This window comes from Microcoleus sp. AT8-B5 (assembly GCF_036705565.1).
Taxonomy (GTDB): Bacteria; Cyanobacteriota; Cyanobacteriia; order Cyanobacteriales; family Microcoleaceae; genus Microcoleus.
In genome coordinates, this window is sequence record NZ_JAUBUY010000012.1 from 95,262 (window position 1) to 151,921 (window position 56,660).

The window sequence follows — 56,660 nt, forward strand, 5'->3', positions numbered from 1 at the left end:
ACCCCGGACTGTCGGATACACCGATCGCACCCACCAACTTTCATCCCATCTCAACAACATCTACAATGCAATTCCTCGAACTCGTCCTCAAAAACTTCGGCCCCTATGCAGGCACCCAAACCATCAATCTCCGCCCCGAAAAAGACGGAAATCCCTGCCCAGTCATTTTATTTGGCGGCATGAATGGCGGCGGCAAAACCACCCTCATGGACGGCATTCGCCTCGCCCTCTACGGTGGCCGCGCCCAATGTTCTACCAGAGGCAATTTAAGCTACAGCGACTTTCTCAATCAATGCGTCAACCGCCACACCCCCCCATTAGAAGATACCCGCGTCGAACTAACATTTGAACAAGTCCAAGATGACAAATTAGCTCAATTTAAAATAGTTAGATACTGGAAAAAATTAGATATCAAAGACACCTTAAGCATTCTCATATACAGCGAGATTGTCAGCGATTGGTGGTCGGACAAAGCAATTACTAACACTTGGGACGAATACATCGAAACCCTTTTGCCAGTTGGAATATCCAACCTATTTCTGTTTGACGGCGAACAAGTAAAAGAACTCGCCGAACTCGAAACACCGCCAGATTTTGTCGTCGGGGCGATTAAATCTCTTTTAGGTTTAGAATTAGCAGAACGCCTCGCCGTCGATTTAGAAATATTAGCCGGCCGCAAGCGGAAAGAAATTGCTGGCAAAAAAGACTTGGCTGCTTTAGAGAAAATCGAACAAACTTTTAAGGAAATTACCGATGAAATAGACTTAGCTAAGCAAGAACAAGCTAGCTTTAAAAACGAATTAGATAAAGCTCAAAAAAATCAGAAACAAGCATCAGACAAATTTATTTATCAAGGCGGGAAAATTGCCGCCGATCGCAGTCAGCTAGACAGCAAGCTAAATGACTACCGAAATAAGGCCGAAAAAACCCGTCAAACCATGATGGAATTGGCATCAAATACGCTACCACTAGCCCTAATTTCGCCCTTGCTAAGCGAAGCAAAAACTCAAGCCGAAACAGAAGCCAGCCAGCAGCAAGCAAAGATTGCCCAAAATCTTATCAAACAAAGAAGCGATCGCCTTCTAAACTATATCGCGGAAATCTCGTTAAATCCCCAACAGTTAGATAAAATTCAAGACTTCATCCGCCAAGAAAACCAAGAACTCGAACAGCAAGCCGGAACAGATGCCCCGCCCTGGATGAACGCCGACAACAACAGCATCCAGCAACTAGAAAATCTCCTTAGCTACCAAATCAAAGCCCAGCAAATTCTAGCCCGCGACCAAATAGAAGAAATCAAAAACATCGAATCAGAAATCGACTTCACAGACAGAGAACTCGCAGCCGCAGCTTCCCCCGAAGCCTACGAAAAACTAGAAGAAGAAGTCAGGAAAGCCCAAAAAGCAGTCGCTATCGCATCCGCCGCCTTGGAATCAGCCAACCGCCGCGTCGATGAATTAGAGAGAGAATTAGCCAAAAACCAAAAAGAACTAGAAAACTACAGCAGCGAATTCATCACCATCAGAAACAGCCAACACGTCATCGCTTCGATCGCCAAAGCCCAAGCCACCCTGAAACTCTTTAAAGAAAAACTTACCCTCAAAAAACTCAACAAACTCGAAATAGAAATTACCGACTGTTTCCGCTACCTGTTGCACAAAACTGACCTCGTGCACAGAGTTGCGATCGACACTCAAACATTTAGCCTCTCCATTTACGATCCAGAAGGCAAACCGGTACCCAAACACCGACTTTCTGCCGGGGAAAAACAATTGCTGGCGATCGCCTTTTTGTGGGGATTGGCTAGAGTATCCGGGAGACAATTGCCAGTGGCGATCGACACACCCTTGGGCCGCCTCGACTCCTCCCACAGAAACAACCTAGTGGAACGCTATTTTCCCTCAGCCAGCCACCAAGTCATCCTGCTTTCTACCGACACGGAAATTAGAAAAGTAGAATACGAAAAACTCCAAGAATTAGAGGCGATCGCCCACAGCTACCTCCTCAAATACGACTCCGCCAAACACCAAACCACCGTCGAAACTGGTTACTTCTGGGACTAAAAATTCGCGCAAAAAAATAGCCGCAACCCCCTTGACTTTGCTGGGGAGTTGCGGTAGTATATATATCATAATGGGATGGTTGCGAAAATTTTATTTTTGCCACCATCCCATTATTAAGGATAAATCCTACTAAAATAAGAATACCAAAAAAAACCGATTTAATCAAGTCGCGCCGTGTAAAAAAATGTTAATTATTTCGGGTTATCTAGAGGCTTTGCTTCCCCAACATTAACACTGTTTACAATATACCAAAAAATCTCAAACTCATGGAACCACCAGTCGATCGCATCCGCCTCTCCCAAACAGGCAAAGACCAACTATCAAAACTGAAACGATCGACAAAAATCGATCAGTGGAATATTCTATGCAGGTGGGGATTTTGCCGATCGCTCGCCGAGCCCAGCATCCCATCGCCAGTACCAATTCCCAGCGACAGCAACGTCGAATTAAGCTGGGATGTCTTCGGCGGCGATATGGCTGATATCCTGATAATGGCCCTCAAGCAGCGGTGTCACCAAGACAATTTAGGCACAGAAAAAGAAACTCTAGCGAAACAGTTTCGCCTGCACTTGCACCGAGGGATTGGTTATTTGGCGGGCGATCCAAATATTAAGAAAATTGAAGACTTGGTGGCGATCGCTCTTTCGCCTGAAAAATTAAGAAATTAACTGATTTTTGACTGTTGGCGGTTCACTCATGTGATTGGTTATATCAATTCCGGTTGGATCGGAATGATTTAACCGCAGAGTACGCAGAGAACACAGAGGAAGAGAAGAGAGAGGAATAATTTTGATGAATCGTGGATTTGATATTATTAGCAGACTCCAACAAGTAACAAATAACTTATTACTTCTGTAACAGGGGGAAAAAATGACCTACTGGGCCTTGGCCTTCCCCAATATCCAAAGCATATTTGAGAGCAGTAGTAACATAATTCTTAGCTAATGTCACCGCTGTAAACAAATCTTTCCCCAAAGCCAAATTAGCAGCGATCGCAGCACTCAAAGTACAACCAGTCCCGTGAGTATTCCCAGTATCAACATTCTCAGTCTTCAACACATCCAAGCGCGTACCATCAAACCAAACATCAATCCCCCGCAAATCTCCCGCCATCCCGCCGCCTTTCACCAAAACAGCTTTCGCACCCAAACGATAAATCTGCTGCGCCGCCGATCGCATATCGTCTAGAGAAACAATCTCCAAACCGCTCAAAATCTGAGCCTCAAACCGATTCGGAGTCACGACAGCAGCCATTGGAATCAAAACATCCCGCAAAAACGCGATCGCCCCCTCATCAATCAATCGATCGCCCGATCGTGAAACCATCACCGGATCGACAACCAAATTCCCTATTCGCAAAGCTTCCACCTGTGAAGCCACCGCCACCATAATTTCCCGATTCAGCAGCATCCCAGTTTTCACAGCCTGCACCCCAATATCCCCAACCACCGCCTCAATTTGAGCGGCCACAGCCTCCGCAGACAAAGCATCAACTCGCATCACCCCCAAAGTATTTTGAGCCGTCACGCAAGTCAAAGCACTTGTACCGTGCACACAGTGAAACGCAAAAGTCCGCAAATCCGCCTGAATCCCCGCCCCGCCGCCACTATCAGAACCCGCCACAGTCAAAGCCACAGGAATCTTCGATTTAATCATCTTTTTTCAACCGCCGATAAACACAGACACATCCCAATAATATCTGGGTTCCCCGTGGCACGGGCGTCCCGCCTGTGCTTCCGAAGGGCTTAAAATTCCCAAACAAAATTAGCTATGATTAAACCAATTGTAAAGAATTATTGCAAACAACCGTGAAAATCACCCGAATCGACCTCAACTCTTGGATATTCCACATCGCCGGTCAAACCATCCTCGTAGATCCCTGGCTGGTCGATCCCCTCGTATTTTACGGTCAACCCTGGCTGTTCACCGCCTACCACAACACCCCCGTCGCCTTCACTCCCAGCAGCTTACCGCCGATCGACCTCATCCTAATTTCCCAAGGATTAGACGACCACTGTCACAAACAAACACTCCAACAACTCGATCGCACAATTCCCGCGATCGCCTCACCCACCGCCGCCAAAGTCCTCAGCAGTTTAGGCTACACTAATATCACATCTTTAGCAAATTGGCAAGAGTTAAATTTTAAAGAAAAGTTACAAATTACTGCCGTACCCGGAGCCGAAATCGGGCCCGGACAAGAAGAAAACGGCTATTTGCTCAAAGATTTAAGCAGCGGCGAGACACTTTATTACGAACCGCACCTGCCGCCATTAGACAAAGTTAAACAGAAAATAGACACAGTAGACGTAGCGATCGCCCCAGTCATCGGTCAAATCTTCCCATTCCTCGGACAAGTCATCATCGGGCCTTCGGAAGCCCTCAAGCTCGCCCAAACTCTCAAACCTCGGTTTTTTCTGCCTACAGCGACGGGAGACATCCGAGCCACAGGCATTTTACCAATGTTAGTGCGATCGATCGGCAGCATCCCCGAATTTCGCGATTTACTAGCAAAATCCGGCCTCTCCACCCAACTCCTCGAACCCGAACCAGGCCAAACCCTGGAAATTTTAGATTTTAGATTTTAGATTTTAGATTTTTTAGATTTTAGATTTTAGATGCTCGATATTTTCGATTTTTTAGATGGGAGATTGGAGATTCAATATTGCCAAATCCCCAATCGCCAAATCCCCAATCGCCAAATCCCCAATCGCCAAATCCCCAATCTAAAATCTAAAATCTAAAATCTAAAATCATCTTGGCGGACGACGGTTACGCAAAAACTCAGGAATATCCAATCCCAAATCCTGCGGCGGTTTCGCTTTCGGATCGGGCGTCTGTTGAGCAGGAGTCACCGGAACAGTTGCAGCCCGCCAAGGAGCATTAACATTTTGCGTGCGCCCCGGAGGCGGAGGCGACGCAACTTCCCCCGAAAAACCAGTAGCGATCACAGTAATCTTAATTTCGCCCTGAAGCCGCTCGTCAATCACCGCTCCAAAAATAATATTGGCATTCGGATCGACAACCTCGTAAATCGTCTCAGCCGCCGCATTCACCTCGTGCAGCGTCATGTCAGTACCGCCAGTGATGTTAAACACCACACCTCTAGCGCCCTCAATAGACGAAGCTTCCAGCAGAGGCGAAGAAATAGCCTGCATCGCCGCCTCCCTAGCCCGCGACTTGCCAGAACCCACGCCAATGCCCATCAAAGCCGAACCCGCATCCGCCATTACTGCCCGCACGTCAGCAAAGTCAACATTCACCAAACCGGGAATAGTAATAATGTCAGAAATACCCTGAACCCCTTGGCGCAGGATATCGTCAGCAACTCGAAAAGCCTCTTGTACCGGCATTTGTTCCGAAATCACAGACAGCAGCTTGTCGTTAGGAATTACGATCAGCGTATCCACCCGAGTTTGCAAAGCCGCGATTCCTTCCTCAGCTTGGCTGGTGCGCCGCCGTCCCTCAAACGTAAAAGGCCGCGTTACTATGCCCACAGTTAAGGCGCCCATTTCCTTAGCGACCTCAGCCACGATCGGAGCCGCGCCCGTGCCCGTACCACCGCCCATACCGGCCGTGATAAATACCAAATCCGCATGATTCAGAGCATTAGCAACTTCATCGCGGGATTCCTCCGCAGCCTTTTGACCGATCGCCGGATTGCCCCCCGCGCCCAAACCGCGCGTCAACTTCTGTCCGACTTGCAAGCGTTTCGGAGCATTTGAGAGAACCAGAGCTTGGGAATCTGTATTCACGCACCAAAACTCGACACCAGAAACCTCGCTAGCAATCATCCGGTTAACGGCGTTGCCCCCACCACCGCCGACGCCAATTACTTTGATTTTGGCGGCACTGCTGGGCATTATGTCTTTGGGATTGACCATAGGATCGATATCAATACTATCTACATTTACATAACCAGACTTGCGTCTAAAGGGATTGGCGGAATCTGCTGCCACCGGAAAATTTTTTACTTCTTCCGAAGGGGGACTGTCTTGGTCAGACCCCTGTCTATTATTAAGCTTCATTAGAGTCGGGGATGGTAGATTAGAGCTTGTTAACTAAACGCCAATTCACAATCAACTATAGGCTAAGTTGCGCGAAAAACTAACACAGATCGATGCTTAATGTTAGCAATCTCGGATTTGGCCGACCTCGCTAGCCCAGACCTCGCTTGACGCCATCCAGGTACTTGACCGGATTAAGGCAGTTGTAAGCTGCGTCAGAAGGAAAAAAATGGATACTAGGCCCAGACGCGGAGCGCTATCCAAAAACTGTGCTGATTTGAAGCCCTATCGATCCTGATGGGCAAAAATTCTGCCTGTCGATCGATACCTTCTACCTTCTGTTGACAGAGGATCAATTCTGGGCGCGAGTGGGTGCGGGAGTGGAACTCTGCTTTGTCAAACTTACCCAAACTTTGCTAAAGCCACCTTTAGCTGCAATTCGGAGTTGACTTCCTGCGCTGTTGGGTGGTCGGCCATCCCAAGATAAGCAGGCTATCCCCCAATAGCCTTGGGTTCCCAATTTAAAATATTTAAACTGGCATTGAGATCGCGATCTATTGAGGAGCCACAAGCAGGACAATCATAAGTCCGAACGCTTAGTGGCATATCTTTTTTATGCCCGCAATTCGCACAAGTCTTAGAACTGGGGAACCATCGATCTACCAGCACTAAATTCGCTCCATACATTTTGCACTTATAATTTAGCTGCCCCCTGAATTCGTAAAACCCTAAGTCGGATATTGCCCCAGCCAACTTGTGATTTGCCATTATTCCGCTTACGTTCAAGTCTTCTATATTGATTGACTTGAAAGTTTTAGCTAAATAAGTCGTTAACTTTTGAAGGAAATCTTTGCGAATGCAAGCTATTCGTGCGTGAAGTCTGCCGAGCTTGTTGTAAGTTTTGCGCTGATTGTTTGAGGCTTTTATTTGTCTTGATGCCTTGCGCTGCAACCGTGCAAGCTTGGTTTTCGCTTGCTTTAATGGCTTTGGTGCATCAAACACTTGACTGTTTGACAGGGTAGCAAAATATTTAATACCCACGTCAATCCCTACAGAGCTTTCGGGTTGTTGAATTGGTAAAAGTTCCGCATCAACACAGAAAGAGACGAACCAGCGATTTCCTTCTTGTGAAATGGTAAAAGTTTGAGAGACAAAACCGCATTCCAGTGGCTCGTGAAGTCGAAAAGTTCCCTGCGTGGGAATCTTAATGGTGTTGCCAGCAGTTAGTAAAACTTTTCCATTAGACGAATCAACCGTGAATGATTGCCCATCCCGGCGGCTGGCAAATTTCGGATGATCGGCTTTTCCCAAGCGATACCGACTGAACGCATCTTTCAAGTCAATCAAAGCGTTTTGGTAAACACGAGAAGACAACTGGTTCATCCAAGCGCATTCAGGTTGTTTCTTGACGTGGTTGGTGAGAACTTTCTTGACTTCGTTGATGACCTTTGAGTCTGAAAAATTGCCCTCACCGTACATTTGGACTCGCAAGCTCAATCCCATGTTAAATACTACACGCCGGAATCCTGCGTGTTTTGCCATCAAGGTTGCTTCCCTATTATTCAATTTGAGCGCTCGCTTGACGGCAAACATGGAAATTCCTCTCAACAATCAACTTTAGATAAGTTTAGCAAACTATTTAGCAATTAAGTCCGACTCCAAACTGCCGGGGAGTTGTGGCAAATGGACGATCGGCTCCGCAGGATTTTTTAAGTCAATGTAGGCTATGAGGCTTGAATCTATCTGTTTTGGCAATTGTCGCATTCGGTCTAAGACCTTAAGTTGCTCCGCAGTCTTGGAACTGTACGGCCCTAAGTGTACGGTACCGATCTCTGTTTTCAAGATCAAGTTGTTCGGGTTTTGCCAATTAATCTCAAACACTTTCACCGTCAAGGCGCTGAGTCCTTGGTAAAACTTCGGCCAAGACGCGCGATACTGTTCCAAAGGCCCGATGACTTTTAAAGTTGGCAAAGAACGCTGAGGCGGAGGTCCCGCAATGCTGCCGGGCCCGATCGAACTATTGTGCGATCGTACAGCAGTATAACTATCCGACGGCATCCAACCTCCGCGAGCGTCCAGCCACCCCACTTTTTCCTTGTCACTGTTCGATCTCAACACCGCCGTCGGCTGCGCCACCGCCACGGGCAAGCGTTCTGCCACTTCTATAGTCAAACTCGGTGGAAACAAGTTACGAGTCACCTTCGCTTTGGCGATCGGCCCGGTGGACTCCAGCTTTTGGGCCAGGGCCTGCGGTTGAATCCCCCACAGCGACTGCGGGTAAGACAGCGGCACTAAAGACCGCACCGCCTTATCCGATAGCCACTGATTGCCCTCCACCTTCACTTGTTCCGATCGGGCAATCAACCAAGCCGGCTGAGCAATCCACCACAACAAACCTCCAGCCATTGCGCTTGCTGCCAGCATTTGCCACACCACAGCCGCCAATCGAGCGCGACGGATCTGCCGCAACTTTTGGCGCCTGCGCCCTAACTCTGTTTGAGAAACCGCTCCAAAACTAGCCATCTACCTCTTGACAATATAGTAATTAACGATTAGCACAAATTCAAAACTGTTTAATCTTTCTCTCTCGAACCCTGTTTTCCCCTACCATTTAACCAGATATCCGCAAATTTACCCATCCTCCGGGCAATATCAGTAATATCACTGATCCCGCTAAGTAATAAAAAATTATTAATTAAAAATTCCCAATTCCAGCGCCGGGAAAACCCCTTACCAGCTCAAGGTTCTTTGGGTATTTAGGGCATTACCCCACAGGGCAAAAGGTTACAAATCAAACTAAACTCAAGTAAAGAAAGTTTAGACTTTCGATTAACTTTTTAACTTTTATTCGGCTTCAATTGTGATCGCACTCGAATTAGACAGATTCTATAAAGCCTGCAACCCCAGCAAGACCCTTGTTGCGGGAGACCCAGGGGATTATCAATACTACATTGATTTTGGTTCCGTGCGTGGCGGCAAAATCATTGAATCTTTACAGCGAACCATTACCCGCATCTCCCCCAATGAGCCAACCTGTCAGCTATTTACAGGGCATATCGGGTGTGGCAAATCTACGGAATTGTTTCGACTAAAAGCTGAGTTAGAGCAAGAGGGTTTTTGCGTCGTCTACTTCGAGTCTTCCCAAGACTTAGACATGGGGGATGTAGATATCAGCGATATTTTGCTGAGCATTGCCCGCCAAGTTAGCGAAACTATGGAATCGGCTAAAATTAAACTCAGACCGAGCTATTTTACCAATCTGTTTGCAGAAGTGGCAGAATTTTTGCAGACTCCCATAGATTTGTCAGCGGAAGCCGAGTTATCTGTAGGCATTGCTAGAGTGACTGCTAAAACTAAAGACTCTCCCAAACTGCGATCGCAACTCAGGCAATATCTCGAACCCCGCACCAACAGCATCTTGCAGTCGATCAACGAAGAACTCCTCAACAAAGCTAACGCCGAACTCAAGCAGCAAGGTAAAAAAGGGCTCGCAGTCATCGTTGACAACCTCGATCGCCTCGACGCCTCCCTCAAACCCAGCGGACGCACACAGCCAGAATACCTGTTTTTAGACCGGGGCGAACAGTTGAAAAAACTTAATTGCCATGTTGTCTACACGATTCCCTTGACTTTGATTTTTTCCAACGACTTCGGCCGCCTCGCCAGTCGATTTGGAGTCAAGCCCAAGGTGATGCCCATGGTACCAGTGCAAGTGCGATCGGGCGAAGACCACCTCGAAGGAATGGCACTGCTGCGCCAGCTAGTATTAGCCAGAGCTTTCCCCGCAGTTGCTCCCCATCAACGCATTGATTTGATTTCCCAGGTGTTTGACTCTCCCGAAACTTTAGACAGGCTTTGTCGGATTAGTGGCGGTCATGTTCGCAATCTACTGATGCTTTTGTATAGCTGTTTGCAGCACGAAGACCCTCCCTTCTCTCGCGAATGCCTCGAAAGCGTCATTCAAGAATATCGCGATGACCTTTTGGGAGCCATCAATGACATGGAATGGGAATTACTGTTTCAAGTTGTCAACCGACAAAGTGTAACAGGCGAAGAAGAGTCTCAAATTTTGTTGCGAAGTATGTTTGTCTTTGAATACCGCGATCAAGAAGGTCGTTGGTTTGGGATTAATCCAGCCCTAGCAGAAACCCGAAAATATAAGGAGTGGCTGCAGCGCAGTGAGCCAAAATAGTTGGGATTTTTGAGATAGCTTCGTGACTCTAAAAACCCTTAAATACGAGGGATTTAGAAAGAATTTAACTAAAAATTCATCGCTCAAAACTCCGAAATCTTACCATCCAATACAGAAATCAGTCAGCGGTTTTTTCCACTGGCTAATTTCTGTTGAATGCTGGCTATAGGCGGTGTATTTTATTGTCCTGTAAAACTTTGCCACCACTAAGGACTTTGCCCACTCTCAACTCTCATATCTGCAATGTCAGACCCCCTATGTCTGTTTTTAGCTGTTGCTCTTAATTTCACATAATCCCATACCGGAGTACATTTTTTTTGCTGTTATGCTAAATGCCTGCTACAGATATATCGAAGTTGTTTACTAATAGCTAGCCGTCGGTATGATCGTGAACTAAGCACTTGGCTATTTATGATCTGTAGTCCTTTATATATCGCTTAATCAAAAAATCTAAGATAACCTTAAATTTTTATTCGCAAGTCTAGCATTCTCTGAGATTGAGAGGTATGATATCTTTACATTGGATCTAATAAATATGTAAGTATTGATAGGACAAGTACGGAAAACTACGTATTTATACAGAGATAAAGCGTCAGACAGAGACGGGGATGTCTAAGTAGAGACGCTTTCAGTCACGATTGGCGAGCGTTAGGTAATTGATTAATGCAAAAGAGGTGCACGCATGACCGATCTAATTAAGGTACAAGAAACTGCAAACTACAACGAGCGCTCGCTCAAAACTCTGGTCAGGTCAATCACAATGTCTCAACACCAATTCTCGCTAATTTTGGTGCGCTGCAACTACGAGCAGTTGCGGCAGCAAATAGCGCAGCGGCTGCGAGAAGTGTCCCCAGTTCCAATTCAAGATATCGTCCTGCCAGCTTCAGTCAAAACCCTCTACACTACCCTGCTCTCAAGCTCTTTCCAGGAGGGGTACTCGCCTGTGGATGCCGCCTCGGCTTTGATGGTATTCGGTTTAGAAACAGTAGTAGCGATCGACGAACTGATGGCTTCTACCAATCAAGTGCGAGACGAATTTCGCAAAAATTTTTCCTGCCCAGTGATCTTGTGGGTAACAGATGATATCGTCACCAAAATGATTCGTCTGGCCCCGGATTTCAAAAGTTGGGCCGCCGCCACAATTAAATTTGAAATGGGCGTTGACGAATTAATTAATTTCCTCGCTAGGCGGGCTGATACTATATTTAAAATAGGCGAACTCCATCAAGAACTCGCCAGCAGCAACCTCAGCACCATCACTAATTGTGAGACCTGCGAAACCCCGTCCGAAAAACGCGGCCTGGAGCGCGAAATCAGCCCCGGAGAACGCTTTCTAACTTTTAACTCACGGCCCCAAAACCGACGACAATCAGATATCCACTCCTATTCGCCATTGAGTCCCGGCAATACCTTCGATTTGGCGATCGGCTCTTTGCCACGCCGAGAACTAGAATTAGCTTTAAGAGATTTACAAAATCGCGGTGAAGAATTAGAACCCGCCCTCAAAGCCAGCCTGGAATTCGTTCTCGGTAGAGATTACTATGTCAGCGACCAAACCGAAACTGCCTTAATTCATTACCAAGAAAGTTTAGTATTTTGGCAGCAGCAAACCGGCAACTTGGAACATTCCGAAAACCCAGAAACCTTCTCCTCCTTGTCGAATCCTGTCCCCAAAATTTTATTTTTAGAGAGAGAAGGCATAGTGCTGTTTCACATAGCCCTGTGTCACCGCTTGCAAGCAGCCAGAAACCCGGTAGCCAACCGCCAGCACTGGGAACAAGCTTGGATTAGCCTGGAAAAATCTAGAAACGCTTTCTCCCTTGCCTCACGCCCGGAATTGGTAGCTGAGGTGACAGCACACCTCGGAGAAGTGCTGCAGCGCTTGAAAGCTTGGGGAGAGTTGCAAGCATTAGCTGAAAATTCTTTGCAGTTGCACTTCACTTACGGTACTCCCAGCCAACTAGCTCAAGATTACGGCTTTTTGGCTGAAGTTGCCCTGCAAGAGTCGAGGTGGAGTCAAGCCCGCCAGCTAGCCGAGTTGGCTTTGGCGATTTTGGATCAAACGCCTAATGATTTGAGATTGCTGATTGAAGATTTGAGATTGGGGTTTGAGGGAAATTATCCAGAATTTGTGGGCCCTAACGAGTTAAGTAACGAACCCAAATCTAAAATCCAACATCCTAAATCCGACAGGAGTTCGTATCTTTTACTTTTAGCCCGAAGTTTGCGACAGCTAGGGCAGTGGGAAGCGGCGGTTCATTCTTTGGAGTTGGCTCAATCTCAAAGCGAGCCGAAGTACGACCCCCGACTTTACATCGATATTTTGACGGAATTGCAAGCGGTTTATTTCGAGCAGGGAGAGTATCTTAAAGCGTTTCGGATTAAAAAAACCCAGCGTTCGATCGAATATCAATACGGATTTAGAGCTTTTATTGGAGCCAGCCAATTGCAGCAGCAGCGCCAAGCAGTCAATCCTTCAGGCCCCTCAGCTCAAAACCAAGCTGCCATTGCAGCCTCCATGACGGCTTATTCGCGCCAAACAGATATCAATAGCTTGCTAGAAAGAATTAGCAGGGACGACCATAAATTAACTATTATTCACGGGCCCAGCGGAGTCGGGAAAAGTTCTCTAGTCAATGCAGGCTTAGTACCAGCTTTGAAAAATATTACTCCGGGTGCGCGGGATACATTGCCCGTAGTAGTCAAAGTTTACACCGACTGGCTGGTGGAGTTAGAAAATGCTTTGAACAGCGCACTGTACGACAAACAAGCCGAAGAGGAAAGTAAATTAATCTCGAAAGGAGTACAGGAAATCCACAAAAGAAGTTGCTCGGTTATTCCTGCTCGCAGCTCGGAAGTCTCTTCTTTTATTATAGAACAGTTGCGCGAAAATGCCACAAATAATTTGTTAACTGTGCTGATTTTCGATCAATTTGAAGAGTTTTTCTTTGTTTCAACTTCTGTGGCACAAAGACAACTTTTTTATAATTTTTTGCGTTTGTTTTTGAACTTGCCTTATGTCAAGATAATTCTGTGCTTGCGCGAAGATTATTTGCACTACTTACTAGATTGCGATCGCTTCCCAAATCTTGATGCTATTAACAATAATATTCTCGACAAAAGCATCCGCTACCAACTGCGGAGTTTTTCTATCAAAGACGCGCGGGCTGTCATTGGACACTTAACAGAACGGGCGGAATTTTATTTAGAGCCGGCACTGATCGATGCCTTCGTAGAAGATTTAGCAGACGAACTGCAAGAAGTGCGACCAATTGAATTGCAGGTAGTAGGAGCGCAACTGCAAGAAGAAGATATTACCAGTCTAGCACAATACCAGCAATTGGGGGACAATCCCAAAGCGGAATTAGTGAAACGATCGCTCGAAAGAGTCATCTCTGACTGCGGGCCCGTTAACGAAGACGCAGCTTGGAAAATCTTGTTTTCCCTGACAGATGAAAGAGGCGTAAGACTGATAAAAACCAAACACGAACTCTCGTTAGTTACAGGCCCGCAGCCAGCCGATGCCCGCGAAACCGAATTATCGGCGATCGGCAGAAACCGAATTTCCCTACCGCGACAGTTCGCTGCATACCCTGAAAGCCGACCCAAGAAAACCGACAACCTGGACTTAATTTTAGACATTTTAGTTGGTCACGGTTTGCTATTTTTGCTACGGGAAGCGCCCGAAGACCGCTATCAATTGGTACACGACTATTTAGTGCGACCGATTCGCCAAAGATTCGGCTTAGAAGCGAGACTCCACAAAGCAGAAGCGGACAAAAAGATGAGTCAAGCACAGCTCTACCGAGCCAATACTTTTCTCAAACAACTGCTGGGAGTAGCAGTGATCGGCGTCATGCTGCTCACCAGTTCCACCATCGCAGCCGTAAATTTTTGGTGGCGGGCCGTGGGTCAAAAACAGCTAGCTGTCGCTCAAACTCAGCGAGCCGAAATCAGTACCCTGACAGCAGCTTCGGAAGCACTTTATTTCTCAAATAACAAATTTGACGCCATGATGGAAAGTTTGAGAGCTGGTAAAAAGTGGAAACAGATCGAACACTCCCAACAAATGTATACTCTCAAAGACACCGAAATCCTGATTTCTGCAGCCCTCCAGCAGGCAGTTTATGGAGTCAAAGAACGCAACCGCTTGGAAGGACACGGCGATGTAGTTTGGGGTCTTAGCTTCAGTCCAGACGGCGAGACAATAGCTTCTTCCAGTGTAGATAAAACCGTCAAACTTTGGCGGCGCGACGGCAGTTTGCTGGCAACTTTCAAAGACCACACTAACAGTGTCTCCTGTGTCGCGTTCAGTCCCGACAACAAAACCATAGCGTCGGCAAGTTTAGATAAAACTGTCAAAATTTGGCAAACTGACGGCCGTTTGTTAGCTACTTTCAAAGGGCATACTAATAGCGTTACCAGCGTTGCTTTTAGTTCTGACGGTCAAACGATCGCCACTGGCTCTACTGATAAAACTATCAAACTTTGGAAAACCGACGGCACGCTGCTGCGAACGATCGAACAATTTGCTCCCGTAAATTGGCTAAGCTTCAGCCGCGACGGCAAAATAATCGCTGTGGCGAGCGATGACGGTAGTGTGAAACTGTGGAGTTCTGACGGTAAGTTAATCGCTAATTTATGGCACAGCGAAAACAGACAACCCTCGAAAATTTACACCGTCAGTTTCTCCCCCGATGGTGAAACGATCGCCAGTGCGGGTGAAGATAAAACGGTGAAAATCTGGAGCATCGCTGCACTCAAACACCCACCAACAGAAAATTCCACACAAGCCAAAAAAGGTGAACTGCTAACAACTTTGCGGGGACACAGCAAGTGGGTATTTGGTGTCAGTTTCTCTCCCGACGGTCAAACACTTGCTTCTGGAAGTGCAGACGGGACTGTCAAACTCTGGAATCTTGCTGGTGTTGGCGACAAACGCCCAACCGATGCTAGCAACATTAAACCAGAGAGTCGCTTACTGAGAACTTTTGAGGGACACGCCGATCGAGTTACTCAGGTGAGTTTTAGCCCGGAAGGCAAAACCTTGGCTTCGGCAAGTTTTGACAAAACTATCAGGCTGTGGCGACTCGATGACGTGCCGCTCAAAACCCTCGACGGACACCAAAACCGGGTGCAAGGCGTTACTTTTAGCCCCGACGGCCAAAGGCTGGCTTCTGCTTCTACGGACAACACTATCAAACTCTGGAGCCGCACGGGAGTTTTGCTGGAAACCTTGGAAGGACACACTCAGAGAGTCGCCAGCGTCAGTTTCAGCCCCGACGGCCAGCTACTTGCTTCTGGGAGTTACGACAAAACGGTGAAAGTCTGGAGTTTGACAGAAGATGGCATGAATAATATTCTCCCTTGTCCTTCGGCTCCGCTATTCCCGTGTTCGCCTTCTGTGCTGTTGACTCTCGACGGCCACGCCGACAGCGTGATGAGCGTGAGCTTTAGCCCCGACAGCGAGGTTCTGGCAACGGCTAGCAAGGATAAGACTGTGAAACTCTGGACTAGAAACGGCAGGCTGATTAAGACTTTGACGGGACACACAGGCTGGGTGACTGGGGTGACTTTCAGTCCCGACGGCTCGATGCTGGCTTCTGCAAGCGATGATGGTACTCTCAAACTCTGGAATCGGGACGGTCGTTTGCTAAGAACGTTTGAAGGAGCTCACAACAGTTTTGTGTTGGGGGTTGCTTTTAGCCCTGATGGCAAAATGCTGGCTTCGGCTGGTTACGACAATTCGGTGAAATTGTGGAAGGTAGATGGGACTTTGGTGGCGACGCTGCTGAAGGGTTCTAGCGACAGCGTGACTAGCGTTGCTTTTAGCCCGGATGGTTTGTTGGTGGCTTCGGGTAGTTACGATCATAAGGTGAAACTGTGGAGTCGCAGCGGGACTTTGCTGAAAACTTTGACGGGTCACAAGGATAGTGTGATGAGTGTGAGTTTTAGCCCGGATGGGAAGGTTCTGGCTTCTGCGGGCCGGGATAATCGGGTGATTTTGTGGAATTTGGATCTTGACGATTTGCTGGTGAGGGGCTGTGACTGGGTGGGAGATTATTTGAGGACTAATCCTAATGTGAGCGATCACGATCGGCGTCTCTGCGACGGGGTGGTGGCAAAACCTCAGTTTTAGCTATTTGATTGTTGGCGGTTGACGGTTACAAATTAAGGATTAAAGTTATGGATGCAGAAGAATTGATCGGACGGTATGCTGCTGGAGAAAGAGACTTTGCAGGTCTTGACCTAAGTGGAATTCTTTTGGGTAGACGTTACGCTGATGAGTTAATCAAACGATATCAAACTGAAGAAAACACCAGAATTGGAGGAGTCAACCTGCGCGGTATAAACCTGAGCGGCACTAATCTGGAAGGGGCTAACCTAGAAGCCGTTGATTTTATGGGGGCCAATTTGAGTGGAGCCAACTTGACTGGAGCTATATTGCAGGTGGGGAGGCTCAATGAAGCTAACCTGAGCGGAGCTAACCTCAGAGAAGTTATCCTTAGCTCGGCTCGACTGCATCAAACTAACTTGAGTGGGGCTATTTTGGAAAGAGCTGTCTCGTATGATGCGGAATTCATAGGGACGATTCTGAAACAAGCAAAGCTCAAGGGGGCTGGTTTAGAGACTTCTAGCTTTATTGACGTTGATTTTACCAGTGCTGATTTAAGAGAGGTAGGTATAGGACCAGCTACCATCAAGCAATGCAACTTTACCAAAGCCAATTGGAATCGAGGGTGTATTCAACGGTGTACGTTTATCGATTGCGATTTTACCAAGGCTAGCTTTAGGAAAGCCGGTGCAATAGAATCGAATTTTATTCGGTGTAATTTTACAGATGCTGAATTGGTGAAAATGTAAGTTTTTGATGCCTGCACGAAAGTTTCTATTTTCTAAATAGCTAGAGAAATAGAAGGTCAGTGAATGTTGAATTTGAACCACTCACTGACCAGAGGAATAAATCCCTAAGTCATTCTTTTATAGCAAGCGCTCAAAAGGAACCTTCTTAATCCGTTCCAGGTGCTAATCCGGCGGGTGCTGGTACTGCCAACTGGGCGGGTATATTCAGGGAGTTATCGCCAAAGTTTAAGTTGAAGGCTCCTGCAAATTCAAATCCCGCCGGCAGCGGTAGGGAGAAGTTTTGTTGGTTGACTGGGGCAATGCTGACGGTTGTGTCTTGCTTTAAGGCACCGGGGGCTATCATTACTGTTGATGTGCCGTCTGTTGAGCTGATGACATTCAATAAGGAAGGCTATCCCAAGTATTTCCAATAGATTCTTGACTGGGAAAGCGGTATTATTAACACTATCAACCGATTACAAATTAAGGGTTAAAGTTATGGATGCTGAAGAATTACTTAGAAGATATGCCAATGGCGAGAGAGACTTTGCTGAGGTTGACTTGAGCAATGCCAATTTGAAGAAAAGCAAGCTTATTGATATCAATCTCACCAAGACCAATTTAACAGATGCTGACTTGAGTGGTGCTGAGTTGATGAATGCTAACTTGAGTGGTGCTAACTTGATTTCTGCTGAGTTGATGAATGCTAACTTGAGTGGTGCTAACTTAAGCGATGCTAACATGGATTGTATTGACTTGAGCGACGCTAATTTGACCGAGGCTAACTTGACCGAGGCTAACTTGGATGGCGCTGAGTTGATTAAGGCTAATTTTAGTGGTGCTAACTTGAAAGGAGCTTGGTTACAAGGGGCTGACTTGACGGGAGCTAATCTAAGTAATGCCTGCTTAGAAAACGCAACTTTGCACTATGCTGACGTGACTGATGCCAACCGAGCGTGGAGCTAATTTGAAAAATGGTTTTTTATCTAGGCTCAACTGCCAAAATACTAACCTCACTGGAGCCGACCTCAGCGATGTAGACCTCGGTGAAGCTGGTTTTCATAAAGCAACTCTAATTGGCGCGAATCTAAGTAATACCAAACTACATCAAACTGGGTTTTGGAATTCCGATCTTACTGGAGCTAACTTTAGTGGTGCAATTATGGATGAAACATCATTTGATGGTTCAAATCTGTGCAATGCTAATCTGATGGGAGCTAGACCCGATCCTGAATATGACGACTCAAATACAATCAATCTGTGCGGAAAATGGGAAGACGCTACTTTGTGCAATACTATAATGCCAGATGGAACGATCCGAAATGATAATTGTACGGATCGATGAATGGAAAACATTACTATAAAACGATTACAAATTAAGGGTAAAAGTTATGAATGCGGAAGAATTAATCGGACGATATGCTGCTGGTGAGAGAGACTTTATTGGCGCTGACTTAAGGAACATCTGTCTGATGGATACTTTTCTAACGGACATCAACTTACGTAGTGCCAATTTAGAAGATTCTTTATTAATGAGAAATTTTCTGATTAATGCCAACTTAACTGGTGCTAACCTGAAAAAAGTTAATCTTTCAGATTCATATTTAATGAATGCTAACTTAATTAATGCCAATCTCAGTGATGCTAATCTCCATCAAGCTGATCTAACAGGTGCTGATTTAACAGGCGCTGATTTAACAGGCGCTGATTTAACCACAGCTCAATTGATTGGTGCTAACTTAATTGATGCTAAGTTAAATAATATTCAAACTAATAAATCGACAATTTTTCATCATACTATTATGCCTTCTGGAAATCGAAAAATGGATTCGGAGCGAGGCTTAAGTGGTGAAGAATTCAAAAGACGCTATGCAGATGGACAGAGAGAATTTACCGGAATAGTCTTACATCGAGTTAACTTAGAAGGTGCTAACCTACCTAATCTGGATCTGTCCTATGCTCATTTCAGTCAAGTTAACTTGCGTAATGCTATTCTGGAACCTTTTAGTTGGGACTCGGCACGAATTATTTATTGCGACCTTAGAGGTTCTAATTTAAAGGGTGGCAATTTTACTAATACCAGGTTTATTCACTCTGATTTAAGAGAGGCGCAACTTTTCGGCGAGGCAACCTGTACCAGTTTTATAGAAGTTAGCTTCCAAGGCGGTGTATTCCTATATCATGGACAGTCACCTCCTTTCTGCTATAACGTTACTTTACCAGATGGGGAATATATGGCTGGATGTAGCGATTGCTATCAAAAAACTACTCATATCAAAAAAGATGGCGAGTTTTAATGTTATGAGGATGGGATTTAAGCAAGGTCGCTAAATATAGTAAGGGTGAAGACCTGTCGCCCTTACCACATCTTAAAATGTTATAAATTGCGTAAATTTTATCCTCATTATTTTTCCCCAAAGCCAACTCAGTAAAACTGCTTCAATCAAAAACTAAAACAGAAAATCTAGACTTTTTCTAAAAGATTTTTTTGTACACTTTTGTCAGTAACATTTGAGAGAAAACTAAAATCAAAAGGTGTATTCGAGCCGGGAATAGGCCTGTTGTTAAGAAGAGTTTGAAGTTGTAGCAAGGTAATTCGCCAAGTTGCCACGTTTCTCCATTGTTCAGGGCTTTCGATGGGTTGACGATTTCCCCCTAAGAGTTGATTTAGAGGATGTTCTTGAGGCCAAGATTCTGGTTCTGAGCGGTTAGGAGTTATAAATGTAAACATAAGTGTTTCAGAGGTAATTTCAGCATTTGGTTTAGGCAAAGCCATAATTGTTTTCCAGGTCCATTCAGGAATCTGAATATTGTTCTCAAAGTTTTGGGGGTTTGTATTCCCTCTGTTAATAAAAATACCATTGTTTGTTAGTTGATTTAAGAGTGCTGGAACATTAGTTTTTTTCTGAGTAGTCCAATTATTTCCTAAAGCACCGGCAATAATATAAAGTTCTTGCCCTTGCTGAACACGATCCTGTACTTTTTGTTCAATATTAAACCAAGCAGAGGCAGTCAATGGATTTGTAGAAAACAATCTATTATTGTCCATAGATTGTGCAATTAAATTAGTCCCCATATAGGTTTCTATGGCATCTTTAGAGTTTCTGTTTCTGTCTCGATCAGGAATTAAATGACCTTTATCCATTCCTACCCAAGGCTGCCGAAATATAGTACCATCAATTTGAGGCAGGTTAGAATTTGCTGAAGTGGGCGACAAAAAAGGATCTGCTATGAACTGGATGTCTGTTCTTGTACTAGATGGTACAGTCCACGATTTATTAACTTGCCAACTCACCCAGTTAGAAAGTTTTGTTTGAGTATTGTAGGATACTACATATCCTGGTTTTTCAATCAGTAAATTTGTTGGTTGTTCTTGAGTTAAATCCCATCTAGCGTTAGTAGGGTTGCCAAGCTTGAGGTGTGGACTCTTGAAAAATACATTATCTATGATAACATTTGCATTGTCATCACCTTCTAGGCTAAACGTCAGCTTAGCTGGTTTTCCTACAGATTTTGCGAAATCTTCGTAAGCCAGTAATTGCAAGGGTAACTGAAAAGTTTCAAATCCTGTTCTTCCAAATCCAATACTATTGATATTCTGGCTATATATTTTTCTGATTTCATCGACATCTTCTTTGTTGGCCTCAGCTACAGTAACGGAATCCTGAGCTAGATTTATTCTCTTTATTGGTATGTTTACTCCTTCTACTTCAAGTTTTACATTGAGTATTCCACTTCTGCTGGGAGCGTGAATATCAAACCGCAAATTTCCCCAATCATTTAGCATAAAGCGATTATGGGAGATGCTTTCACCACCTTTTAACTTCAGAGCATAATTGGGTTGATAATCTTGAGCTTGAGAGTTAATACCTAATAAGCTCAAGTAATTGGAAAAATTGGGAGATTGTTGAGCTATCTCATTCCACTCTACAAGGTTGTTGATAGGTGACACCAAAGTTGATGTGGCACTATTATGAAAAGACCACCCAGGAATTTCCTTAGAGATAGTATTCCGACCAAATTCTTCAGCCCCACTCTTATTAGGAATAAACTGGTCAAAATTCCCATTAAACAGAGTAGGAACCGCATAATCCCCCCGCATACCAGCAGAAAGAGTATTATCAAAACTCACCGGAACGCGCCCAACAGAACTCAACGTCCGTCGGTCTTTACCTCCACCCAAAACAGAATAAAACCAACCCTCACCAACCCCTTCACCATTGCCATTATCATACCAAGGTTTAGCAGCCGGGAAATTCGGATCGAACAATTCGGGTAAACCCATTTTACCCAACATATCGTTAACTGCTTGAGGCTTCTCAGAAGCCTCCACATGAGGATACTGAAGTAAAACTTCCTCCAGGTCTAAATCAACCGTCCCAGCATACCATCCAAATGCTCGCTTGTGCGTCCCTCCTACAAAATCATCCTTAGTAAACCCAATACGACTGTTTTCACGACCTGGTTCCTTCTCACGAGTACCGAGTAAAATCTCTCGGTCTGCCTTCCCTAAAGTAACACCATTAGCTTTAGGAAAATTCAGTCCAGCAGGTTTGGGATTCTTATCCAACTCCTCTTGTGGAAGTAGACTCAAAGAACGACCATTAGGAGTAGCAGTACCACCATTCGGGTCAGCCACAGTCTGATAATAGTTATCAGCAAACGTAACATTATTCCAAACCTGAATTTTGGGTTCGTAGAAATCGCTGAAATTTGTGCTGATAAAGCCAGGTAATTGTAAATTCAAACTAGGTTGGTAGAAATCGTGCGGGTCAATTGTTGTCATTTGGAGGTCTCGGTCAGCCATAGATTTGCCGCCCGCTTGGGGGAAGAAAGTCCCTAAACGCTGTACAATTTCGCTATTGACAACCGTCCCTCGACTGAAGCCCATGAAATGTAGTGGCGAATTGAACAAATCCCCCTGCTGGCGAATCAGCTTCCCTTCGCTGTTGTACAACCGGTTTAATTGATTGCCTTGATACTCTCCAACCTTACCCCCTAATGCCAGATCCAACTGCACCAGAGAAGCAAATAAAGCATCAGCCGCACCCTCAGAAAAGCCAACGTCAGGAATGACTGATTCTCTGTCCAACGACCATTCTGTCAGCAACACTAACGGTTTGTTCTGGTTGAGGTATTTAATCTCCTTTCCATCTATAACTACCCCGGCTTTTAAGTTATTTGCCAAAGTTGATAAATAATTAGGTTCGCTGGTGTTAAGCCCCTCGGTCAAATTAGTTATCACCCGTCCCTGTATATCTATAGGAATCCAGTTACCTGTAGGCTTGTCGTAGCGCATAATTAACCCGCTGTTTTCCGGTGTATTACCGCTAACAGTGGCAATTTTGTTGGCCATTTGGAAAAAGGAATCAGGAATCCCAGACTGGTTAGGCAAAAGTGTAAAACCATGAGTCAACACGCTGACACTGCTGAAAGGACTGTTGCTATCAGGAGGTAGGGTTTTAAACTGCCCCAAATCTTTGGTCACAGCGCCGCTATTACTCACAGCTTCTACAGCAAAGTTGTAGTTCTGCCCCGCAGTAAGACTCTGAGGTAGCGTGAAGTTAGTGCTAGTATTTGCGGGGTCATTTAAAGGTTGGTTAAGAGGCGTAATCCCGTCATGGCCGTACCACTTGTTAGTATCTTTCTTCCAAGTCGCCGTCAGAATTCGGTTGGGATTGAAATCGTCATAACCGTTCCAAGGCTTAGAAAGAAGTTGACGCTTTTGTGTTTCCGAGAATCCGGGAAGGAGTGCCGAATCTGATAAATTGACAACCTTATCCCGAGGCAATAAGCCCTTCCCTTGCTCGAAGGTACTGACAAAAAGATTAACTTCTTTCACATCCTCCCAACCAGGAGAAAACTGCCATTGAAAAGTCGGAGTCAGGTCACTTGTAGTTGTACCAGGCCCCTTCAAATCCAGCCAATCAGTCGGTGCAGAACTCAAATCCCGTAAATTGCCTCCAGTACCGACTGGTGCGCGTGTTGTCCCCGGCAGCACCCCATAAGTAAACTGATTAGCAGGTCGATTCTCCTTAGTAATCCCATAGTCAGCAGCAATACTAACCGCCGGATTGATATCATCAATAGGAACCCTTGTGAAATCAGCCGCAGTCACAGACCTCGCCGTAGTAGCATTGAAGAAAGGAGACTTAACACCCCTGTCAAGACTATCAATTTTGAATTGACCGGGATTGTCCAGAGTTTTAATAATTTCCTCAACATCGAAAGCATACACGCTCCCGCTACCAGTCAGAGAAGGATAAGAGCCATAAAGGTATTTGTTGTCATTAGAAAGCACTAAATCGTTAGTAAGAGCCTCTGGAATCGGTCTGGTAGCACCGATTAATTGAGGATTTGGCCCCAAGGGGTCTTTAATAATCCCAATATTTCCCCCAGAACGCACATCTGCAGAAGGGCCAAGACTTCCAGAATTGCGACCAGCCACAAACCCATACCGCCCATCCCGCGTTACAGTGACAGATACCCCCTCATTCACATCAAAATAATCAGTAGGAAAACCCAAACTTAAAGGGGCATAACTCACAGAAGCAGTAAAGTTAAGAGGATCGTCCGAAGTAATTTCCAACACCCCAAAACCAGGCGCGTCATTATTCTGGTCAGGATTACTCCGATTCAATCCGTTTGTGAACACCATTTTCGTCGGCTCATTCGTAGCTGATATTCCCTCGGTCTCCGAAATAGTAGGAATAACTCCGATTTGTTGATGCCACTTACGAGGATTAGAATCTTCATCCTTCGGTCGATCCTTCGAGTCAATATTGATTGCATAAATCCGACGATTAGGCACTTGCTCATTATTATCAGAACCCGTGCCGAACAGCCGCCGCCCGTCACTACTAATTGCCAACTGACTCAATCCTAATGGTGAAGTGACGTTAATAGTCTCAACTACTTTGTGATAAGTTGCCGAGTTAGGGTTGATGTCAAGGACGTAAATTTTCGCTTGATTTAAGTCGCCAATGTAAGCATAATCGTCTCTAGGACTGATGACTATTGACTTGGGTCTAGCGCCCGCCGGCAGGACAATGGGATTGACGCCTGGGGTATTTGGCTGAGTATCTACCTGTCGCAGTACCATTGCATCGACCAATGCCACTTGACCTGAATTCCTCAAGGTTGCGTAAACGCGATTTCCGTCGCTAGTCACGGCTGTTGATTCTGCCCAATCTGTGACACTGCTAGTCCCCACAGGAATTTGAGCCAACAGCAAGTCTTTGCTGTTTGTAGTATCAACCACTGATTCGGGGTTTTTACCGTTGAGAACCGCTACTCGGTCAGAACCGCCCAAGGCTGCAAAGACGTACTCTGCCCCCTGTGGCAGCCGAATTGGATTGCTGTGGTACTGGATTTCTTTGTATACTGGTGTAACGCCTTTTTGCTCGACGATCTGGTTCTGCTTCCTCTCGAGCACGACGCCTGAAGCGCCCAGCACTACTGTATCAGGCACTTTAACTGCTACTTCATACTGATTGCCCCCAAGAGAGCGGCTGCGTGTCGGTACTACAGTGCCCTCATACATAGAGTTGCCTGCATAGAATTTAACTGTCAAATCTTCAAAGTTACTGCCTTTGGAGTCGCTGGCGTTGTTGACCAGAATGTTGCCCCCGGTCAGAAATAAGAGGGGCTCATTGTTCTCAAATGCTTGACCGGAATCATCCTTGAATTTCAGCTCAGCCTTTTGGAGGACAGGAGGGGCTGTGGGGTCAGAGGTGGTTGGGGCTGGCATATTCAAAGCTGCCTTGAAAGTGGCAGTGCCGTCGTCGTTTCGCTGCACGCCTACCTCTGTTACGACGGGAAGTCCCACCTTGGGGATTGCTACCACCTGCACTGAAGATATGTCGCGAGTTACGGTAAAGGCCGGGGTGGTAACGAATTTGTCCGGGTCGATTAACTGACCGATGTTTCCCTGGGGGTCAATGATGCCAAAAAATGCTAGGGGGTCAACTTTTCCTGAATCATTCTGTTTGTCTGTTAAAGATTGAGTCGCGGTTTGTACTGGGTTTTGTAAATCGGTTGATTAGACTTCTGCGCTGATATTAGTGTCAGGTGAAACTGGGTTAGATGTGGCTGGAATTAATGGGGCTGTTGGGGGCTGTGTAGTCGGCGGTTGTTGAGAATCTGAAATATTTTATGGCAGATTTGACAGAAAGTCAAAATTAAAATTATAATCGCGCTCTCGGTTGCGTTTGTTAAGAATACCTGTGAGTTCTAGGAGAGTAACTCTCTAAGTATCAGGATTTCTCCAAGCCGTTGCATGAGTTATGCGGTCGGGATATAGAGCATTAAAAAAAGTGCTATTGTTGATTGTGTAAATAGATACAGGAGTTGAGTTATGGAAAAAGAAAGAATAACTGTAGAAGAATTACTCAGACGCTATGCTACTGGCGATCGAGATTTTAGAAACATCATTTTGGAGTATGCAGACTTGAGCGGGGTTGAACTGCAAAATATTGACCTGACTGGTGCTCAATTTAACTACGTTAATTTGAGCCGACTCAATTTGCATAGGTGCGAGTTAGGGTCGGCTCAATTTTGGTACTGTAACTTCAGGGAAGCTAAAATCACCTCAAGTCATTTGGAATACAGTAGGTTTTTTGACTGTGACTTGAGAGGATTTAACAGCAGTAGATGCGACATAAGCTCGGTTAATTTTACTAGAGTCAATTTACAAGGTGCGAAGCTTGGGGGCTTTGGCGAAGACCCTTGTAACTACTGGGACGTTATTCGCCATGACGGAGTTTTTATTTCTGGTTTCACTTCCAATCTGTATCGCTCTTCCTGCAGCAATACTAACAGGGAAGTATGAGATTATAATAATATCCTAAAAAGTTATGAGAGTATGATTACTTCTGGGCTAAACGGAACTTCTTCCTGTAAGGCTAAGTTCCGTTTAGCCCAGAAGTAAAATATCAAGAAGGAGGAGAATATCTCCCTTGATTCTTCAGAGCTTACTGAATATCTTCTGGCAGATTTGACAGGAAATCAAACTTAAAGTCATAGTTGCGAACTTTGTTACGTTCGTTAAGAATATTTGTGAGTTGTGGAAGAGTAAGTCGCCAAGTATCTGGGTTCCTCCAAGTCGCTGCATTAGTTATGTTACTGCGAGCGCTGTCCAAAAAGGGAGAAAACACATCATTATTAAGCGGATTTGGAACCCCATCTGAGGATACATTATTCCAATCTGGTTCTGCTATGTTGGGCGTCATATATGCGAAAGCTTCTATGTTTGACGAAGTAACAATCGAGTTGTACTATTGAGACAAATAAACTATCTGCGGCTGCCGAGCGCCAAGCTAGAGTTGTGTGGTATTTGGGGATGAGTTTGCTATTATTGAAAATGCGAATAGATGCAGGAGTCGAGTTATGGAAAAAGAAAGAATAACTGTAGAAGAATTGCTCAGGCGCTATGCTGCTGGCGATCGAGATTTTAGAAACATCATTTTGGAGTATGCTGACTTGAGCGGAGTTGAACTGGAAAAGAGCGACTTGAGTGGTGCTCAATTTAACTACGTTAATTTGAGCCGACTCAATTTGCATAGGTGCGAGTTGGGATCGGCTCAATTTTGGTACTGTAACTTCCGGGAAGCTAAAATTACCTCAAGTCATTTGGAATATGCTAGGTTTTTTGATTGCGATTTCAGTGGAATTAACACCAGTGGCTGCAATCTAACTTGTGTTCATTTCACCCGAGTTAATCTTCAAGGTGCTAAGCTCTATGGCTTTGGAGAAGATCCTTGCGAGTTTCGGGACATTATTCGGCAAGACGGAGTTTTCATACCGGGTTTTACCTTCAATCCCTATCTCTATTCTCACAACACTAACAGAGAAGTATGAAATTATAACAAGGTTATCAAAAGTTGTTAGAGGATGATTTTCTGCCACTAAAAGAAGCAAAATGTCAAGAAGGAGGAGATTATCTACCTCGCTCCTTCAAGGCATTTTGAACATTTTATGGCAGATTTGAAAACAAATCAAAATCAAACGCATAGTTGCGAACTTTGTTACGTTCGTTAAGAATCTTTGTGAGTTCTGGAAGAGTAACTCGCCAAGTATCTGGGTTCCTCCAAGTCGCTGCATTAGTTATGTTACTGCGAGCGCTGTCCAAAAAGGGAGAAAACACATTATTGTTAAGCGGATTTGGAACCCCATCTGAGGATACATTATTCCAATCTGGTTCGGCTACGTTAGGCGTCATATATGCGAAAGCTTCTATGTTCGACGAAGTAACTTCGGCTCCTGGTTGTTCCACAGCCATGATTGTTTTCCACGTCCATCTAGGGATGTGAATTTGTCGGTTTGACAAATTGCTAGGGCTTGTATTTCCCTGATTGATATACTCTCCATTTAGAATGTCATCAAGCAATTCAGGAACATTCGTTTTCTTTTGAGGATTTGGATCGTTACCAATAGCTCCAGCGAAAATGTAAAGCTCTTGCCCCTGAGTAACCCTGGGAGCTACCACTTTATTTTCTATATTGAACCAAGCTGAAGCATCTGCTGCATTGTTGCTTCCTTGAACAAAAAATCGATTATTATCCATTGACTGGCAATCAAATTAGTTGTGAGGTAAGTTGCTAACTGGTCTTTAGGATGTCTCAATCTATCTCTGTCAGGAGACAAATGACCTCGATTCATTCCTAACCCCGTAAAGATATTTCCATCATAGGTAGACAAGCCACTAGCTAATAGATCGGGGTCAGTTATAAATTCCGGTCTTTCTCTTAATCCTTTTAGTAACTCTCCTGGTTGTGTTTCTGGTCTTGTAACCCATGTTTTGTCTACTTTCCAACCAACCCAGTTGGCAATTTTGGTGTCAGCATTGTAAGACACTGCGTACTGGGGTTTTTCAAGCAGCAAGTTGTTTTGATATGTACTGTTGCTAGGATTCCATCTAGCTTCAGTGGGATTGCCAAATTTGAGATGGTCGCTCTTGAAGAAAACATTATCTATGTAAACGGAATCGCCACCGTCTAAAGAAAAGGTTATTTTCGCTGGCTTCCCTCGAAACTCTGCGATTTCTGAATCAGTGAGGTTTAACTTAAGTTGGAAGGTTTCAAATCCTTTTCTCCCAAACCCAATCTTATTTTCGATATCAGAGTAGATATCCTTAGTATTCTGAATTTGATTGTTGGTACTGTCAATCAAAAAGTTTGCATCTTCTGCAAGATTGACGGTTACATCTTTACTTTGACCGTCGATCGTTTCAAGCTTTACATTCAGTTGTCCGCTTTGAACAGGAGCAAAAACATCAAACCGCAAATTACCCCAATCGGGTACAACAAACGAGTCATGGGTGGCTTGGGTTGGGTTCCCAGCTCCCAGGAGTAGAGCATAGTTGGGAATGCCATTTGAGGGCGGAGTAGCTCCAGGAATACCTGCTACATCAATTAGGGCGCTTTGCTTGAGTTTGTTATCAGTTCTATTGCTGTACCAGCCCGGAATATTTTGAATGCTATTCGGGTAAAAAATTGCATCAAAATTGCCATTAAAGAGCGTAGGAACTGCAAAATCACCCCGCATTGCAGGTATTGGGGTATTATCCTCGTAAACCGAAACCCGATTATTCTTCAAATACTCCTCAAAGTCACCCAACTCACTTTTACTATTCTTCCCACCATCAAAATAAGGTCTTACCTCAGAACCTCCCCCTAAAACAGAGTTGAACCAACCCGTACCAATTCCTTCCCAAGGAGCTTTAGTATCGCCCTGAGTAAAACTAGCATTAGTGTGGTCAGGAGTGTACCAAGTCTTAGTAGCATCAGCAATATTATTTTCAGCCAAATCACCCAAGCGACGGTAAATTGTTTCGCCATTCTCCGAAGGAAACTGACTTTCATTGAGATTAGCAGTCCCCGCATACCAAGCCAAAGCAGCCCGATGGGAAGCACCAGCCCCGTCATCCGGCTTAAAACCAGCCAGATTATTAAGTGAAACATTAAAACCAGAATTATAAAGTTTGTGAGGTTGAATTTCATCCACCAGGATACGATTGGGATGTAGTCTTGTCTGGCTCACGCTCTGCTATTATTAATATGTAAATATTTTATCTTAAAAAAAGTGATGAATAGCGAAGAATATCTCGAAGGGGAAGAAGAAACCGAAAAATTTATGCCGCTTCTATCCCTCTACGAACATCACCCAGAGATGGAAGGTCCGGAGGTTGTCAATTTGTACAAAGATGGATGGAGAGACTTTTCTGGAATGAATTTAGAAGGAATTGTTGTCCAAGGTGAATACCTGATCGATATCGATTTAAGTGGCTCTGATTTGCACTCAAGTATTTTCCAGGGGTGCGACCTGAGCGGTGCTAATTTAAGTGACACTAATCTAGAAAATGCTAATTTGAGGAGCACTTGCTTAGTGGAGGCAAATTTTAGCAAGGCTAATCTGACTAATGCTCAATTGAAGTATGCTGACCTGAGCGGTGCTAATTTGGAGAATACTAACTTAAACAATGTTAGCCTGGCTGAGACGAACCTAACTGGCACCAATTTTGTCTCGGCTCAATGGCAGAATATTGATACAGAATCTGCGTTGTTTTGTCATACTATTATGCCGGATGGCAGCTATAAAAGCGATCCAGTTAGAGTTCTTGAAACTCAAGAATTGCTACGGCGCTACGCTGCTGGAGAAAGAAGGTTTGAGGGCATAGTCTTGTATCGGGCCGATCTTAGAGGTGTGGATTTGCCTAACATTATTATGCCGAGTGCCCACTTTGCTAATGCTAACTTAAGCGGTGTCAATTTTCAAGAGTCCTGCTTGAAGAGAGTTAATTTTAGGGGGGCAAATTTGAGCGGTGCTAATCTGTGTATTGCTAACTTGAGAGGAGCAAATTTAAGCTATACCAATTTGAAAGATGCCAACTTATATGCAGAAATGTATGGTGTAGATTTTACAGAAGCTAACCTGAGTGGGGCTGAGCTTCTGTTCACGGAATCTGCATTCTTTCGTAACACTACCTTGCCCAACGGAGAAGTTATCATTGGTCCTAGTGAATATGCTTCTAATTGGAAAAGGTAGGGTTCTATTTGCCATCAATTTGATTTCTATAAATCATGGACGTGGCAAGTTTATATTTTGCTTGAGAGAATCTCGAATATCTCCAGGAATATTTGAAAACAGCTTAATATTTTTACCTTTAAGCAAGTTTTCCAGTTCTTCAAGACTAACTAACCAAGTGTTGGGGTCTCGCCATTCAGTCACATTTTTAATGGGAGATAAAACTCGATTTAATTGCAACCGCTCTCCAATTTCATAAAACGGGTGGACTATTCCTTGCTCCCCAGCATTAGCCCAGTCTAGCGCTGATGGTTCGGCTCTGTTAGGTGTAAGAAATGTGTAAATTTTGGTATTGCGATTAACATCAGGCACCCCTTGGCTAGGATGCTCTAAAACTAGATTTGTTTTCCATGTCCAGGTAGGAATGTTAATTCCTTGTTGCCGAAAAGCCTCAGAATTGGTAAGCCCTTGATACCTAGAATCGTTGGGGAGAGCGTTACTCTTTTTCTGTGGTTCCCAATTTGTGCCATAGGTACCCGCAACAACGTAAACTTGTTTACTACTTTCAGCTAAACCTGTTACTAACTGTTCTATATTGTACCACGCAGAGGCTTCGGCGGGATTATTAGGAGCGCTAAAAAACAGATTATTGTCAGCGTTTTGCGGGATTAAGTTGGTTCCTAAAAAAGTGGCTATGTTGTCTTTGGGATATCTTGTCCGATCTCCTGAAGGGATTATATGTCCTTTGTTAAATCCCAGACTTAACCCGTTATTATTTTCATAATTGCTACCACTAATTTGAGGCCAGCCATTAGGTAATGTAGGATCGGCGATGAAATCGTCAGCTTGGCGTTGTCCGCCAATCCATGATTTATTTACCTGCCAGCTTACCCAGTTGGGAGTTTTTGTCGTGCGATTGTAAGATGCTGTGTACTGCGGTTTTTCCAGTAACAAGTTTTCGCGATAGGGATTATTGTTTGGTTCTTCAGGACTGTACCTAGCTTCTGATGGATTGCCAAATTCAAGGTGACTACTCTTAAAGAAAACATCATCTAAATAAACTCTGGTATCTCCCTCAACTTCAAACCTCAATTTAGCGCTCTGACCTCGAAACTGATCTAGCTTACTGCTATCTACATGGAAAGTTTCAAACCCTCCTCTGCCAAAACCAATTTTGTCAATATCGCTTGCATATGTCTCTAGTTTATTTTCTGGATCTGCTGAGAGATTTATCTCTTTGAGAAGGTGACTGCCAGTACCAATAATTGGTTGCCCTTGCGAGTCTGTCTTTGGTGTAGTTTCCAGCCAGACCTTAAGTTTTCCACCACGGTTCTGAAACGGCGCGTGGAGGTTAAATCGCAAATCTCCCCATTCTGGCATCACAAAGTAGTTATGTACGATTTTCTTTGTCCCACCTACTCCCATTCTCAGGGCAAAATTAGGTCGAGCCACATCGTAGCTTATGGCATCTAAGTAACCGCTACCTATTAAGTCTTTTAAGCCGGGTGTGTTGGCTCTATTCTTTGCAACTTCCTCTCCGATGGTATACCAATCTACTAAGTGGGATTGTAAAACATCTTCAGAGGAACCATTAAATAAAGACCAACCTGGGATAGTTTGAGCGCTTTTTCTGCCAGCTACAGCATCAAAATTCCCATTAAACAAAGTAGGAACTGCATAATCACCCCGCATCCTATCTGTGTAGGTATTATCCTCGTAAACCGAAACCCGATTCTTCTTCAAATAATCCTCAAAGTCACCCAACTCATTTTTAGTCTTCTTCCCACCATCAAAATAAGGCCGTAATTGAGAACCTCCCCCCAAAACAGAGTCGAACCAACCCGTACCAATTCCTTCCCAAGGAGCTTTAGTATCGCCCTGAGTAAAACTAGCATTAGTGTGCTCAGGAGTGTACCAAGTCTTAGTAACATCAGCAATATTATTTTGCTCCAAATCACCCAAGCGACGGTAAATTGTTTCGCCATTCTCCGAAGGAAACTGACTTTCATTGAGATTAGCAGTCCCCGCATACCAAGCCAAAGCAGCCCGATGGGAAGCACCTTCCCCATCATCCGGCGTAAAACCAGCCAGATTATTGAGTGAAACATTCCAATCAGATTTCCAGTTCGTTCCCGAAAGTTCCCGCCCGTTAATTGTATTCCCAATACCATTAGTTTGGTAGTAATTGTCAGCATAAGTGACATTATTCCAAACCTTAATTTCCGGATCTTGAATATTAAGGAAAGGTCCAGAAAAAGAATTATCATCGTAATCGTAAGGGTCAATAGTCGTCATCTGAAGGTCGCGATTTGCGCTATTCGTACCTCCGGCATCAGGTAAAAACGTACCCAAACGCTGTACAATTTCACTATTAACAACAGCCCCCTGACCGAAACCAACAAAATGTAGCGGCGAGTTGAAAACAGCTCCTTGATTGCGGATTAACTTGCCCGTACTATCATAAAGTTTACCCTCCTTTCCGATAGAACCGCCCTCCTCCAAATCGAGTTGTACCATTGAGGCAAATAAAACATCTGCGGCTGCCTCAGCAAAACCCGAATTGTAAAGTTTGTGAGGTTGAATTTCATCCACCCAATTAGCTAGCAGCACTAATGGCTTGCCATATTGAGGAGACCGAACGGCGTTACTAAATATCCAATCGTTTCCTTCGGGGGCAACTGACTGCCACTTCCCAGTTGCAGAGTTATATTTCTGAACGGCACCTCCTTCTTCATAAATGTGTTTAGCAACTCCATTAAGTTGGTTGTCAATCAGTTGGCTGTGTTCCGGTTCGCCAGGCTCTAAACCCCGCGTTAAAACAGTGACGCTGCTGAAAGTATTGCTATTTTTTACCGTGGGCAGAAGAGTTTTAAACTCACCTGTTACGGGTTGACCTGTACCTAGCTGTTTTCCATTTTCTCCCAAAGCTTCCACAGCCCAGTAGTATTTCTGGCCGGCTGTTAACATGAGACTGGGAGGAAGAGTAAACTCCTCAAAGTTACCAGGCTTACTGACGCCGTTCCAAGTCCAATTACCAGTATCTTTACTCCACTTAGCAGTCAGGATACGATTGGGATTGTAGTCTTGTGCCGATGTTAGAGCCTCTAACCCAGGCCACCTATCCCCCGGTAATAATCCTTCCTCTTTGGGAAATACGCTGACATAAAGATTGACTTCATGAATGTCTTTATCTGGGTCTAAATTAGGAAGACCGCATTCCTCATTTTTGCCTTTAATATCCCACTCAAAAGTAGGAGTTAAAGGATTGCTATCATTCTCGCTATTACCAATCGGTCCCTTTAATTCCAGCCAATTTTTAACAGAAGCTATTGCCAAACCTTTAGGATTTCCGCCGATACCAATGGGAGCGCGTTTCGTGCCATCCGGGACGCTAAACTCAAAGTTATTAATCCAATTTCCCCCCGTAATTTCGTAGTCGGCCGCAATACTGACAAGAGGGTTGATATCGTCAATGGGCACGCGGGCGAAGTCGGCTTGGGTCGCATTTCGCTCAGTGTCAGTCGCGAAACCAACGGTACCCACTCCCCTGTCTCGTGCGTCAAGCTTGTAATTGCCGGGATTCTCTATAGCCTTAATCATTTCCTGAACATCGAAAACGTAGGAACTTCCTCCCAAATTTGTGGTGGGATAGGAAGCAATCAAATATTTGCCGTCGCTCGAAAGCGCTAGGTTGTTAGTTAAGCTGTCGGGAATCGGTCGAGTCGCAGCCACCAATTGAGGATTGGGTCCCAGCGGGTCTTTGATAATGCCTATATTTCCACCCTCGCGCGTACCTATATTTGCCCTAGAGTTGCGGCCGGCAACAAACGCATATTTCCCGTCTGGCGTTACTGTTACAGCCACTGCCTCGTTGACATCAAAATAGTCATTAGCTAGGCCCAGCGACAGAGGAGCGTAGCTGACTTTAGCACTAAAGTTGAGGGGGTCATCAGACTCAATTTCGAGTACCCCAAAGCCCTGGCCGTCATTCTGAAGCTTGATCTGCTCCCCATTACTTATGGTGAGGACACTAGCAAATCCGTTGGTGAACACCATTTTCTTGGGGTCGGGAGTAGCAGCTATGCCCTCTGTCTCTGATGCGGTGGGAATTACTCCAATCTGCTGCTGCCACTTGCGATCGTTAGAACCCTCAGCCTTCGGTTTGTCGGCGGGGTCAATGTTGACAGCGTAAATGCGGCGGTTAGGTGTTTGTTCGTTATTGTCGGAACCTGTGGCAAACAGTCGCCGCCCGTCGCTGCTGATAGCCAACTGGCTCAATCCCAGCGGCGATGAGACGTTAATTGTCTGAACAACGGTATGATAAGTTGCCGAATTCGGATTGATGTCGAGAACGTAGATGTTGGGGCGATTTTGGTCGGCAATGTAAGCATAATTGTCTTTGGGGTCGATAACAATAGCTTGCGGTCTGGCTCCAGAGGGCAAGCTAATCGCATCTACAGTCGCCGTTTCAGGAGTAGTGTCTATCTCTCGCAGGGCTATCAAATCCACCACAGACACGCGGCCGGTGTCGCGCAGAGTCACGTAGCCGCGGGTAGCATTGTTGGTAGGCGCGATCGACTCCGGTCGGTCTGATGGGATATTGGGATTACCCACAGGAATGTTAAAAGCAACCGCCAATTTATCGCTGGTCTGGGTTTCAACAGTTGATAAAGGGTCTTTGAGGTTAATAACGTTGATTTTGTCGCCCGTGCGTTCGGTCACCAGCGCCAATTCAACGCAGGTAGGGGCGAGGCGGATATTTTCTTCACTTTCTAGTTCGACAATCTCGTAATCTCCAGTACCCGGCCCGAAGCGCTTTTTCTGCTTCCTCGATACTACAATGCTGGATTCACCGACAGGTACGGTAATCGGAATTTTGACAGCAATTTTGTAGCGATTTTCTCCTAAATCTGTGTTTTTATCCGGTATCGAAATGCCGGGATAAGTTTTGTCGCCGACGCGGAAGCTGACAGTTAAATCCTCAAATTCACCGCCCAAATCATTGGAGTTATTCAGGAAATTGCTGCCTGTCAGGACGACGGTTGGGGATCCATTTTCCAACTTAAATTCAGCGGATTGAAGCACTGGAGGTGCGAAGGGGTCTGCTGGGAATAATGTCGGTATATTTAGAGTCGCTGTGACGCTGGGAATCCCTTCTGGATCGAGTTCGACACCCGCAGGAGTGACTACAGGTAAACCGACTTGTGGAATGGCGATGACTTTCAATCCAGATTGCAGGTATTTAGCTAAGTAAGCAAGGAGTAAGATTGTCGCGGCGAATTGAGCTCCGGTGGCGGCGGCGATACCGATTAAGCCGGCATTGGCTCCTAAAAAGGTGCTTTGGAGACCGAAATTAGTTGAGAGGCTGAGGGCTTTAGAAGTTTTAAGGGTAGCATCTACATTTGCGATAGTGAATAACTGTTCCAGTGTGGGAACTGGAGCTTGTAAAAACCCCAGAGTTGGAAATGCAAACATCGCCCATTCGCCACTATCTAAAACACCAGGTAATGGTGGGGAATTGGTTCGGATGGTACCCGAAGCATCGACTACTCCGGATTCTTGAATCAGCCAAGTAGGGTTTTGGATATTGTTAGCATCCGGCAGCGAACCTTTTCGCATGAATAAAATTTCGGTACCGGGAGATAAGCCGGCGGGGGCTGGAATTGCTAATTGAGCGGGCAATTTCAGGGCTTGATCGCCTAAGTCTAAATTGAAGCCTCCGGCAAACTGCAAACCGTCTGGAAGTTGTAGCGATAGATCGTTGCTGGTTAGAGATGTCAAACTAATAGCTGTATTTTCGGCAAGAGCACCGGGCGGTACCATCACAATTGAACCGTCACTGCCAGAAACTGCACCGCCATTTACTCCTAAAATTGTTCCGGCGGCGGCAGGCAGGGAGACTCTTACTGGTACGACTTCTTCGGCTGCTCCGTGAATGACGGTGACGTTAGTAACTCCTTCTTCTATTGCAGTAATAATGCCGTCTGAATTCACTTGCAATAAGTTGGAGTTTCCGGGGAAATAGCGAGTTCCTACTGAGCCGAATTTCAAATCGGGGGATTGGATGATATTTTCAATTCCTACTAAAAGCGAGCGTCCCATTCCGGCTGTCATGGTGACTGCTTTGGGATAGACATTCAAACCGTTAATCTCGGCTAGTGCTCCAGTGAATTCTGCATCGTTGGTGGGGGCTGGCAATTTTCCTACTCGCACCGCTGTTACTGCTTGCAGGTTGTTGCGACTCGCGCTCAAAATCGAAGTGCCGTTGACCAAACCCGTCACTTTCCCGGTCGCGTCAATGGGTGCTACTTCTGGATTTATTGAAGTGTAAGTTAGATAAGAATCTGGCAGCACTACACCTTTTTGGTCGGCAAAATCTCCCAGCACAACTAATTCCGTATTTTCTCCTGCATCCAGTCGGGGATTTCGCTTCACAAAATCTAGATTCAGCAGCGGAACATCGCTGACGTTGACTGTCACCCGCGCGGGAGTTGAACTCCCAAAAGCGTCGCTGGCAAGGAAATCAAAGCTGGCAATTCCAGAGAAACCGGGTGCTGGTTTAAAGGATGCTTTGTTCGTTAAGGGATTGAAAATTACTGTGCCGTTTACTGGACCCTGGACGCTAATTGTTAGGGGGTCGCCCTCTGCATCTGTGGCAAGATTTTCTAAGGAAATAGTTGTCTCTAATTCTGTGTAAGTCCGAGCGTTTGTCGGCGAAACAACGGGCGGATTGTTGTCAGAATTCGGGGGATTGGCTTCGGCGAGCAATTGTTGTCCTAAAGCTGTATTGCGCCATTCTCTGTCAGGGTTGATGACTGTATCTAGCAGCGGTGCGTTTCCTGTTGCCCCAAGCACTGTGAAGATTAGGTCATTGTAGTCGCCGTCAGAGTTAGCGGCTGACATATCTTCCATCGCAAAGGTGTTCCCCGTACCTGTTGTGTCGGCTAGAGGCAACACGTAAGATGTATCGTTGGGATTGGCTGTGGCGATACTGAATAAGGGGCGGTTTTCGGGGAACCAATTTCCCGAATATGAGGATTCGAGGGATGACTGCACTGTACCGTTGGGGACTAACATGACGGCAAAGGTGTCGCCTGGAGTCATGTTGAAAGTTTTGATACCCTGATATTCGCCGCTGTCCCAGTCTCCGTCGAACGGCATCGCACCGGTGAATTTTGCTCCTTCTATGCTGTCGCTAATTACAATGTGTCCGTCGGTGGAATTGCTTAAAACTCTACGGGATGCTTCGGCGATAAATTCTGGAGTACCGGGTGTGAATGCGGACATTCCGGCCAGGCTGAAAATTCCGAGTTCGCCTTCAAAGGAGCCGCCATCAAATACATAGTCAAATTTGACTTTTCCTTGGTTATCTACAAGGAAAGTACCGGGGATTGGTAAATTGGCTGTTGTTGTTATTGATAAATTTGTTGGGGGATTGATATTGCTTTGGAAGTTGCCTGTACTCTGTGTGGAATAAGATTGACTGTCTGCAATACCGTCCGAAAATTGAGCCGATTCTTCTGCCTCTAACGGCAGCAAACCGCTCGATACATCTGCGGGTTTTGGCGCAATTTCGGTATCAGAATACGTGGGCTGGACGACGGTAGTTTCTGTGGGAGTTGAATTGCTATTATAAGTGTTTGAATTTGGTTCGGGTGGGGATTTAAGAGTTGAGGGTGAAACGCTGGTTTCGACTGAGGCTATCTGTGCCGTACCTGCTGCTGTTTCTGATGGAGTTGAGAAAAGTGTCTGTATAGGAGAATCGGTTTGTACGCTAGAGTTTGAGTGAGAAATTAGCGGGTTGGTATCGAGAGAATTAACGACAATTCCCGGGGGGTTTTCAGTCTCTAATTCTGCTGCTGTGAAGGTGACAGCCATGTCCGTATCAATTGTATCCGCAGTAAATTCTGCAAGAGCGAAGTCGTCTGTTTTTGGTGGCAATTGTTTGCTTTCAAATTCTGCTGTTATTTCAGCAACAGGGATATCGCGTTCAACCGTATCATCCGCTTCGGGTGCGGCAACAATTGACTCAGTTTTTGTTGCCAATTTTTCTGTTTCTAATTCGGCTGCTATTTCAGGGAAAGCGGTATCATGTTCAATTAAATCGACAGCCTTTTCTGTAGCAATAATCTCAGCGGTTGTTGTGGAAAATTGTTCAGTTTCAAATTCGGCTGCGTTTTCGGTAACAGCCCGGTCATTTTCCTGAGTACCAGCAGCCTTTTCTGCGGGAATAACCTCAGAAATTTGGGTCGGCAATTGTGACGCAGTATTAGGAAGATTGTCATTGGTTTCTCTTGGCAATTCTTCGCCCCAATTATCGGCAATCTCAGATGTTTTTGCAGGAGGCTGTGACGCGATGGGAGTGGGAATTAGCAGAGTTTCAGCGGTTGGTGGGGAAGCAGCATTATTTACAGCATAGTCGGCTGAAGCCGGCAATTTAGGAATGCGATTAGTTGCAGTTGTGTCGGTTTTAATTAATTCAGCATCTGCTGACTCGCTGACAATTGATTCTGCTGATACTGGCCGTTCTATTTCCGAATTTAATTCATTAGGGCTAACACTGGGTGTCTCTGGGGGAGAGGCTGTTTGTTCTATTTGTTGCGATTCTTGAGTATCAGATTTGCCAACTGTTGATGTTTCTGTGGCTGGCGATTCTTGGCTGTCTGAGTTAGCAACTGTTGATGTTTCTGTGGCTGGCGATTCTTGGCTGTCGGATTTACCAACTGTTGATGTTTCTGTTTGCTGAGGTTTTTGTTGGTCGTTATCAGCAGTTATCGATGGTGTTTCTCCCTGGGATTTATCACCGGAATTGGTAACAGTTGATTCTCGGGTAAATTTCGGATCGGATTTATCCGATTCACCCTTCAGTTTTTGAATTAACTGGGAGTGAATTGATGCGGAGAAGGGGTCAACTAATTGGCTGAGGGGAATGATTTTAGATATAGCGCCCGTGACTCGGAATGTGATATCATCGTAATCCCGATCGCTTCCTTGAATCAGTCCCATGTCTTCCATGACGAAGAGTTGACCTTCGCCTGTAATATCGGCAATTTGACCGATACTGAAGCCGTCGCTGGGATTGTCTGTCGCTATAGAAAATAGGGGTTTTTTGTCGCCGCCGATTGCGGGGTTGTCGTATACTTGCTGTACGGTGCCGTTGGGTACTAGCATGAAGAAGAATTTGTCCCCAGGCGTCATGGCAAATGTTTTTGTGCCGAGGTATTGCCCGGAATTGAGGTTTTCTGAGCTGTTAGGATCGGTGTAATATGCTCCTTCTAAATCGTCATCCATTGCGATGTAGCCCTTTGTCGAGTTGCTTAAAGCTCGACTTGCTGCTTCTTTGATGAACGCCTCGGAACCGGGAACGATTTTTCCATTCCGAGTAGGCTGACGATGGCTAGTTGTCCGCTATACCAGCCGCCGTCGGATGTGAATTGTATGCCGATTATTCCTTTTTCATCGACACTGAATGCGTTTGAGTCAAAGTTGATGTTGGTTGGGGGAGTTGAGGTTTGATCTGGTTCTGGGGTTGAGGTTTTATTGGGTTCTAGATTAGTGGCTGTATCTAAGTTTTTGGTGGTGGAGATTTCGGTAGGTGAAGTTTTGTTGGGTTCGGATTTGTCAGTCGTTGATGTAGTCGCAACTGAGGTTTTGTTGGATTCTGATTTATCAGAAGCTGACGCAGTTGCAGGTAATGTTCGATCTGGTTCTGATTTGTCAGTCGTTGATACAGTTGCAGGTGATGTTCGATCTGGTTCTGATTTATCAGTCGTTGATGTAGTTGCAGGTAATGTTCGATCTAGTTCAGGGTTTTCAGTGGCTGAGGCAGTTGCGGGTGATGTTGTATTTTCTCCTGAATTGTCAGACGTTGATGCAGTTGCCGGTGATATTTTGTTTGGTGATGACTCGAAGAAGAGTGTAGTCTCTGATGATAAAGGCGTTTGGTGTTCTTCGGGTTTTGAAGTCGTTTCAGCGGTAGCGGGTAATGGCGTTTTGTCGGAAGCTTTTTCGCTCGTGGTAGATGCAGTTACAACTGGTAATGTTTTGTCCGAATCTTGTTCTGATTTTGTGGAGGCGGTTGGCGATAATTGTGTTTTATTTTCCAGCAATTGATCGGGAACAGCGGTTGTAGCTGCTGTGGTTTTATTTAGTTCTGAGCTGCTGATTGACGAGTTGACTGGAGGTATGTCAGTCGCAGATTTATTAGAATCAGAAGAAACGTTATTTGAGGCAATTCGATTTGGGTTGGTTAGGGGGTCTCCTAAGTCCGAGTCGAGTTTACCAATTAGGGGGGTCAACTTCAGAATTTGTTGTATCCCTGAGAGTGCTGTTAGTTATCAGAGGGCTGGTGTTAGCCTCCGGTATGCTGTTAATATTGGAGGCTTTATTAATAATAAAAGCATCAGCTTCTGTTCGACTGAATTCGGATGCGGGCCCGCTTGCGGGTTCTATTAAGTTAAGTTGTTCGGGGTTTTGAGAAGAGCCCGGAGTTTGATCTAATAAGGTTTTGTTAGTCTGAATTCCCGGCCGTTGTGGGGCGAAAGTTGGGGCAAGTCCGGGAATTAAGGATTCCATTTCTGTTAAAGGTTCTCTAATCTGGTCGGTTAAAGGCACTCTGGGCGCTCCTTGAGAAATGGTTAATTTTTTTTAAATCATTATTCAGCGGTTGCTCATCATTATCGGCTCGGCTCGATGATAAAGATATTCGGGAAAATACATAATTTTAGAGCTTTTTTGGGTGTTGCTAGTCTGTTGGATTTCCAGTATATTTACTGGTAGTTTTTCAACTTATGCTAAATCTTTATGAAGGTAAGTTTTTTCAGGCAGGAAAATACTTAAATAACCGATCGCACACAGGGTCTCTCTTTGTGACCATCGGCTTGAATTATTATTAATCTGAGATGTTGCACCAATATCAATAAGGGGCTTTTTTGTAGGTGGGGGCGGGTTTATTTAACCTGTCTGCACCCCTTAAAGCTTTTGGTGAACCCGCGCCTACAGGTTTTTGATTGCGGGTGCAATATCTGGGATCGATACTCACCCCGTCAGGAAATCGAGCTCTTGCTTAACGATGGTTGGCCCTGGATCGCAACTGCGCCCTCTACAGTTAATTGTCAGTCCCTTCCCTGTTCAAAACTTTCCTTCCCCGAACCCTTCCCCTTGCTCTCGGCTTCCTGTAAAGTAAATAATTGTAAAGAAATATGAGTTTTCTCTTATCCTCTGGTTAAGACCGCCAGCTAGCATTCACAATTAAGACCCCGATTAGAATTTCCTATGTCACAGCTTTTCCCGCGAAAATTTCTAGCCTCTGTTGCCGCATTTTTTCTGGCTTTGTCGGTGTGGACGATCGCACCTGCGGCCCACGCTTTCAACAATCCCGATTTGTTGCCCTCAACTCAGACGCCGATCATTGATTTAGCTAAAGCCCTCACGGATATTGAAGAACAAACTTTGGCAAAAAATTTAAAGGCATTTGAAGCCGAAACCGGCTGGAAACTGCGAGTGCTGACTCAGTACGATCGCACCCCCGGTTTGGCTGTCAAAAGCTATTGGGGGCTAGATGACAAGAGTGTGTTATTAGTTGCTGACCCGCGAGGGGGCAATTTGCTCAATTTTAATGTGGGCGACTCGCTGTATCCGCTGCTGCCGCGCACTTTTTGGGTGGAACTGCAAACCCGCTACGGTAATCAATTTTTTGTGCGGGACAATGGCGAAGATCGAGCGATTATTGAATCTTTGGAGTCCATAGAAGGCTGTTTGCGTCAGGGCGGATGCCGCGTGGTTCCCGGTTTGCCGAGGGAACAGTGGGTTCTGACGTTAATTACGTCGGTGGTTGGTGGCGTCATCTGCGGGTTTGCGGCTCAGCCTCGGAAGCCGGGACAGGTTGTGGCTTGGCAGTGGGCGCTGATTTTTTCGCCGCTGTGGGGCATTCTGTTTTTTGCTTTCGGACTGGGGCCGGTGGTGACTCGGACTTCTGACTGGTTGCCTGTGGTTCGGAATGTGTCCGGTTTTGCGATCGGAGTTTTGGTGGCATTCCTGACTCCGGTGTTGGGCAAATCTTCTTCGTCGGAAACTTAGGAATGAGAATTAAATAAAATCCACTTTTCATGTTTGTTGTGGGATGGGTGTCGGGCCCGTCCTTTCTGGGCGGGCCCGACGCCCGTCCCACAAGAAAAAAGGGAAATTATTTAATTGACGATCCTTAGTTGTCAGTTGGCAGTCAACAGTCAACAGTCAACAATCAACAGTCAACGAATGACTAAAAGCTGGTAAGCTGATACCTGACAACTCACAGGCAACAGCTATCCAACAAATGGAATGGCACGTAAGCGATGCCCAGAGTCTGGGATTAATCGATAACGAAATTGGCGACCACGGTTTTTCCGCGGCGGAGTACGAAATAGTCCGCCGCGTGATTTATGCGACTGCTGATTTTGAGTACAAGTCTTTAATTAGTTTTTCCGATCAGGCTTTGCAGGCTGGGGCGGCGGCTTTGGCTGCTCGAACTACGATTGTGGTAGATGTGCCGATGGTGCAGGTGGGCATTACGCCCTTGATCCAAAGTACCTTTGCGAATCCGGTTTACTGTTCGATGGAGGCTTTGACGCGCCCCCAAAGGGAAAGGACGCGGGCGGCTTGGGGGATTGAAACTTTGGCAAGACGCTATCCTGAAGGGATTTTTGTGGTGGGCCAGGCTCAAACTGCTTTGTCGGCGATCGTAGATTTGATTGAATCTGAGGAAATTCGGCCAGCTTTGGTGATTGGGACTCCTTCTGGGTTTGTGGGGGTTGATGTGGCTAAGTCGCGGCTGCACGATTCGATGATTCCTCACATTCGGATTGAGGGCCGCAAGGGGTCTGCGGTGGTGGCTGTGGCTATTGTTAACGGGCTGGTGGATTTGGCTTGGCAAGCTTACGGCCAAGAGGGGAACAGTTGATCGAGAAGTCAGTCGATTTTAGATTTTAGATTTTAGATTTTAGATTGACTCCACAGATGAATCTGAGAGCTTGAACTAATACTAAATTCGGGTTAGAAATCCCTTTTATAAGACTCGGCGGTTGAAACCGATCCTAGACTTGCCTTGCGTCTCTCTCTAAGAGACTAAAAAATAAAGGGGGTATTAGAGCCGGATTTGGGAGAATTCATGCTCTTTGAAGCCTCGATTTTTTTCTAGAGATACAGGAGTCATCCAAAATTTGGCAAGTTGCCGATCGCGCTTAGGAATGAGAATTAAATAACTTCCACTCTTGAAAGTGGGATGGGCGTCCCGCCCGTCCTTTTTGGACGGGCAGGACGCCCATCCCACTATAACAATTAAAATTGTAAGTTATTTAATTCGCGATCCTTAACATGAATGTGGGCTGGTTCGCCTCGATCGGAACTAAAAAAGATGAAACTGTAGGGGCAAACCTGAAGAACCGTAGGCATTACGAGCTATAAGAGTGAATTTTGTCCTAAGTTGAAATTGCGATCGCTCTTAAATTTGTGGCTACGATGAATATTAATAATCAGCGGACGATCGCCTTTTTACATCTCTGCTTGGATTAGTGCGATCGCGGTCTTTTTTCCTGCCTTTTTTAATCTGTTGGCTCATTTCTACAAACAAATCTCTGCGTAAATAAGGATAGTCGCTCACCCACACGTCACGGCTGGGAATATAAATATCTGAAACTTTGGCAATTCTGCCTAAATCTTCTTGATTTGACATAATTAACATTAAAGCAGCTTGACCGGGGACAATTCCTTGGTGATCTTTCCGCAATGGAGCTCGAAGTGTAGTAGTAAATCCCGTTTTGTCACCAACTTCTAAGTTGATTCGTGGCTCTAGGTTGTCAACTATTACGAGTTGTCCTTTTTGATTGACTGTTTCTTCTTGACTTGTGACTTCATCTGTAATATATATATCCAAAACTCGTCCTTGCCAAAAACCGCAGTATTGATATTTGCGGCATTCTGCATTCCGCAAACTCGCCCACAAAATGGGCCCCCACAGCCAGTACAAACCAGCTATCAATCCGGTGATTAAAACTAGCGGCGCGACATCGGAACCGGCGAAGTTGTAGACTACCAGGAGGAAAACTACGCTGACTGCTGAGATTAACATTCGCCTCAAAAAATCGGGCGGTTTTCCCCAGATATATTTGTATTGCGCTCCCGTGGCGACGGCGGGAATTAGTTCTTGAAAGGTTTCGCGGGTTAAGGGAATTAGCATAGGAAGTTTGGCAACGAGCAATGTACGGGATGCAACGGCTGTCTGTTCGGAAGCTGATTATATTAAGGCATTTAACAGATTTAACTGATTGATGTTGAAGTCACAAATCAGAAGTTATATCATGTGCGATCGAGTGACCGCGATTAAAAGGGCGGGTTTTTGAGATTGTCAATTATTGGCTGATATTTTTCGTGAACCCGCCCCTACCGTATTAGGGGTAATCGACCGGACATAATATTAGAAGTCAGATTAATTCCACATTACCAATGACTAATGACTAATGATTAATGACTAATGATTAATGACTACAAGATTTTTTCCAGGCCGTAAACGAGCGATCGCAATTCAAGGACTTTGCGTATAGACAGCAAGACTCCTGGCATATAACAAGCTCGATCGCTGGTATCGTGTCGTAAAGTATAAACTTGACCGGCGCCGCCAAAAATTACCTCTTGGTGGGCAATTAAACCGGGTAAACGGATGCTGTGAATGCGAATCCCTTCATCGGCCAGTGAACCTCGAGCTCCGGCTAATTTTTCGGTTTCCTCAACTTCTGGCAGATTGAAAGTTTTTCCCATCTCTGCTAACATTTGGGCAGTTTGAATTGCCGTGCCGCTGGGGGCGTCGGCTTTTTGATTGTGGTGCAGCTCGATAATTTCTACGTGTTCAAAATACTGAGATGCCGTGACGGCGGCTTGTTGGAGCAAAACCATGCCGATCGAGAAATTGGGTACGATCAAACAGCCGATGCTAGCTTTATCGGCAAATTCAGCTAATTTTTGAATTTGCTCGCTGCTCAAGCCAGTAGTGCCGACTACCGGGCGAATGCCGTAAGCTATGGCCGATCGCACGTTTTCATAAACTGACGAAGGGTGCGTAAAATCTACCATCACGCCTAACTGCTTTTCCTGAGCTGCTAATACCAGCATTCCTTGCAAGTCGTCAGTGATGGGAACTTCTAACGGGCCGCATCCGGCTAATTCGCCGGCATCGGCGTTGAGGCACTCAGGAGAGCGGTCTACAGCCCCAAATAAGGTCATATCACTAGCATGGGCGATCGCCTTAATTACTTCGCGGCCCATTTTGCCTGCAGCACCGTTAACAATCACCGGAATCGGAAGTTGATTCGCCATAATCTCAAAAATATCCTGAAAGTTCGATCGACTAAATTTTAACGCTTGTGCGAATTTGGGGAAACAAGCAATGAAAGACAGGATTTGTCGGCAAATCTTCAAAAACCCGGTTCCCATTCCAGAAATACTTTGCCTGCATCGAGTAATTAGCTTAAAGAAACTCGGTGGCGGCACAAGTTCTGAAAAAATTACATTCAATCTCATATTAAGCTCAATTCTGTAAGAACAGACTTGTGCAAAGCTAATTTGCACCGACATATTTTTTCTGTGACTGCCAAATTCTCTCGAAATCTTCGATATGTCATGTCTGTGGCAACTGGCCTCAACCTGAGTTCTCAAAACCGACGGGTGAGGATTTTGCCTGCAATGCTTGTGGGCGCGACTGTAACGCTGCTGAATATGGGAGTTCGGCAGTTGGGAGGCCTGCAAAGCTGGGAGTTGGGGAGTTTTGACTCGTTAGTGCGCTTGCAGCCAGATTCCGGCCCGGATCCGCGACTGCTGGTAGTGGAAATTTCTGAAGCCGATATTCAAGCTTTGGGGAGATTTCCGGTTTCCGACGGTGCGATCGCTCAAACCTTGACAAAACTGCAAAAGTATCAGCCAAAAGTCATCGGTTTGGATTTGTACCGGGATTTGCCTCAAGCGCCGGGACACCAAGAATTGCTGGCAGCGCTGAAAGCACCGAATGTGGTGGCGATCTATAAATTGAGCGATTCAGAAAGTCAGGGAGTGCCTGCGCCTCCGGGGATACCGCCCGATCGAGTTGGTTTTAACGACTTCGTGCTCGATCCTGATGGTGTTGTACGCCGCAATTTGCTCTCAGTCTCGCAACCAGACAAAAAGATTGCTTTATCGTTTTCTATGCAAGTGGCTTTGCTCTATCTCAAAGACAGAGTACAGCAGAAAAATAGCGCTGTTCATCCCCACCAAATCGACTGGGGAAAGGCAGAATTTGTGCCTTTAACTTCTGACAGCGGCGGCTATGCAAATATTGACACCACAGGCTACCAAATTCTGCTCAAATACCGTTCTGGTAAGGATGTGGCGCGACAAGTCAGTATCAGGCAGGTATTGAACGGGGAAATTGAACCAAGCTGGGTTAAGGACAAGATTGTGCTGATCGGGACGACGGCACCGAGTACCAGAGATTTGTTTTTGACGCCTTACAGCCCGGTTAAAAAGCAAAGTCCGAAAATGCCGGGGGTGTTGCTGCACGCGCAAATGCTCAGCCAAATATTGAGTGCGGTTTTGGATGGACGATCGCTGTTTTGGGTATGGCCGGAATGGGCGGAAATTTTGTGGAACGGTGCTTGGGCGATGGTTGGCGGGGTTGTGGCTTGGCGGATTCAGCATCCTGCGAGGGCGGGATTGGCTGGGGGTGTGGGATTGATGGCTTTGTTGGGGATTAGTTATGGAATTTTTACCCTGGGTGGTTGGATACCGTTAGTGTCGCCGACTTTGGGTTTGGTGGTGACTGGTGTGGGTGTCAGTGCTTACAGGAAGCTTTACGATGCTTTTCACGATTCTCTAACGGGTTTGCCCAACCGGGATTTGTTCGTGGATTGCGTGGGGCGGGCGATCGCCAATACTAGGGGCCGCCACAGCCATCTGTTTGCGGTGCTGTTTCTGGATTTAGACAGGTTTAAGGTGATTAATGATTCTTTGGGTCATTTGGTGGGGGATGAACTGCTGATAGCGGTGGTGCTGCGGTTGAGGGCAAGTATTGGTCGCGCGGATACTGTGGCGCGGGTGGGAGGCGATGATTTTGCGATTTTGGTGAGGAATATTGATGTTGACAGTGCTGTGGATTTGGCCGATCGAATTCACAAAGCTTTAATTGTGCCTTTTGAGTTGAATGGGCAGGAGGTGTTTGTGACTGCAAGCATCGGGATTGCCCTGGGGGGCGAACCCGCTGCTACTGTCAGGGAACAGCCGGAACACTTGCTGCGGGATGCCCACACGGCGATGTACCGGGCGAAGGCTTTGGGAACGGGAAGGTATCAGGTGTTTAATGCTTCGATGCACGCTTTGGCGGTGGAGAGGTTGCAGTTGGAGACGGATTTGCGGATTGCCCTCAAGCGTCGGGAATTTTTGCTGCACTATCAGCCGTTTGTCTCTTTGGCAAGCGGGAGGATTATTGGGTTTGAGGCTTTGGTACGCTGGCAACACCCGCTGCGGGGTTTGATTGGGCCGATCAAGTTTATTCCGGTGGCTGAGGAAACGGGGGCAATTGTGCCGCTGGGTGAGTGGGTGTTGGAGGAGGCTTGTCGGCAGTTGCGGCTGTGGGAGGAAATGTTTGGTTTCGATCGAGCTTTGATTATGAGTGTAAATTTATCTGGGAAGCAGTTTGCTCAGCCGGATTTGGTCGATCGCCTGAAGGTGATTTTGGAAACAACGGGTTTGAGTGCCGAGAGTTTGAAGTTGGAGATTACTGAGAGTGTGGTGATGGAGGATGTGGAGTCGGCGATCGCGGTTTTGAAGCAGATGAAAGCGTTAAATGTCAAGTTGGGAATTGATGATTTTGGCACTGGTTATTCGTCGTTGAGTTATTTGAGTCGGTTTCCTACGGATACTTTGAAGGTTGATAAGTCGTTTGTGGGGCGAATGGAGCTCGAAAGCGAGGGGGAGAATGTGGCGATCGTGCGGACGATTGTGGCGCTGGCTCATGCTTTGGGTATGGATGTGATTGCTGAGGGTGTGGAGACGGCGGCACAATTAGCCCGGTTGAGGTCGATCGGCTGCGAATACGGCCAAGGTTATTTTTTTGCTAAGCCGTTACCCAGCGAGGCTGCGACTGCTTTGATGGCTTCCGATCCCCAGTGGTAGTTGTGGGTTATTAGTTATTAGTTATTGTACAGATAGTGATCGTGGCCCGATCGCCCTTAGCTCAAAATGGTGTTTCTGCCTGTAAGTGCAGCTTTTCTCCCAACTGCGGATGCTCAAACGAAAGTTCCCGCGCGTGCAAGTGTAGCCGCTTCGCAGCATCCCGACATCCGTAAAGTCGATCGCCCAAAATCGGTATCCCCAACCCTCGAACATCCGCTGCATGAACCCTCAATTGATGCGTGCGTCCCGTCAGCGGCAAAAACTCGACGCGATCGCAATTTCCCTCCCTCGTCATTACCTGAAAGCGAGTAACACTGGGCTTTCCGCACTCCCAATTGACTTGCTGGTAAGGGCGATTTTCTGGATCGCCCCAAAGTGGAAGATCGATCGTCCCCGCATCTATTTTTACAGTACCCGAAAGCACCGCTTCATAAACTTTGTGAACCTGCTTTTGTGCAAATTGCTGCCTGAGTTGACTGCTAGTTTCTTTGTCCCGCGCCAATAGCAAAATCCCAGATGTTTCCCAATCTAAACGATGCACAACTGTCAAATTTAAACTATCAAGTAACAAGTTACGCAAACGACTGAAAACACTATCTTGATTTTCTAAATAACGACCTGGGACTGACAGCAACCCTGAAGGTTTATTCACCGCAATTAACCATTTGTCTTCATAGATAATCGGTAGCATTTGGGTAACGGGCAAGATGCCCGTTCCACAAGAAATATTATTGCTTGTGGGGAGTAGGGGTTGGGCTTCTAGCCCGCTCGCAACGGGCAAGATGCCCGTTCCACAAGAAATATGATGATTTGTGGGGAGTAGGGGTTGGGCTTCTAGCCCGCCCGCAACGGGCAAGATGCCCGTTCCACAAGAAATATTATTGCTTGTGGGGAGTAGGGGTTGGGCTTCTAGCCCGCCCGTCAAACCCTCATTTATATTATTAGAAACAATCGGGTTTTGAGCCAATCCTGACAGCAAAAAACCCATCAACGGCTGACACCGATCGCCACAAGCACCATAAAATTCTCCCTGAATCTTATCGCCCGATGGCGGCCCCCACCAAAACTCAGCCATTGCCAGCGGTTTCAGATTGTGTACTGCCGCGTAGTGAAGCAATTTTGGCGCGCAACAGTCGCCGGTGCCAGTGGGAATAGAATTAGTTGGCATCAATGAGGAGATCGATCGCGATTTCCCCAAAAAATTCATCAGAGTGTAAGCCGCGTGCATTTGCGTCTGAAGTTCGCGGGAAAGTTCTTTTCGTTGCTGTTTCAGCGCCCGCATCCGCCGATCTGCAGCTTCAATTAATTGTTTTAGGGGCTGCAATGTTTCATCCCGCTGTCGTTTCAATTGCCTGCGTTCACTTTTCTCCAAACGGCTTTCTTTATTCAGTTGTTCCAGGGCAATCTCTAGCGTTTCTGCTGCGAGAGTTTGACACAGTAACTGGCGTTTTTCGTCTCGCTGCTGCTTGCAATTGCGATGCCGATCGCTCAAAACTTGCACTTGCAATTCAAACTCCCGAAATAAGGCTTCATACTCTTGTCGCTGCGGGAGTTGATTGAGTGCAATCAGTTCCTGTTTCATCGCCTCCAATTGAGTTAAGGTGCGGGCTTCCTCGAAAGCCACACGATCTCGTCCCGGAATCGGTGGCACCCACCCCTCAACAATGCTGCAACCGTTCAGCAGCCCGGAAAATGCTTTGAGTATCCCCTGTTCCCCCGAAGGCATCTCCACCAGCAATATGCCGTACATCTTCCCTTCGCGATCGTAGAAATCGTCAGCAGCAAGGTACTGCATCAAACCCCGGGCCAGATCCTCTGACATTCGAGTGCGCGGCAGTCTCAGCAGCTCGCCGCTTTGAGGACAACGGCCTTCGTACCAATAATTCGGCTGCGAGTCGATCGACTCCCGATCGCACTCGGTAAAGCAGTCCGTGAAATCTAAAAATAGAGGCTCTAGAGACAATTTTTAACCTTTTATTTCATGAGATTGGAGAAAAGCGTTATCAGTAAAGAATCAAGGATCTTTCAGGACAGCAAAACTTTTCTCATAGCTAGCTGTCCCCTACTTCCAAATAGACTGCTAGACGATAATAATTGTCTGACCAGCAGTCAAACTGGTGAAGTCATACGTTGTGCCACCAGCTATGAGTTTTTCAAACTCGGAAGTTATCATAAGTTGGTTACCTTGGGTGAAAGTCGCCGATGTGTCCCATATGCCAACGGTATAACTTCCTGGCGTTAATTCTAGTGTGTCATTACCGTTTCCGCCATAAAAATCACCACTACCAAAACCCTTGATATAGTCTTCGCCCTCTCCTAAAAACACACTTCCACTGCTATTCAAGCCTGACTCAAAGCCTTCATGAGCAATGATGGAGTCGTTACCATCACCAGTATTAATGTTACCGCCGTTGTTATAAATGCCATATCCGGTACCAGTACCATCAACGCCTCCGTCAACAAAGATAAAGTCATCACCATTGCCAGTATCAATGACACCCTCGTTGTAAATGCCGCCAGTGCTAGTGATTGTGTCGTTACCATCTTCTAAAGACAACCCACCCCTGTTAATAAGCGTTCCATTCCCATTACCTGCATTAAGGCGATCGTCTCCTGGTGTCCCTGTTAGTTCATCTGTCACATTACTGCCGTCCAGGTCAACGCCGACTTCAACAAGAACTGAAGCCGTAGCTGTAGCAGTTCCATCGCTAATCGTATAAGTGAAACTGTCACTGCCGCTAAAGGTCGTTAAAGGAGTGTAAACTAATCGATCGTCAGTAAAGTTATCAGGCGTACCGCGATTATCAAGAACAATGCTACCTCCTTTCGTAGAAACGCTGTCAAATGCTTCTACGGTTATGACATCTCCATTAGGGTCACTGTCATTAGCTAAAACATTTATACTAACAGCGATGTTCTGGTTCGTTGTGCTCTTGTCATTTACCGCTGTGGGAGGAGTATTCACAGACGCGGGCGGTAAATTGATGATGTTGAGCAAGATGTTCACCAAGTCCTGATCCGTCGAGGCCTTAAGGAAGTCGCCTCCGGTGGTGTTTGCTATGCCCTCAAGGGCAGACGTATCAACACCATTAGGGCCAGTAAATATTGTAAATATTTGAACTTGTGCAGTCGTTGGGTCAGGAGTAATGGGATCGTCGGATGGCACAAATGGAAAAGGGGGATTAGCGTTGGGGTCACCTGGGTTACTTCGTTGTTGTGTATCGCTCGAACCGTCACCTCCGAATGCCAGGTTAAAGGTATCGACTGAGCCGCCAGATCCCGCTACGGAGGAACGCGCTGCGACCGTGGCTCCAATACTACTAGCCAGGGCGTTCACTTGGCCAGCTAGGGCGCCGTCTTTCGCTGCCGCATCTGTAAATAGAGCGATCCGAAGCACGCCTGCGCCAAACCTCCATTGCCCCATAGACCCGTCTAGTGCAACACGAAGCCCGTCAAAGGCTGTCTCCGGAGTGTCGCCACCACCGCCTACAGTGATGCTATTTATTGCTGCAAGTGCGGCGGCTTTTCTGGTGGCAAAGTCGTCTTGATTTGTAAACGGGAGAATAACCTGTGACGGTTCCCCACTGATACTGTCCTTAAACCCGACCACCCCAATGCGACCATCGTTCTTGCCGCCAGCGAATACTGCATCAATAAGTGAAGATGCCTGCGCTTTCACACTTCCTATTGATGAACCCATGCTGCCTGTAGTGTCGATCACAAGAGCGAAATCGGTTTGGAAGGTAAGACCACCCTTTGCAAGTTTGTATGTCTTGCCGCCGTCAAACTGCAAGAATTCGACGTTTCTCAGCGTATCTGAACCAGCGTCCTTTGCACCGCGTGCATGGCTAACTGACCAAGAACCATCTGAATTTTTCTGGATGTCGTAGTCAGTTTCCTTCCCAAAATAAACTCCAGTGTCTGTACCAGCGCCTCCGCTCAACGTATCATTGCCGCCAGCGCCGAACAAAAAGTCATTGCCGTCACCAGACAGAAGAGTGTTATCGAGTGATCCTCCGATTAGCAGGTCCCTCGACGTACCGAGTGAGGTCGAACTTAAGTAGCGCTCATCCTCAGTTTTGGCAGCATCGATCGCTGCACCATTCGTATACTAATAATTAAGTTTATGGAGTCCCTTATTGTCTGAACCAAGGTAAGAAACCTGTTCGGGGAGACCAAGTTCCTTGTAAATCTGATTTGCAAACTTAACAGTATCTCCTTTGTAATCTAAAGATGTGAAATTATCTTCTTTTCCAGTCAGCGCATGAACAAGCTCATGTAATAAACCTGTGGTTAACGTATCTGGTACGGCTTTGCCAGTCGGACTGATGTAACTTGCATTGTTCAACTCTGCAAAATCAATTTCCACTCGGCCAGTACCAACATTACCACTAGGAGTAACTCTAACAAGACCCTGAAACTGATTCGCCATGAATTTTATGTCTATTGTATTCCCCGGAGCAGCATTAATCCAGTTGTCGAACATAGCCTTAGCTGTGGACGAACCGTTGTATGCTGTCTGCAAAGCGGCGAGGATCTGTGCCTCTTCGGCGGCACTAAAACCCGTGAACGTGGTCTTTTGAGGAAATGTCCAAGCCATAATTTTTTCTCCTTAGCGAAGCTTTTTAATTCGGTATCGATCGAGGGTGAATAGGTCTTTCAGATCGAGAACGCTTTCGTAGCGGCTCTCAGTCGTTTCTGACGCGAAAAATTGGTCAACGAGAGCCTTGGTAAGATCGGTATATCCGCTCGCTGCCAACCCAACGGCGGATCTAAGAGCGGAGTCCACCCTCCCGGAGAAAGGACTGCGTGTGCTTTGCGACGCATTGCGAAACAGCCAAAGGATTTCTGGTGGCAAGCGTTTTGAAATACTGGTTTGGCCGGCAGATACGGCTTCTGGAGACGGTACAAGCAGCACAGAGTCGGTGTAATCTTGTACAAATTGCTCGAAGATGGGCTCATCAATCGGAACCAGAGGATTGGTGGGCGAGGCGCGTATGCCCGACATCAGTGCTTGATCGAACAGAAACTGTCGTTCGTTCCATAGGAACACCGCACGCACAACGAGCCTGGGCGAACGGCTGAACGTGAGTTTTACCCAAGGACTATCCAAATGCCTGCTACCATTAGATTGCGTGCGCTCTAAGTTGAACGGTGCTACGATTGGCGCAGTCTTGACCAGCCGACGGTAAACGAAAAAAAGCTTGACTTCTGGAGAACTTTTCAAATCTCCGTGGCACTGTGCCCGATCGTCAATCTTGGCAGAGACGTGTTTGGAAATGGTAGTTACATAGTTCTTGAAAGGTGACTCCTGCAAAGTGTCAAGGGACGTGCCAGAAATCTGCCTCCCGCCCGTTTCGTCGATAATCTGAATTGAAGTTTGCACTTTTGGGCAGCTCTGCTTAGAGTACGTGCTTTTCATCGCGAGTACGTTGATTAGTAAGGAGGCAATGAATATTATGGCGATCGTCTTGTAAGATCGAATTCTTAAATTGACTGGCATAATGAAACTGTTCCCTCAACTTTATTTTCCAAATCAACGTCTAACACCAATTAATTTTGATGTTTGCCAAACCAACTCCTTTTAGCTCTTTGAAAAAAAGAAGTGTTGCAATAAAATAAATTAATTTATCGATTTATTTGTTTTTAGGCGTTGCTTAATCAGGGTATAAAAAAAATAAGTTTAACATCCAGAAGCTTTGTGGATACTGGTTTCTATGACTGGCATATTTAGCCTTTCATACCGTAAATCAGCAACGCCGTTTTTATTGCGTAATATCTAGCAACTACTAGTCATTGCCATCCTGAGCAACTCGATAAGCAAGCTCAAGGATACCTCTTATCTAATAAGATGTATAGCCGTTGTAATAAAAGTTAACACACTGCCTTCTTGGGAGCATCCCATTTTTGCTTTCATATCATGGAGGGTTGCATCAAAATAATATATTTGGATGATATAGCGAGCGAGCATCTCGCTCGCTATTACAAGTTTCCGACACTCGTAGTGGAGAGATCAAAATTTTAGACTCTGGTTCAAGCTCCTAGATTCATCTGTGGAGCCAATCGATTTTAGATTTTAGATTTTAGATTTTAGATTTAAGCATTGACCCCACGGATAAATTCGGGGGCTCCTTTATCGGATACAGGTTTTTTATTTCTGGACGGATGAATCCGGGGGCTTGTATCCTGGATGCTTTCGGTCAATCGAAAATCGAAAATCGAAAATCGACTGACCGTATTTTACAGCGGTATACGCAAAGCGGGAGCGGTGCATAATTTTATACATTACAGTTAAGTAAACATAATTTGTGGCAGCAGACCTGATATGCTAAGTTCGTCTCAAAACAGCAGCGAGTTAAGAAAAGCATAAGTTAATATATAGCTCTTCTCAGGTAGATGAGGTATGACTGATAATTGGTAATTGGAGTTGTTAGGCACTTATCTCACTTACTGCATAAGCACGATCGGAGGGCTAAAGCCCAACTACGTACCTCACTTACTTGAGAACCGCTATATAAGACCGCAAGCTTGTTATCCAACTAAATTTTTTATGTGCAAGGCGTATGCCAGACCTCTCGACTTCGGCTCCTGAAAACTCCTCAAACCCCCAGCCAGCTCTGCTGCCGCCGATTTTAAGAATTTTTGCAGCATTTCCAGATTACGATCGGGGCAATAGATTGTACGCATCGGGAAGGTACGAAGCGGCAGTCCTTTGCTACGGAAAAGCGGTTCAAATTAAGCCGGACTGGGCCCGGGCGTGGCTGAATCTGGGCAAAGCTTACAAACAACTGCACTCCTACGCAGAAACCGTAGCCTGCGCCGATCGAGCTACAGCAATTAATCCCGAAGAATACTGGGCTTGGATGCTGCGCGGCACAGGGCTGTTAAGTTTGCAAAATCACTCAGAAGCGATCGCGGCTTTCGACACCGCAATTCAAATCAATTCAGAAAAGCACGAAGCTTGGTATCAGCGGGGCAGAGTTTTAGAGGAATTGCAGCAGTGGGATACAGCCGCAAGCTGTTACAAAAAAGCAACCCAACTTCATCCAAATTTGCCCGCCATGTGGTATCGGCAAGGCAACGTGTTGGTTCAAGCTGAGCGCTATCCTGAAGCCGTGGCCGCTTTCGAGCGCGCGCTGAAACTCGTCCCGACTAATTGGGAAGCTTGGCTGAACCGAGGTTTGGCTTTGATGAAAGCCGAACGCTACGCTGAAGCGGTAACTTCTTACGATCGCGCCATTCAACTGCAACCGCAAAATAGTCTGGCTTGGTTCAATCGGGGCATTGCTTCAGCAAAATTGCACAAATACGCAGAAGCGGTGACAGCTTACGATCGCGTACTGCAAATGCAGCCCAACGACTGCGAAGCTTGGTTTTATAAAGGAATGGCCCTCAAACACCAGTGGGCCGATGCGGCAATTGCTTGTTTCGATCGGGCAATTCAAATTAATTCTTTGTATCCCGAAGCATGGATCGGGCGCGGTCAAACACTGTCAGAATCGAGAGATTTTGAAGGGGCGATCGCTGCTTTTGACCAAGCCATTCAAATTAATCCGAATTTTCCCGAAGCTTGGCTGGGTAGAGGCATGGCGCTAGCAGGATTGGAACGCTACAAAGAGGCAATTATCGCTTACAGTAATGCCCTACAAATTGAAGGTAACTTTCTAGAAGCTTGGAACTTGCGAGGCGAAGCTTTGGAAAAATTGCAGCAATACGAAGAAGCGATAGCCTGTTTTGATAAAGTAATCTCTCTGACTTCAGAAGCAGAAATTACATCAAAAGTAGGGTTGCAGCAAGGCGCAGCGCTGGAAAAGTTGCAGCGTTACGAAGAAGCCGTCGCAGCTTACAACCGCGTAATTAAAATCGTGCCCGACAATTTTGAAGCTTGGTTGAAACGCGGCAACGCTTTGTCAAAATTGCAGCAGTACGAACAAGCTCTAGCATCATACGATCGAGCAATTACTATCTGGCCGGACAACTATCAAGGCTGGGTACAGCGAGGTCTGATCCTAGGGGAAATGCAGAAGTATTCCCAAGCACTCGTCGCTTTTGACCAAGTGATTCAACTCAAGCCAGACAACTGGGAAGCTTGGGCGCAGCGAGGCGACGTTTTGCAAAAATTGCAGCGAACTCAAGATGCCATTAGCTCTTACGGAGTCGCCCTCGAAATCAAACCCGATTACTACGAAGCTCTAGTTAGTCGAGAAGAATTGAGACTCAAGGGCACGATGTCAGGAAAGTGGTGAGGAATGAGAATTAAATAACTTACAATGCGTGATGGTTATTGTGGGATGGGCGTCCCGCCCGCCCTTTCTGGACGGGCGGGACGCCCATCCCACTTTCAAGAGTGTAAATTATTTA

31 protein-coding genes and 1 pseudogene are annotated in these 56,660 nt (G+C 45.9%); 16 read left to right on the forward strand and 16 right to left on the reverse strand.

The genetic code is table 11. The features are described 5' to 3' along the window. Nucleotides 1–65 precede the first annotated feature (65 nt). On the forward strand, nt 66–2,063 hold the full coding sequence (dndD, locus tag QUB39_RS10850) for a DNA sulfur modification protein DndD (protein WP_333208487.1): 1,998 nt from the start codon (nt 66–68) through the stop codon (nt 2,061–2,063). 266 nt (nt 2,064–2,329) lie between these two features. Further along, complete coding sequence (gene dndE, locus QUB39_RS10855) at nt 2,330–2,731, forward strand: DNA sulfur modification protein DndE (protein ID WP_015179042.1); 402 nt, start codon at nt 2,330–2,332, stop codon at nt 2,729–2,731. A gap of 178 nt (nt 2,732–2,909) precedes the next feature. On the opposite strand, the gene thiD is transcribed toward dndE, so the two are convergent. Continuing rightward, on the reverse strand, nt 2,910–3,719 hold the full coding sequence (thiD, locus tag QUB39_RS10860) for a bifunctional hydroxymethylpyrimidine kinase/phosphomethylpyrimidine kinase (protein WP_333208454.1): 810 nt from the start codon (nt 3,717–3,719) through the stop codon (nt 2,910–2,912). Nucleotides 3,720–3,871: 152 nt separating this feature from the next. On the opposite strand from thiD, the gene QUB39_RS10865 reads away from it, so the two are divergent. Then, nucleotides 3,872–4,651: an MBL fold metallo-hydrolase gene (locus tag QUB39_RS10865; protein ID WP_333056123.1), complete on the forward strand. Its 780-nt coding sequence runs from the start codon at nt 3,872–3,874 to the stop codon at nt 4,649–4,651. A gap of 165 nt (nt 4,652–4,816) precedes the next feature. On the opposite strand, the gene ftsZ is transcribed toward QUB39_RS10865, so the two are convergent. The 3 genes from ftsZ to QUB39_RS10880 all read right to left on the reverse strand — a co-directional run bounded on the left by ftsZ (nt 4,817) and on the right by QUB39_RS10880 (nt 8,593). Next, entirely contained in the window at nt 4,817–6,091 is a 1,275-nt protein-coding gene (gene ftsZ, locus QUB39_RS10870) for a cell division protein FtsZ (RefSeq protein ID WP_333056121.1), read from the reverse strand. A gap of 471 nt (nt 6,092–6,562) precedes the next feature. Beyond that, entirely contained in the window at nt 6,563–7,663 is a 1,101-nt protein-coding gene (locus QUB39_RS10875; protein ID WP_333056120.1) for a transposase, read from the reverse strand. A gap of 42 nt (nt 7,664–7,705) precedes the next feature. Further along, a complete protein-coding gene (locus tag QUB39_RS10880; protein ID WP_333056119.1) occupies nt 7,706–8,593 on the reverse strand; it encodes an FtsQ-type POTRA domain-containing protein in 888 nt (295 codons plus the stop codon). A 337-nt stretch (nt 8,594–8,930) separates the two neighbouring features. Here QUB39_RS10880 and QUB39_RS10885 point away from each other — a divergent pair, with 337 nt between their 5' ends. From QUB39_RS10885 to QUB39_RS10895, 3 genes are all read left to right on the forward strand, one after another. Beyond that, complete coding sequence (locus QUB39_RS10885; RefSeq protein WP_333056118.1) at nt 8,931–10,262, forward strand: P-loop NTPase fold protein; 1,332 nt, start codon at nt 8,931–8,933, stop codon at nt 10,260–10,262. A gap of 682 nt (nt 10,263–10,944) precedes the next feature. Further along, the gene (locus tag QUB39_RS10890) at nt 10,945–16,401 is read left to right on the forward strand and encodes a WD40 domain-containing protein (protein WP_333485061.1); all 5,457 of its coding nucleotides are present in this window, start codon (nt 10,945–10,947) and stop codon (nt 16,399–16,401) included. Nucleotides 16,402–16,448: 47 nt separating this feature from the next. Then, nucleotides 16,449–17,126, forward strand: a complete 678-nt coding sequence (locus tag QUB39_RS10895; protein ID WP_333056116.1) for a pentapeptide repeat-containing protein — start codon at nt 16,449–16,451, stop codon at nt 17,124–17,126. Between the two features lie 145 nt (nt 17,127–17,271). Here the strand turns inward: QUB39_RS10895 and QUB39_RS10900 are convergent, their stop codons facing one another. Beyond that, nucleotides 17,272–17,508 carry a hypothetical protein gene (locus tag QUB39_RS10900; RefSeq protein ID WP_333056115.1) on the reverse strand — a complete coding sequence of 79 codons (237 nt, stop codon included), beginning with the start codon at nt 17,506–17,508 and terminating at the stop codon, nt 17,272–17,274. 95 nt (nt 17,509–17,603) lie between these two features. On the opposite strand from QUB39_RS10900, the gene QUB39_RS10905 reads away from it, so the two are divergent. The 3 genes from QUB39_RS10905 to QUB39_RS10915 are packed head-to-tail and all read left to right on the forward strand — an operon-like array spanning nt 17,604 to nt 19,402. Beyond that, nucleotides 17,604–18,071, forward strand: a complete 468-nt coding sequence (locus QUB39_RS10905; RefSeq protein WP_333056114.1) for a pentapeptide repeat-containing protein — start codon at nt 17,604–17,606, stop codon at nt 18,069–18,071. Then, a complete protein-coding gene (locus QUB39_RS10910) occupies nt 18,049–18,450 on the forward strand; it encodes a pentapeptide repeat-containing protein (protein ID WP_333056113.1) in 402 nt (133 codons plus the stop codon). The genes QUB39_RS10905 and QUB39_RS10910 overlap by 23 nt, the downstream gene beginning before the upstream one ends. 46 nt (nt 18,451–18,496) lie before the next feature. Next, on the forward strand, nt 18,497–19,402 hold the full coding sequence (locus QUB39_RS10915; protein ID WP_333208452.1) for a pentapeptide repeat-containing protein: 906 nt from the start codon (nt 18,497–18,499) through the stop codon (nt 19,400–19,402). 167 nt (nt 19,403–19,569) lie between these two features. Here QUB39_RS10915 and QUB39_RS10920 read toward each other — a convergent pair whose 3' ends face one another. After that, on the reverse strand, nt 19,570–24,951 hold the full coding sequence (locus QUB39_RS10920) for a DNA/RNA non-specific endonuclease (RefSeq protein WP_333208451.1): 5,382 nt from the start codon (nt 24,949–24,951) through the stop codon (nt 19,570–19,572). Nucleotides 24,952–25,461: 510 nt separating this feature from the next. On the opposite strand from QUB39_RS10920, the gene QUB39_RS10925 reads away from it, so the two are divergent. Beyond that, nucleotides 25,462–25,935: a pentapeptide repeat-containing protein gene (locus tag QUB39_RS10925; protein WP_333058348.1), complete on the forward strand. Its 474-nt coding sequence runs from the start codon at nt 25,462–25,464 to the stop codon at nt 25,933–25,935. Nucleotides 25,936–26,077: 142 nt separating this feature from the next. On the opposite strand, the gene QUB39_RS10930 is transcribed toward QUB39_RS10925, so the two are convergent. Continuing rightward, nucleotides 26,078–26,335, reverse strand: coding sequence for a hypothetical protein (locus tag QUB39_RS10930; protein WP_333058349.1), 258 nt, complete (start codon nt 26,333–26,335; stop codon nt 26,078–26,080). A 157-nt stretch (nt 26,336–26,492) separates the two neighbouring features. Here QUB39_RS10930 and QUB39_RS10935 point away from each other — a divergent pair, with 157 nt between their 5' ends. Continuing rightward, the gene (locus QUB39_RS10935; RefSeq protein ID WP_333058350.1) at nt 26,493–26,963 is read left to right on the forward strand and encodes a pentapeptide repeat-containing protein; all 471 of its coding nucleotides are present in this window, start codon (nt 26,493–26,495) and stop codon (nt 26,961–26,963) included. A gap of 115 nt (nt 26,964–27,078) precedes the next feature. On the opposite strand, the gene QUB39_RS10940 is transcribed toward QUB39_RS10935, so the two are convergent. After that, nucleotides 27,079–27,591 (reverse strand): hypothetical protein, encoded by a 513-nt coding sequence (locus QUB39_RS10940; protein ID WP_333058351.1) that lies wholly within the window; start codon nt 27,589–27,591, stop codon nt 27,079–27,081. Between the two features lie 8 nt (nt 27,592–27,599). Then, nucleotides 27,600–29,144: a DNA/RNA non-specific endonuclease gene (locus QUB39_RS10945; RefSeq protein WP_333208450.1), complete on the reverse strand. Its 1,545-nt coding sequence runs from the start codon at nt 29,142–29,144 to the stop codon at nt 27,600–27,602. Nucleotides 29,145–29,189: 45 nt separating this feature from the next. Here QUB39_RS10945 and QUB39_RS10950 point away from each other — a divergent pair, with 45 nt between their 5' ends. Further along, nucleotides 29,190–30,149 carry a pentapeptide repeat-containing protein gene (locus tag QUB39_RS10950; RefSeq protein ID WP_015179873.1) on the forward strand — a complete coding sequence of 320 codons (960 nt, stop codon included), beginning with the start codon at nt 29,190–29,192 and terminating at the stop codon, nt 30,147–30,149. A gap of 33 nt (nt 30,150–30,182) precedes the next feature. Here QUB39_RS10950 and QUB39_RS10955 read toward each other — a convergent pair. Then, nucleotides 30,183–40,742: pseudogene (locus QUB39_RS10955) on the reverse strand (DUF4114 domain-containing protein). A gap of 660 nt (nt 40,743–41,402) precedes the next feature. Between QUB39_RS10955 and QUB39_RS10970 the strand changes: the two are divergent. Together QUB39_RS10970 and QUB39_RS10975 are read left to right on the forward strand one after the other, a co-directional pair. Beyond that, on the forward strand, nt 41,403–42,206 hold the full coding sequence (locus QUB39_RS10970) for a TPM domain-containing protein (protein WP_333058318.1): 804 nt from the start codon (nt 41,403–41,405) through the stop codon (nt 42,204–42,206). Nucleotides 42,207–42,441: 235 nt separating this feature from the next. Continuing rightward, entirely contained in the window at nt 42,442–43,065 is a 624-nt protein-coding gene (locus tag QUB39_RS10975) for a precorrin-8X methylmutase (RefSeq protein WP_333058319.1), read from the forward strand. A 564-nt stretch (nt 43,066–43,629) separates the two neighbouring features. On the opposite strand, the gene QUB39_RS10980 is transcribed toward QUB39_RS10975, so the two are convergent. Then, a complete protein-coding gene (locus QUB39_RS10980; protein WP_333058320.1) occupies nt 43,630–44,340 on the reverse strand; it encodes a phosphate ABC transporter permease in 711 nt (236 codons plus the stop codon). A 305-nt stretch (nt 44,341–44,645) separates the two neighbouring features. Beyond that, entirely contained in the window at nt 44,646–45,473 is an 828-nt protein-coding gene (gene dapB, locus QUB39_RS10985) for a 4-hydroxy-tetrahydrodipicolinate reductase (RefSeq protein ID WP_333208486.1), read from the reverse strand. Nucleotides 45,474–45,776: 303 nt separating this feature from the next. Between dapB and QUB39_RS10990 the strand changes: the two genes are divergently transcribed. Continuing rightward, complete coding sequence (locus tag QUB39_RS10990; RefSeq protein WP_333208447.1) at nt 45,777–48,299, forward strand: EAL domain-containing protein; 2,523 nt, start codon at nt 45,777–45,779, stop codon at nt 48,297–48,299. A gap of 61 nt (nt 48,300–48,360) precedes the next feature. On the opposite strand, the gene QUB39_RS10995 is transcribed toward QUB39_RS10990, so the two are convergent. The 4 genes from QUB39_RS10995 to QUB39_RS11010 all read right to left on the reverse strand — a co-directional run bounded on the left by QUB39_RS10995 (nt 48,361) and on the right by QUB39_RS11010 (nt 53,802). Then, nucleotides 48,361–50,262 (reverse strand): pseudouridine synthase, encoded by a 1,902-nt coding sequence (locus tag QUB39_RS10995; protein ID WP_333208446.1) that lies wholly within the window; start codon nt 50,260–50,262, stop codon nt 48,361–48,363. 117 nt (nt 50,263–50,379) lie between these two features. After that, nucleotides 50,380–52,392 (reverse strand): Ig-like domain-containing protein, encoded by a 2,013-nt coding sequence (locus QUB39_RS11000; protein WP_333058327.1) that lies wholly within the window; start codon nt 52,390–52,392, stop codon nt 50,380–50,382. 18 nt (nt 52,393–52,410) lie between these two features. Beyond that, complete coding sequence (locus QUB39_RS11005) at nt 52,411–52,899, reverse strand: hypothetical protein (RefSeq protein ID WP_333058324.1); 489 nt, start codon at nt 52,897–52,899, stop codon at nt 52,411–52,413. A gap of 12 nt (nt 52,900–52,911) precedes the next feature. Further along, on the reverse strand, nt 52,912–53,802 hold the full coding sequence (locus tag QUB39_RS11010; protein WP_333058325.1) for a hypothetical protein: 891 nt from the start codon (nt 53,800–53,802) through the stop codon (nt 52,912–52,914). Nucleotides 53,803–54,862: 1,060 nt separating this feature from the next. On the opposite strand from QUB39_RS11010, the gene QUB39_RS11015 reads away from it, so the two are divergent. Further along, nucleotides 54,863–56,545 carry a tetratricopeptide repeat protein gene (locus tag QUB39_RS11015; RefSeq protein WP_333208445.1) on the forward strand — a complete coding sequence of 561 codons (1,683 nt, stop codon included), beginning with the start codon at nt 54,863–54,865 and terminating at the stop codon, nt 56,543–56,545. The last annotated feature ends 115 nt before the right edge of the window (nt 56,546–56,660 follow it).

Coding starts and splice junctions, on each gene's coding strand:
- QUB39_RS11015 (WP_333208445.1), top strand. CDS start 54,863: ATGCCAGACCTCTCGACTTCGGCTCCTGAAAACTCCTCAAACCCCCAG.
- dndE (WP_015179042.1), top strand. CDS start 2,330: ATGGAACCACCAGTCGATCGCATCCGCCTCTCCCAAACAGGCAAAGAC.
- QUB39_RS10970 (WP_333058318.1), top strand. CDS start 41,403: ATGTCACAGCTTTTCCCGCGAAAATTTCTAGCCTCTGTTGCCGCATTT.
- QUB39_RS11005 (WP_333058324.1), bottom strand. CDS start 52,899: ATGGCTTGGACATTTCCTCAAAAGACCACGTTCACGGGTTTTAGTGCC.
- QUB39_RS10915 (WP_333208452.1), top strand. CDS start 18,497: ATGAATGCGGAAGAATTAATCGGACGATATGCTGCTGGTGAGAGAGAC.
- QUB39_RS10980 (WP_333058320.1), bottom strand. CDS start 44,340: ATGCTAATTCCCTTAACCCGCGAAACCTTTCAAGAACTAATTCCCGCC.
- ftsZ (WP_333056121.1), bottom strand. CDS start 6,091: ATGAAGCTTAATAATAGACAGGGGTCTGACCAAGACAGTCCCCCTTCG.
- QUB39_RS10925 (WP_333058348.1), top strand. CDS start 25,462: ATGGAAAAAGAAAGAATAACTGTAGAAGAATTACTCAGACGCTATGCT.
- QUB39_RS10880 (WP_333056119.1), bottom strand. CDS start 8,593: ATGGCTAGTTTTGGAGCGGTTTCTCAAACAGAGTTAGGGCGCAGGCGC.
- QUB39_RS10875 (WP_333056120.1), bottom strand. CDS start 7,663: ATGTTTGCCGTCAAGCGAGCGCTCAAATTGAATAATAGGGAAGCAACC.
- QUB39_RS10935 (WP_333058350.1), top strand. CDS start 26,493: ATGGAAAAAGAAAGAATAACTGTAGAAGAATTGCTCAGGCGCTATGCT.
- QUB39_RS10975 (WP_333058319.1), top strand. CDS start 42,442: ATGGAATGGCACGTAAGCGATGCCCAGAGTCTGGGATTAATCGATAAC.
- QUB39_RS10890 (WP_333485061.1), top strand. CDS start 10,945: ATGACCGATCTAATTAAGGTACAAGAAACTGCAAACTACAACGAGCGC.
- QUB39_RS10910 (WP_333056113.1), top strand. CDS start 18,049: ATGCCAACCGAGCGTGGAGCTAATTTGAAAAATGGTTTTTTATCTAGG.
- thiD (WP_333208454.1), bottom strand. CDS start 3,719: ATGATTAAATCGAAGATTCCTGTGGCTTTGACTGTGGCGGGTTCTGAT.
- QUB39_RS11010 (WP_333058325.1), bottom strand. CDS start 53,802: ATGCCAGTCAATTTAAGAATTCGATCTTACAAGACGATCGCCATAATA.
- QUB39_RS10990 (WP_333208447.1), top strand. CDS start 45,777: ATGTCTGTGGCAACTGGCCTCAACCTGAGTTCTCAAAACCGACGGGTG.
- dapB (WP_333208486.1), bottom strand. CDS start 45,473: ATGGCGAATCAACTTCCGATTCCGGTGATTGTTAACGGTGCTGCAGGC.
- dndD (WP_333208487.1), top strand. CDS start 66: ATGCAATTCCTCGAACTCGTCCTCAAAAACTTCGGCCCCTATGCAGGC.
- QUB39_RS10950 (WP_015179873.1), top strand. CDS start 29,190: ATGAATAGCGAAGAATATCTCGAAGGGGAAGAAGAAACCGAAAAATTT.
- QUB39_RS10930 (WP_333058349.1), bottom strand. CDS start 26,335: ATGACGCCCAACATAGCAGAACCAGATTGGAATAATGTATCCTCAGAT.
- QUB39_RS10905 (WP_333056114.1), top strand. CDS start 17,604: ATGGATGCTGAAGAATTACTTAGAAGATATGCCAATGGCGAGAGAGAC.
- QUB39_RS10895 (WP_333056116.1), top strand. CDS start 16,449: ATGGATGCAGAAGAATTGATCGGACGGTATGCTGCTGGAGAAAGAGAC.